At 64.4% G+C, this 57,671-nt stretch carries 50 protein-coding genes, 1 tRNA gene and 2 pseudogenes (1 of these 53 running past the window's edge); 25 read left to right on the top strand and 28 right to left on the bottom strand.

What is annotated here, in order from left to right; translation table 11 throughout:
* Positions 1–390: pseudogene (locus H276_RS25190) on the top strand (hypothetical protein); the annotation flags it as partial.
* On the opposite strand, the gene H276_RS25610 reads toward H276_RS25190, so the two are convergent.
* The 3 genes from H276_RS25610 to H276_RS0105175 all read right to left on the bottom strand — a co-directional run bounded on the left by H276_RS25610 (position 387) and on the right by H276_RS0105175 (position 3,578).
* Entirely contained in the window at positions 387–611 is a 225-nt protein-coding gene (locus H276_RS25610; protein WP_019970239.1) for a TIR domain-containing protein, read from the bottom strand. The pseudogene H276_RS25190 and the gene H276_RS25610 overlap by 4 nt on opposite strands.
* 1,297 nt (positions 612–1,908) lie before the next feature.
* On the bottom strand, positions 1,909–2,430 hold the full coding sequence (locus tag H276_RS24495) for a hypothetical protein (RefSeq protein WP_155942964.1): 522 nt from the start codon (positions 2,428–2,430) through the stop codon (positions 1,909–1,911).
* Positions 2,427–3,578 carry a hypothetical protein gene (locus H276_RS0105175; RefSeq protein WP_155942965.1) on the bottom strand — a complete coding sequence of 384 codons (1,152 nt, stop codon included), beginning with the start codon at positions 3,576–3,578 and terminating at the stop codon, positions 2,427–2,429. The genes H276_RS24495 and H276_RS0105175 overlap by 4 nt, the downstream gene beginning before the upstream one ends.
* Before the next feature lie 603 nt (positions 3,579–4,181).
* Between H276_RS0105175 and H276_RS25200 the strand changes: the two genes are divergently transcribed.
* The gene (locus H276_RS25200) at positions 4,182–4,421 is read left to right on the top strand and encodes a tyrosine-type recombinase/integrase (protein WP_019970244.1); all 240 of its coding nucleotides are present in this window, start codon (positions 4,182–4,184) and stop codon (positions 4,419–4,421) included.
* Here the strand turns inward: H276_RS25200 and H276_RS24505 are convergent.
* The 4 genes from H276_RS24505 to H276_RS0105200 all read right to left on the bottom strand — a co-directional run bounded on the left by H276_RS24505 (position 4,396) and on the right by H276_RS0105200 (position 8,237).
* A complete protein-coding gene (locus H276_RS24505) occupies positions 4,396–5,496 on the bottom strand; it encodes an LPO_1073/Vpar_1526 family protein (protein ID WP_369758420.1) in 1,101 nt (366 codons plus the stop codon). The genes H276_RS25200 and H276_RS24505 overlap by 26 nt on opposite strands.
* A gap of 12 nt (positions 5,497–5,508) precedes the next feature.
* Entirely contained in the window at positions 5,509–5,787 is a 279-nt protein-coding gene (locus H276_RS0105190; RefSeq protein ID WP_019970246.1) for a hypothetical protein, read from the bottom strand.
* A 436-nt stretch (positions 5,788–6,223) separates the two neighbouring features.
* Positions 6,224–7,468: a hypothetical protein gene (locus tag H276_RS0105195; RefSeq protein WP_019970247.1), complete on the bottom strand. Its 1,245-nt coding sequence runs from the start codon at positions 7,466–7,468 to the stop codon at positions 6,224–6,226.
* Positions 7,469–7,628: 160 nt separating this feature from the next.
* Entirely contained in the window at positions 7,629–8,237 is a 609-nt protein-coding gene (locus tag H276_RS0105200; protein WP_081625405.1) for a recombinase family protein, read from the bottom strand.
* Positions 8,238–8,644: 407 nt separating this feature from the next.
* On the opposite strand from H276_RS0105200, the gene H276_RS24510 reads away from it, so the two are divergent.
* On the top strand, positions 8,645–9,544 hold the full coding sequence (locus H276_RS24510) for a hypothetical protein (RefSeq protein ID WP_155942967.1): 900 nt from the start codon (positions 8,645–8,647) through the stop codon (positions 9,542–9,544).
* A 613-nt stretch (positions 9,545–10,157) separates the two neighbouring features.
* Here the strand turns inward: H276_RS24510 and H276_RS0105215 are convergent.
* On the bottom strand, positions 10,158–10,346 hold the full coding sequence (locus H276_RS0105215; RefSeq protein ID WP_036460645.1) for an AlpA family transcriptional regulator: 189 nt from the start codon (positions 10,344–10,346) through the stop codon (positions 10,158–10,160).
* A 121-nt stretch (positions 10,347–10,467) separates the two neighbouring features.
* Between H276_RS0105215 and H276_RS0105220 the strand changes: the two genes are divergently transcribed.
* From H276_RS0105220 to H276_RS25210, 3 genes are read left to right on the top strand one after another with little or no spacing between them, the layout of a single operon-like run.
* Complete coding sequence (locus H276_RS0105220; protein WP_019970252.1) at positions 10,468–11,121, top strand: helix-turn-helix domain-containing protein; 654 nt, start codon at positions 10,468–10,470, stop codon at positions 11,119–11,121.
* Entirely contained in the window at positions 11,114–11,809 is a 696-nt protein-coding gene (locus H276_RS25205; protein ID WP_019970253.1) for an Arm DNA-binding domain-containing protein, read from the top strand. The genes H276_RS0105220 and H276_RS25205 overlap by 8 nt, the downstream gene beginning before the upstream one ends.
* A 33-nt stretch (positions 11,810–11,842) precedes the next feature.
* Positions 11,843–12,313: a tyrosine-type recombinase/integrase gene (locus tag H276_RS25210; protein ID WP_231376620.1), complete on the top strand. Its 471-nt coding sequence runs from the start codon at positions 11,843–11,845 to the stop codon at positions 12,311–12,313.
* A 35-nt stretch (positions 12,314–12,348) separates the two neighbouring features.
* On the opposite strand, the gene H276_RS0105230 is transcribed toward H276_RS25210, so the two are convergent.
* Positions 12,349–12,422: transfer RNA gene (locus tag H276_RS0105230), tRNA-Gly, on the bottom strand.
* Positions 12,423–12,469: 47 nt separating this feature from the next.
* Here H276_RS0105230 and dcd point away from each other — a divergent pair.
* From dcd to H276_RS0105255, 6 genes and pseudogenes are all read left to right on the top strand, one after another.
* Positions 12,470–13,039: a dCTP deaminase gene (dcd, locus tag H276_RS0105235; RefSeq protein WP_018602502.1), complete on the top strand. Its 570-nt coding sequence runs from the start codon at positions 12,470–12,472 to the stop codon at positions 13,037–13,039.
* Between the two features lie 314 nt (positions 13,040–13,353).
* Positions 13,354–14,964 (top strand): hypothetical protein, encoded by a 1,611-nt coding sequence (locus H276_RS0105240; protein WP_155942968.1) that lies wholly within the window; start codon positions 13,354–13,356, stop codon positions 14,962–14,964.
* 83 nt (positions 14,965–15,047) lie between these two features.
* Positions 15,048–16,406 (top strand): UDP-glucose/GDP-mannose dehydrogenase family protein, encoded by a 1,359-nt coding sequence (locus H276_RS0105245; RefSeq protein ID WP_019970255.1) that lies wholly within the window; start codon positions 15,048–15,050, stop codon positions 16,404–16,406.
* Positions 16,407–16,519: 113 nt separating this feature from the next.
* Positions 16,520–16,775: pseudogene (locus tag H276_RS25215) on the top strand (cytochrome P450); the annotation flags it as partial.
* Position 16,776: 1 nt separating this feature from the next.
* A complete protein-coding gene (locus H276_RS0105250) occupies positions 16,777–17,529 on the top strand; it encodes a maleylpyruvate isomerase family mycothiol-dependent enzyme (RefSeq protein WP_019970256.1) in 753 nt (250 codons plus the stop codon).
* A gap of 18 nt (positions 17,530–17,547) precedes the next feature.
* Positions 17,548–17,913, top strand: a complete 366-nt coding sequence (locus H276_RS0105255; RefSeq protein WP_019970257.1) for a nuclear transport factor 2 family protein — start codon at positions 17,548–17,550, stop codon at positions 17,911–17,913.
* Between the two features lie 43 nt (positions 17,914–17,956).
* Here H276_RS0105255 and H276_RS0105260 read toward each other — a convergent pair whose 3' ends face one another.
* The 3 genes from H276_RS0105260 to H276_RS0105270 form a co-directional block, all read right to left on the bottom strand.
* Positions 17,957–19,201, bottom strand: a complete 1,245-nt coding sequence (locus H276_RS0105260) for a YibE/F family protein (RefSeq protein WP_036460648.1) — start codon at positions 19,199–19,201, stop codon at positions 17,957–17,959.
* Between the two features lie 42 nt (positions 19,202–19,243).
* Entirely contained in the window at positions 19,244–20,167 is a 924-nt protein-coding gene (locus tag H276_RS0105265; RefSeq protein ID WP_019970259.1) for a UTP--glucose-1-phosphate uridylyltransferase, read from the bottom strand.
* A 197-nt stretch (positions 20,168–20,364) separates the two neighbouring features.
* Positions 20,365–21,471, bottom strand: a complete 1,107-nt coding sequence (locus tag H276_RS0105270) for a lipase family protein (RefSeq protein ID WP_036460670.1) — start codon at positions 21,469–21,471, stop codon at positions 20,365–20,367.
* Between the two features lie 524 nt (positions 21,472–21,995).
* On the opposite strand from H276_RS0105270, the gene H276_RS22610 reads away from it, so the two are divergent.
* From H276_RS22610 to H276_RS0105290, 3 genes are all read left to right on the top strand, one after another.
* Positions 21,996–23,657 carry a glycosyltransferase family 2 protein gene (locus H276_RS22610; protein WP_019970261.1) on the top strand — a complete coding sequence of 554 codons (1,662 nt, stop codon included), beginning with the start codon at positions 21,996–21,998 and terminating at the stop codon, positions 23,655–23,657.
* Between the two features lie 162 nt (positions 23,658–23,819).
* Complete coding sequence (locus H276_RS0105285; RefSeq protein ID WP_019970263.1) at positions 23,820–25,886, top strand: acyltransferase family protein; 2,067 nt, start codon at positions 23,820–23,822, stop codon at positions 25,884–25,886.
* Between the two features lie 80 nt (positions 25,887–25,966).
* A complete protein-coding gene (locus tag H276_RS0105290; protein ID WP_196807844.1) occupies positions 25,967–26,935 on the top strand; it encodes a glycoside hydrolase family 26 protein in 969 nt (322 codons plus the stop codon).
* Between the two features lie 5 nt (positions 26,936–26,940).
* Here H276_RS0105290 and H276_RS0105295 read toward each other — a convergent pair whose 3' ends face one another.
* The 4 genes from H276_RS0105295 to H276_RS0105310 all read right to left on the bottom strand — a co-directional run bounded on the left by H276_RS0105295 (position 26,941) and on the right by H276_RS0105310 (position 36,003).
* Entirely contained in the window at positions 26,941–28,215 is a 1,275-nt protein-coding gene (locus H276_RS0105295; RefSeq protein WP_369758405.1) for a pyridoxal phosphate-dependent aminotransferase, read from the bottom strand.
* Between the two features lie 121 nt (positions 28,216–28,336).
* Positions 28,337–31,327, bottom strand: coding sequence for a (Fe-S)-binding protein (locus tag H276_RS0105300; protein WP_019970266.1), 2,991 nt, complete (start codon positions 31,325–31,327; stop codon positions 28,337–28,339).
* A gap of 281 nt (positions 31,328–31,608) precedes the next feature.
* Positions 31,609–34,110: an isoniazid response ATPase/transcriptional regulator IniR gene (iniR, locus tag H276_RS0105305; protein WP_026356616.1), complete on the bottom strand. Its 2,502-nt coding sequence runs from the start codon at positions 34,108–34,110 to the stop codon at positions 31,609–31,611.
* 6 nt (positions 34,111–34,116) lie between these two features.
* Positions 34,117–36,003, bottom strand: a complete 1,887-nt coding sequence (locus tag H276_RS0105310; protein ID WP_019970268.1) for an Hsp70 family protein — start codon at positions 36,001–36,003, stop codon at positions 34,117–34,119.
* 228 nt (positions 36,004–36,231) lie between these two features.
* On the opposite strand from H276_RS0105310, the gene H276_RS0105315 reads away from it, so the two are divergent.
* The 5 genes from H276_RS0105315 to H276_RS0105335 all read left to right on the top strand — a co-directional run bounded on the left by H276_RS0105315 (position 36,232) and on the right by H276_RS0105335 (position 43,525).
* Positions 36,232–36,756 carry an Rv0340 family IniB-related protein gene (locus tag H276_RS0105315; RefSeq protein ID WP_026356617.1) on the top strand — a complete coding sequence of 175 codons (525 nt, stop codon included), beginning with the start codon at positions 36,232–36,234 and terminating at the stop codon, positions 36,754–36,756.
* 302 nt (positions 36,757–37,058) lie between these two features.
* A complete protein-coding gene (locus tag H276_RS0105320; RefSeq protein ID WP_019970270.1) occupies positions 37,059–38,156 on the top strand; it encodes an IniB N-terminal domain-containing protein in 1,098 nt (365 codons plus the stop codon).
* An 81-nt stretch (positions 38,157–38,237) separates the two neighbouring features.
* Entirely contained in the window at positions 38,238–40,082 is a 1,845-nt protein-coding gene (gene iniA, locus H276_RS0105325) for an isoniazid-induced dynamin-like GTPase IniA (RefSeq protein WP_019970271.1), read from the top strand.
* Positions 40,083–40,105: 23 nt separating this feature from the next.
* Positions 40,106–41,599 (top strand): dynamin-like GTPase family protein, encoded by a 1,494-nt coding sequence (locus H276_RS0105330; RefSeq protein ID WP_026356618.1) that lies wholly within the window; start codon positions 40,106–40,108, stop codon positions 41,597–41,599.
* Positions 41,600–41,674: 75 nt separating this feature from the next.
* Positions 41,675–43,525, top strand: coding sequence for an Hsp70 family protein (locus H276_RS0105335; RefSeq protein ID WP_019970273.1), 1,851 nt, complete (start codon positions 41,675–41,677; stop codon positions 43,523–43,525).
* 6 nt (positions 43,526–43,531) lie between these two features.
* On the opposite strand, the gene H276_RS0105340 is transcribed toward H276_RS0105335, so the two are convergent.
* A complete protein-coding gene (locus tag H276_RS0105340) occupies positions 43,532–44,041 on the bottom strand; it encodes a hypothetical protein (RefSeq protein WP_019970274.1) in 510 nt (169 codons plus the stop codon).
* Positions 44,042–44,086: 45 nt separating this feature from the next.
* Between H276_RS0105340 and H276_RS0105345 the strand changes: the two genes are divergently transcribed.
* A complete protein-coding gene (locus H276_RS0105345; protein WP_019970275.1) occupies positions 44,087–44,371 on the top strand; it encodes a hypothetical protein in 285 nt (94 codons plus the stop codon).
* 200 nt (positions 44,372–44,571) lie between these two features.
* Here the strand turns inward: H276_RS0105345 and H276_RS0105350 are convergent, their stop codons facing one another.
* Entirely contained in the window at positions 44,572–45,501 is a 930-nt protein-coding gene (locus tag H276_RS0105350; RefSeq protein WP_026356619.1) for an LLM class F420-dependent oxidoreductase, read from the bottom strand.
* Between the two features lie 397 nt (positions 45,502–45,898).
* Between H276_RS0105350 and H276_RS25615 the strand changes: the two genes are divergently transcribed.
* Together H276_RS25615 and H276_RS25620 are read left to right on the top strand one after the other, a co-directional pair.
* On the top strand, positions 45,899–46,534 hold the full coding sequence (locus H276_RS25615) for a DUF222 domain-containing protein (protein WP_369758406.1): 636 nt from the start codon (positions 45,899–45,901) through the stop codon (positions 46,532–46,534).
* Between the two features lie 5 nt (positions 46,535–46,539).
* Entirely contained in the window at positions 46,540–47,394 is an 855-nt protein-coding gene (locus H276_RS25620; RefSeq protein ID WP_369758421.1) for a DUF222 domain-containing protein, read from the top strand.
* Here the strand turns inward: H276_RS25620 and H276_RS0105360 are convergent.
* The 7 genes from H276_RS0105360 to H276_RS0105390 form a co-directional block, all read right to left on the bottom strand.
* Complete coding sequence (locus H276_RS0105360; RefSeq protein ID WP_019970277.1) at positions 47,391–48,017, bottom strand: TIGR03085 family metal-binding protein; 627 nt, start codon at positions 48,015–48,017, stop codon at positions 47,391–47,393. The genes H276_RS25620 and H276_RS0105360 overlap by 4 nt on opposite strands.
* Positions 48,018–48,131: 114 nt before the next feature.
* Positions 48,132–48,671, bottom strand: a complete 540-nt coding sequence (locus H276_RS0105365; RefSeq protein ID WP_019970278.1) for a hypothetical protein — start codon at positions 48,669–48,671, stop codon at positions 48,132–48,134.
* Positions 48,672–48,709: 38 nt separating this feature from the next.
* Complete coding sequence (locus tag H276_RS0105370) at positions 48,710–48,907, bottom strand: hypothetical protein (RefSeq protein WP_231376609.1); 198 nt, start codon at positions 48,905–48,907, stop codon at positions 48,710–48,712.
* A 110-nt stretch (positions 48,908–49,017) separates the two neighbouring features.
* Positions 49,018–49,200 carry a hypothetical protein gene (locus H276_RS0105375; protein ID WP_019970280.1) on the bottom strand — a complete coding sequence of 61 codons (183 nt, stop codon included), beginning with the start codon at positions 49,198–49,200 and terminating at the stop codon, positions 49,018–49,020.
* A gap of 34 nt (positions 49,201–49,234) precedes the next feature.
* Positions 49,235–50,728, bottom strand: coding sequence for an amino acid permease (locus tag H276_RS0105380; RefSeq protein ID WP_019970281.1), 1,494 nt, complete (start codon positions 50,726–50,728; stop codon positions 49,235–49,237).
* A gap of 101 nt (positions 50,729–50,829) precedes the next feature.
* Positions 50,830–51,534, bottom strand: a complete 705-nt coding sequence (locus tag H276_RS0105385; RefSeq protein ID WP_026356621.1) for a FadR/GntR family transcriptional regulator — start codon at positions 51,532–51,534, stop codon at positions 50,830–50,832.
* A gap of 55 nt (positions 51,535–51,589) precedes the next feature.
* The gene (locus H276_RS0105390; RefSeq protein WP_019970283.1) at positions 51,590–52,354 is read right to left on the bottom strand and encodes a cutinase family protein; all 765 of its coding nucleotides are present in this window, start codon (positions 52,352–52,354) and stop codon (positions 51,590–51,592) included.
* Between the two features lie 152 nt (positions 52,355–52,506).
* Here H276_RS0105390 and H276_RS0105395 point away from each other — a divergent pair, with 152 nt between their 5' ends.
* Complete coding sequence (locus H276_RS0105395) at positions 52,507–53,139, top strand: hypothetical protein (protein ID WP_019970284.1); 633 nt, start codon at positions 52,507–52,509, stop codon at positions 53,137–53,139.
* Positions 53,136–54,293 carry a PrsW family intramembrane metalloprotease gene (locus tag H276_RS0105400; RefSeq protein ID WP_026356622.1) on the top strand — a complete coding sequence of 386 codons (1,158 nt, stop codon included), beginning with the start codon at positions 53,136–53,138 and terminating at the stop codon, positions 54,291–54,293. Before H276_RS0105395 ends, H276_RS0105400 begins: the two co-directional genes overlap by 4 nt.
* Before the next feature lie 12 nt (positions 54,294–54,305).
* Here H276_RS0105400 and H276_RS0105405 read toward each other — a convergent pair whose 3' ends face one another.
* The 3 genes from H276_RS0105405 to H276_RS0105415 all read right to left on the bottom strand — a co-directional run.
* Entirely contained in the window at positions 54,306–55,526 is a 1,221-nt protein-coding gene (locus H276_RS0105405; RefSeq protein WP_036460676.1) for an FAD-dependent oxidoreductase, read from the bottom strand.
* 96 nt (positions 55,527–55,622) lie between these two features.
* The gene (locus H276_RS0105410; RefSeq protein WP_026356623.1) at positions 55,623–57,011 is read right to left on the bottom strand and encodes an MFS transporter; all 1,389 of its coding nucleotides are present in this window, start codon (positions 57,009–57,011) and stop codon (positions 55,623–55,625) included.
* A gap of 49 nt (positions 57,012–57,060) precedes the next feature.
* A protein-coding gene (locus tag H276_RS0105415; RefSeq protein WP_019970288.1) for an NADH:flavin oxidoreductase crosses the window boundary here: on the bottom strand, positions 57,061–57,671 show its end. It continues 1,441 nt past the right edge of the window; 611 of the gene's 2,052 nt are visible here — the last part of the coding sequence; its start codon lies off the right edge, out of view — the gene reads right to left on this strand; it ends in the stop codon at positions 57,061–57,063.

The following is a 57,671-nucleotide window of genomic DNA, read 5'->3' on the forward strand; positions in this document are numbered from 1 at the left end:
CCCGACGACGAGACCCTGGGCTTGGGTGCGACCGCAGCCCTGCTGCGCGACGCGGGTGTCGACTTCCAGGTGCTTTCGGTGACCGATGGTGGCGCCGCATTCGGGGACCGCTCGCTCCGAGCCAATCGGACGGCAGGCAACGTAGTGCTCCCGGCGGGGTTGCGGTTCCACGCGCTCCGGCACACGTACGCGAGTCTCTGCGCGGCGGTCCCCAGTATCTCGGTGCGGCAGGTGGCCGAGTGGATGGGGCATGCGAACCCGACGACCACCGAACTCGTCTGCACGCACCTGTACGCGAAGGCCGACCACGACGACGAAATGGCGGCGCTCGGCGCGTTAGCCGCTACTCCGAAGTACCACGGCGACAACGTGATACCGCTACACGGTTAGACCAAGTTCTCCCGTTCGAGCACACCACGAATCTCATGGAACTTGGCAGAGATATTGCCTTTCGGATACCGAATCTGAGTGAGGCCGTGGATATTTGAGAAGTCGTCGCAGCCTTCTTCGACCATCACGATGGCTTTGTCGAAGCCGAGCCTGCCTTGAAACAAGCCCACTTCGTGAATGACATTTTGCCGCGCGCGGAAGCCGCCCTCGGGGGGTCTCATCCTCGGCCGTCATCACCAGGAACGCCATGGCGGCGCTGTCGAGCATCTCGCTGAGCCGCGCGATGGTTGAGTATCCCGCGGTTGGCACCCGATTGAATTCGTCAACGGGCACTCCAAGTTGGTCTTGAACGTAGTCCTTGAGCTCGCGCCACTGGTGGGAGCCGCCGTGTCCAATGAACACGCGACTGCCCAGTTGCGCCGTGGCAGCCATCGGTGGGCTGGCAGGCCTGCGCCGCAGGTGTTTTGCGGCATTATCGGCATGATCTGCTAGGGATCGCAAACATATATAGGGAGCTTCTATTGCTTGCCGGTCACCATAGATTTGGTGGTGCGGAGACACTTTCAGACCCGCATTGATCGCGGTTGCGTCGCGAGACATAATTTGCCCGCTAGGCAAGAACTGACGCGCGAACGCCATCGCTCCCGGCGCGCTGAGGTCGCTAACCTTCCCGTTGAGGCCGGACAGGTATGCATCCGGTTGCGTCGATTGACAGTTGGTGAGAACCGACGACACGGTTTCCTTGCCATCGAGCAGAAGTTGGCGAGCCTGATCGGACTTCTCGCTCAGAGCCTTGAGGTCAGCTACACCAGCGTGGTCAAAGATGTATTCTCTGACATCATCGTCGTCGTCATACACGACCCACCCACGGCCTTGGCCGCCGGTCATCATGAGTCCCCACTCTTTATCGAATAGGTCACTCGACGGTGGTGGCTGGTACCCGGCGTAGTACGTACGTGCGTGATAGCCGAGGTTCGATCCAGACCAAGACTTGTGGACGCTTTCGATAACTGCGTCGAGGGCCTCAATTGGCCCCCGTACTTCGGCTGAGTCGCCCTCCGCGACAACCTCGCGCAGCTTTCGGGCGGTCTCCTCCAGCTCGGCTATGTACTTCTCGTTGTCCGCTGCTGCTTCGTTGGTGACCGCGACCATGCTCAGCATTTTCCCACCACTGGGTGACAAGCTTCCGCAGGCCGGGGTATCGAGCGGTCAGCGGAACCGCCGTTACAGCCCGTTTGCCCTGCTCAACGTGGAGCCGATGACGGGAATCGAACCCGCGTATTCAGCTTGGGAATTTGCTATGGCCAGATCAATACAGTTCGGATAAGCTGCAATAGCTAGCTACGGTTCCTGGCAAGCCGCAGGCCAAGCGCAATTTTACATGCCCGGCCGCGAAGCGTTGCTACCTATCAGAGACCCGCTGCATCCCCGCTGCTCACGGCCAGGTGACGGTCACGCACAGCAAAGCTCGGTTGCATCTGCCGACCGCGGGTCGTCCCAGGAAGACAATTGGTCGGGTTAGGACGATTCGTCAGATGCGTCCGAAGGTGTATCCGCGCTCTCGGAAGGCGAGGGATCCGAATTGTCTACCGTCTGGATCTCATTGCGATCCAGCGCGAACATAAGAAGTGCCGCCTTGATCGTCTTCAGTTCAGTCTTGCTGGCGTGTCGATAGTCAACGAACGTATGGCCGGGTGACCGAAGGTCTCCGTCGGTCAACGGTGTCTCACTGTCGTCAATTGCGCGAGTTCCCGCTTCGCTCACTTCAGCCACGGAGCACCCCCACACGCCTTTTGACTTGGAGTTTGCGTTTTCGTTGTGCCAGTCGCGGCTCGCTTGCGCGGATACGAGAGATGCGCGCGCGAACGATGGCTTCCGCTCATCGGCTCGCTGTGGGCCGAAAGAATGAAGGTCCGGCCGTCCGTACTGGACGTCCCAGATATGTTTGCAAATCTGCCGGTAAAGAAGCTCGGAAGGCTGCGAATCATCGGGGATGACGCTTTCTCCCGGAAGAAGATCAACGAATTCAGCCTTAGTCACAGATCAGCTCCATCGACAAATGCAAAAACGTCGGTGATAACAGTTGTAACAGAGGCAACAGGCTCGGTTTCACCTCGTGTCATCTGGAATAGTTCGAAATCTGCATCAGGCGAAATCTCGATGGTGGTAACTCGCCGGCTGGTAGCCCATTCCAGGCTGACGCCACCCTCTACAGTCGGAAATATGCCAGGTTGCGCTATTCCCTTTTCAAGCACATGAAGTAACACGTTCCTTGCGCCATCTAAGGCCGAGAAGGCTACTACTTCACTATCCAGGTAGTCATCGTGCCAACCGGCTTCGAGGTTGGCTAACTCGATGAAGCGCCTCGACCAAGGTTGGCCATCGATTTCAAGCAATTGAAGTTTGGTAATGTCCAGAATCCGCTCTAGGCGTGTATTTGCAAAACGTAATCGACCATACATTCGTACAACGGGTGCGCCCTCGCTCGAACCTAGGACCGCCTTCAGGTCAGCGAGAATTTCTTCGTCCTTGTAACGCCCGTTCACCGTGCCGTAAGTATCTGACACGATAGTGTAATTTTTGTTATCGGCATTGATTGCTGTGAGACGGCCAACGATCCACCCGATTTCGGTGTGCCGTTCAGGTTTGGTGAGTTTCTTATAGGCCGGAACTAAGCGCTCACGGATGTGGCGTGATGTCGATGGTGTCAACTCGACTACGCGCGCGCGCTGTCCCTCAGTTTCCGGCGACCTGATCTCGATGCGTTCGTCGTCTTGTAACGATGAGCCGAAGTCGCGAAACTCTTTGTACTCAAGCAGCGAGATAATTTCAGCGTCGGCCGACGGGCTTGCTGCCAATTCCAGATCTTGCTCGACTAGATCGCGCCCTTGATCATAGAAGTTGTCGTAGATGCCGACGCTGGGCCGTTCGAGAACAGATACGGCGCTCCCAGGCTCGACATCCGTAAGAACTAGGTCGAAGTTCTCTTCGAAATCTTCAGGAAGGTCTCGACCTTCGTTGGCCTCTCGCCACTGCTCGGCTGCTGCTCGCAAAACCAGTGCGCGGTAACGGACAATTTCGTCCAACGAACGAACGGGAATTCGACCGTTCTCGAAGTCATCTCCGACCATCCGTACTCGGGCGAATAATGATCCTGACCACTCGCTCTCGTGGTCGTCGTCAGCCATGCGCGCAGTGTAGGGCATGTAGATTGGCGGACTGCACGACTGTAGCCGAAACGATAGAAATCAGCCGCGGAGTGCCACATTTGCCGCCGTGCGACCGCAGGGAACCAAGCAAGGTCGCTGTCGATGCACATTCGCGGGCTAGGCCGGGCCGGATCGGCGTGACGGGGCGGTTTTGGCCGTTTCGGGGATTGCGCCACGGGCGCACGGTCTGCCCGTAACGCATCGGACCGGGTTGCAGCGGATACGGCGGTTCGGCTGGCCCGTAGGTGTCGCTCAATATGCGATCTTCGGCCCGCTGCGACGCCGACGTAGTACCGACTCTTGCCCTTGCGGGGTTTGAGTTCCACACCAGCGCGAAAACCGGCGTACTGGCCGCGAGGACCCACGCGACCAACGCGCACGTTCTGACGAACCGACCCGCGAACGACGCGCGTCGGCAGCGACCGTTTGACCCGCGTTGACCGTCACCAGACGTTCTACAAAGCCGTGTTCCGTCCCGCAGTTGCACGCGCCAACCGCCTTGGCGGGGTTTCGCCCGAATCGCCGGAATCGGCGGAGTCTCCCAAGTCGTGCAAATCGTCGTGATATCCCAGACCGTCGTTGGTGCTGCCGCCAGCGCTCAAGTTCCACGCGTTGCGGCACACCTACGCGAGTTTGTGCGTTGCGGCTGGTATCCCGCCGTTGCAGCTTTCGCGATTCATGGGTCACGCCAAGGTGACGACGACTCTGGCGATTTACACGCATCTGTTCGATGACGATCACGCCGAAACGATGACCGCGCTCGAAGCGATGAGCCGCCCAACCGCTGCGCCGAACATCACTCCGTTGCGTCGGCGGGGTTAACCTCGTTAAATAGCGCGTCAATCTGAGCGGCTGTTTCAGGCGATCGGTTCTCCGTTTCGTGCCTCGCTAGCATCATTCCCACCGGCGAAAGCTGAAACGAGAGTGCATTTGTTGACTGAATCAGATCGAGGAACTTTGCCAGTTCTGGACTAGTATCGCGAATCATTGCTGTGAATTGCTTTTCATCGATGGAGTGATTTAGCAGAAAATCGCGGAACTTGGCTTCTGCGCCACTGAGGCTCTTGATAACCTGCCGGTCAACTGACAGGATTCTCTTGACTGCACTGGTCTTAAGCTTGAATTTTTGCGAGCCGGAAAGCACGTGTGGAATCTCAATTATCTGGACTATTTCGTTCAAGTCCGCGTTCATTTCCGCTAAGGTTCCAGAGACGATTTGCGGTAGTTCGTTAGCGTCAACCGGGTCGTACATCGCGTTCCTGTGCGCGTTGTAGATTCTTGCGTAAACCGTACTTCCTAAACCAGGGACGAATGTTCCTGCTTGAGTCGCGCCCATGTATCCGTAGTCGAACGCATCTGTAGGTATTGCAGAGTAGTACGGACAAAGTTTGTCGTGCAGTACGGAAATGAGTTCATTCGGGCCGATGGTCAAGTGGTGGACGAAGCGCGTTATGCGAATGATCACGCTGAGTGCATTTAAGTGATGCGTTGTCAATTTCGGAGCACATTCTATTGACTCGCGTAGGACGATTTCGCGACGAGTTCGTATAGGTTCGCCCGCTAGATCTGCGAGTAAACCTGAGAGTATACTGCCTAATTCGGGGTCTCCCGTTTCGGCGAAATTACGTTGACTAGAGGCTAGCGGCCCTAGGAACCGAGGGTCTTTAAAACGCTCGTAAAGCATCTCGTCTTTTTCGGCGATCTTACGTATCACTTCGTCGGTGATTTGTTCGGTTCGTCCCATAATTAAGTCTTTGGCGATTGGAAGCGAGTCCAGGAAAACGGATTTGGCCACGTCTAATGCGATTTCTCGTATTTCGGTAATTGTCAGAACGGTGCCGACATTGATCGTTCCATAGTCGGTGTGAATTTGAGTAGCGTCATTACCAGCGGTCATGTCGGGCACGGATCAGGAATCCTTCCGCTTATCGATGTTGAATGTGCCGCCACCTTCGTTGATGATCTGAGTGGCGTTATCGCCTGCGGTCATCGTCGGTTTCTGCTCGACATTGTTCGTGGTGGCCGGTGTGTCAGGCCGGTCGTTTGATTGCCACACAGTGAGCAACGTCAAAGCCGCGACCAGGCCGAAAGCGATGCCGATGGTGAGCCATACCCAGCGCGGCCCGGTATCGATGGGCAATGCACCTATGACGATCCCGCCAGCGCGATCACGGTTGCGCCGATCCATGCCATGTACTTAGCCACCCGACTGACCTCCCCTTTCGGTGGCGTAAACGCTACCGGCACGGTCCGACAAGACAGATCAAGCCAGCAAACCGTTTCGGCACGAACGTTTCGCGCGCTCACGGTTAAACGCCGGTCAAGATCGCCCTTGGCGGGTGGTTAGGAGTCTCGCATGAACCGCTGATCAGCCGATGTATCGAGCCGATGACGGGAATCGAACCCGCGTATTCAGCTTGGGAAGTCGATTCGGGGCGTCCAAGGGCGTCCGTGGATGGTCGTAGACCGGCATCGACCTGCGCGAACCATCCATCCGTGTCCACGTCTATCCGGCGTTCACGGTCGGACTTGTGACATCGTCGTGACAGCGAAGGTGCTTGAGCTGCCGGGATCGCGAACAATCCGCCAACGGCTTGGTTTTGGCCGCGTTCGAGAATTGAGTGTTACTCCCGTCTGACTGGGAATCCGAGAATGAACTTGGGTGCAGCATTTACATCGGCCAGTGGTGAGTTGTACGCGCCAACTCTGTTATTGCCCCACGCTGTCAAAGCGCTCTCAAGGTGTTTGGAGATGTCCGAGTCGAAGGGAACGACTGAATCGGGAACCTGCTCGTACCCGCCGTATGCTGCTAGCTCCTGATCCTCGACATGGTGTATTGCGAAATTGTATTTATCCCACAGGGGCGGTCGGTTGAATAGAAACCAGAAGTAAGGGAACCTGCCGGGGACCGATTCAACTAAGGTCCTTAGCTCCGAAGTGCCAGCATCGTCCACATACTTTTTAGGTGCTTGTTCAAAAAATCGTACGAGTTCATCGAGTATTCCAGCCAACAGATATGTTACATATAACGCGGCTAGCAATGTTGCGGATTTAGTATAAGTCTTGCCCATGCCAATGGCCGCCCTACCACTTAGATAGTTTCTATTTGCGTGCAGTTCGCGAGCGGCGTTATGTGTAGGATGCAAGAATTTACCGAGAAAGGTATAGTGCGCCTCTAGGAGGGCAGTTCCGCCGTCATCAAGTATTTCGTTAAGTTCTAGACACACACGCAGGGCATCGTATGAGAGATAGAAGCGGTACAGGTTGTCTGCCTCCCGCCTTCGATCCTTTTGCATCCGTCGCTCATCGCCGCTGGCGGGGTAGTATTCGAAATATTCCTCGTCCTTGAGACGAAGGGCTTCGGGCATGAACTCTTGGAAATGAAAGTAATGTGCAGGGATGAAAAAATCCGGCTCATCCTCGCTGGTTAAACCCTCGAAGACGTACATAAGACATCGCTTCGCACGAGGATATTTCGCAACGTAGAGAGCGTCTGCTTCGCCACGACTCCGGAGCTCTTCCAGCTCCCTTACTTGTTGTTCCAAGTGTTCTTTAAAATCTTCGGGCGATTTGGACTCTAGATTCACGATGCGGAAGTATTTGCGCCCTCTGCACATCAGCATGAGAAGCATATAATTCTCAAGTAAGGCTCTGCATAGTCCGAGCGCGTCAGCGACACTATTACTCTTGATAAGGTGTAAGCACGAATCGGCGGTTTCGACACGGAAGTTTACGAACTCTGTTACTTCTGAGTATACAAGATTGTGTGTCTCGCCAACCTTGACTTTCTCGCCCCAAGCGACATATGCCCGGATCAGGCCGTCCGCAGTGTCGAGCGCCTGTTGGATTTCATCATCAATGCTGGCCATTCATTAACCTTAAGAGAAGGCACAAGTCGTATTACGCAGGGCCGCCGGAGAGAGAGGCGGCGCTTGCCGTTCGAGGCGGAGGTTGAGGGACTTAAGGGGTCACCCCCCACCCCCTACGTCGATGCCTAGCTCAGCTAGGAGAACCTGCGCTGCCGCTGAGCTAGTCGGAGTCCTCGTCGCTCTCCGCCAGCACTCGGTAAATGGTTGCGCGACTGACGTTTAGCGCCGCAGCGATAGTGCCTGCGGACTCACCAGTAGCGTGCATCCGCTGCGCGAGTCGGACCTTGCCGTTATCCAGTGCCTTGGGGCGTCCGATGGCCTGTCCGCGTGCGCGACGTGCCTCACGCGCCGCGCTCCGCCGCTCGCGGCCCAACTCCAATTCCAGTTCAGCCAGACTTGCCAGCACACCTGCCACCATCCGTCCGGTCGCGTTGGAGGTGTCGATGCCTTCACGAAGTGAACGAAGCACGATGCCGCGCTCGCCAAGTTCCCTAATCGTGGTCATTACTTCTGCGGCGTTCCTCCCGAGCCGGTCGATGCCGACGACCACGATTGCATCGCCAGGCCGCGCATAGTCGAGCAGATCGCTTAGCCCTGGTCGATGTTCCCGCGTGGACATGCCGGAAAGCTTGTCGGTGTAGATGCGCTTGGCATCCACGCCAGCCGCAGTCAGCGCGTCGAATTGTTGGTCCAGCGACTGGTGAGCGGTGCTCACGCGGGCGTACCCAAGTTGCACACCAGTAGGGGTGGGAGCCATGGAGATGGTCATGCTCTCAGTGTGTCTCAAAAATCGCATAAGTGCAAGGTTTTGCAACGCATATTTTGAGGCAACGTCTGAGACAGAGTCACTTGAAAGTTTCTGCGCGGCAACCACCCCGACCTTCACGGTTTCAAAACTTTTAGTTCTGAGACCGCGTTCGCGAGACGGTCCACAGCGCAGGCTATTAGCGGACTTCGAACGACACGAATAACATGGATGTCATTCCTTCAATGAGGGGGAGCCATATGGGTCGGACGACGAAGGCGACCGAGACTCAAATCTCGCGACCCGACCAGGTGGATCGGGCAGGTGATGATCCGGGTGACGGTCCCGGGCTGACTCCGTCTGCGCGAAACATGTTTCTTCGCGAGTACTTGTATGTCGATAGCGACAAGGTGCGAGGAATCCTCTCGCAGATGGATGACGGTGTCCCGGAATCCGCAACAACGCTTGAGCGTAAAGAAAAGGACGCAGTAGCCAAGAATAATTGGATTGGTTCACTCGGGCGACGGACAATTGACGAGGAGTCAGTCCAGAAGAACATGGGCGACTCTCTATTTAAGATTCTGGAAGAGGAGCTAGAAGCTCTAGGGATTCTGCACGATTTGTCGGAAGAGGTTGCAGGTCAACAGACGACCTCTGAGATAATGCAGAGAATCCGACCTGGCTCATTGATAAGAATAACTGCCCCGGGAACATTGTTTCATCCAGGACAGCTTTCTCATTCTTTAGTGGGCATCGCCACTGCTGCATACGGCGTCTCACACTTGGTAGGGTCTGCTGAACCCGAGACGCTAAACATTGGTAAGCAGCGAAAAAGCGGTCAACCGGGCAAGGGGCGCACTGTCCAGACCGGCGGGCCGGAGGATGCTCTTAGCGTTTTTCCTGATCCGATACCAATGTTGGACATTTCGCGGGATTTTGTCGCTGGAATTATACAATTTGTCAGGGGTACATTTAGCGACGGAGTGCATCTGCACTTACGGCCACAGGGAGTAAATGGCCCAATTATTACGGCCCGATTAGAAGACGGCAGAAGATTTCTAGACTCCACGCCGGAGATTTTGTTCTCTCGCTATGGATTAGGCGAACAAGAATGGACACTTGTCGGCACCGTAGGCCAGCTTGGCAGCGCCCACGAAGCCGGCTATCCGGATATTGCCGATGCTGACGGCAATATGAACCGTGCCGCGATGGTGAAGCTGGTCGAGACATTCCTAGGTCACGCCGGAGAGGTTGGCCTAATCGACCTACCGGCGTCCTCGGGATTCTCCGTAGTCCCGCTGGCGGTTTACCGGGCGATAGGTTGGGAGTAGAGCCTGCTGTGCCCGGAGGGGTAGCTCGAATCACTGGGCAGGACGGTTGTTGGACCGCTTGCCAGTCGTAGCAGTGGCGGACGAGTTTCCGAAATTTGTGGGGACATGTACGGGGTCATAGATACTTTAGAAGCGCAACAGGAAAGAGGCTGGTAGAAGCATTTTGGGTACACGCTCAGTGTGAAGCCAGTCCATGTCCAGCGTGAACGCCCAAATCAGGCGCGTGGCTAAGCCCTCTAAGCGGCGCTAAGTGACCGAGCTCCGTCGTGGACGCGGCACTTCTCGTGCCAGTTGCCAAGGCCACCTGTTACCGCGTGGGCTGGAACGACGAGGCACCGCGCACACGAAGCCCGGTCGATGAATCCCTTGTCCTTCGCGAGCTTGATAGCATTCGACACCTCAGACTTTGACAGCGGTTTGCACTCGCCGCTCGGGCTTACGTCTGCGAGCAAGCGCCCAATCTCGCCGAGACCGAAGTTCGCATGTCCGTTCGCCTTGTGCTTCGCGAAGGCGAGTCCGGCGAGACGGAGCCAGTCAGGCAGCGTGCGGTCCTTCGCCCGTTCAAGCCAGACGGACTGGTAGTGGCCGGACCAGGAGTTGATCGGCATTGCGACTACGCCGCGCTCGCCGCGACCAGTGCGTCGATGTAGTCGATCAGCGCCGATTCAGGAATGAGACGACGGCTGCCTACTTTGACCCAACGGAGGCGGCCAGCCGCCATCTCCGTATAAAGCTTCGAGCGGCTCAAACCAGTCCGGGTCGCGGCGTCGGTGATGCTGTTCAGAAGAACGGCCTGTGTCATGTACTTCCTCGAACTCGTCATGCTCTGCTCCGTAAGGGAGCTTCAAGCGGCCAAATCTGCTTCGTCCTAGAGCGTAGCATGTTGTTCGACAATGAAGCTATATGTGTGCCATCATGTCGCAATGCCGAGCATCAATCGCGACGCCAAGACGTTCGAGACGAACCGTGCCCACTGGTTCGCTTTCGCGGTCAAGCAACGCCGGAAGGCGCTCAGGCTTACGGCTGCGGAGCTGTCGAGGCGTACCGCTGACTTGGGCTATCCCATCAGCCGGGGCGCTATAGCGAAGATCGAATCCGAAGTGCGTTCGGGCAAGATCGACGTAGCTGAGGTGCTGGTTCTGGCCAGGGCGCTGGACGTGCCTCCGGCTCTCCTCCTCTTTCCCGCCTTTGCGACTGATGGCCCGGAGGAGCTTCTGCCTGGCTACTTTGCCCGCGGCGAGGACGCTGTCCGTTGGATGGCGGGCGAAATCTCATACCCGCAGGAGTACGAATCGTTGAGTATGACGCTCTTAGGTGAGCCCGCGCCGCCAAACAGCGGCGTAAACCTTGTGGATGCCGCGTCGCTGCTTGCGCAGGCTCTCGATACTCGCACAGCGCTGGTCAGGTACTTGCAGGAAGTAGAAGGCGACCCCGAAGAGGTTGTGAACGCCCGCCAAATGCTGCAACGCAATGCTGAGCAGATCGCCGGGCTCCGACGCCGGAGGCGTGACGCGCTGATGGAACTGTGGGGGATGCGTCCCTCCGATAACGAGTGGGAGGACGACAGCGATGAGTAGGCAGCAGCTTCCGCCGCGGATCAAGAAAATCATGGTCGCGGACCGCAAGACGGGGAAATCTGTTGTGCGGTATCAGGTCACCGTTGACACAGGCATAAACCAGCAGACGGGACGGAGGCAGCAGGCACGTCGGCGTTACGCGACTGAGCGTGAGGCGCGGATGGCGTTTGCAGAAATCGCCGACGCTACGGCGAAGGGGCAGTTTGTATCCCGTTCGAGCGTGACGGTGGACGCTATGTGCGTTGCGTTTCTCGCCGGTCGCCACAACCTCCGCGCAAGCTCAAAATCAAAGCTGGAGTACGACTTAGCGCCGCTCCGTGAGCGGTTTGGGCACCTGCCGGTCCAGCGACTGACCAAAGCGCATGTTGACGCCTTGGTTGCCGACCTTGTCGCAGGCGGGACAACGACTGCTAAAGGGCGGCAGCGGAAGCCATGGTCCGCTGACTCGGTTAATAAGGTGATCGCGACTGTAGAACAAGTGCTGGCGGACGCGAAGGGGCAGGGGATTGTGCCTCGCAACGTCGCGGAGTTGGTCAATCGCGTGGCTGCGCCACATAAGCAGGTCGACACGTACACCGAGGCCGAGGTGTTGGTGTTGCTGGAAGCAATCGCTGGCGACCGACTCGGGCATGCTTGGGAACTCGCCCTTTCTGGCCTGCGTCGTGGTGAGGTTGCCGGACTGAGGTAGCGTGACGTAGATCTGGAGTTCGGCACCCTTTCGATCACCAACAATCGCGTTTCGGCGGGCGGTCAGACTGTCGAGAACGATCCGAAGTCCGCCGCGTCCCGGCGCACCTTGCCGCTGCCAGAACGGCTGGTTGGTGTGCTGCGGGCGGCGAAGGCTCGGCAAGCGGCAGAACGGCTGGCACTTGGCTCAGAGAGCGGTCCGTGGGAGTACGTGGTCTGCAATGAAGTAGGTCAGCCGTATGCGCCTGGGGTGCTATCTCGCTATTGGCGCGACACTGCGCGGGCAGCAGGCGTTCGGCACATCAAGCTCCACGCTGCGAGGCACACCTGCGCAACCCTGATGCACCTGAACGGGGTCCCTGCCGCAGTGATCGCCGCCTGGATCGGACACAAGGACGCAAGCCTCACAATGAAGCTCTATGCCCATTCGCAGGACGATGCGCTGAAAGCTGCTGGCGCAACTTTGAATCGTGTTGTGACATTGCGTGACACTGGCGTGGTCTGATCGAACAGTTCGAACGACGTTTGCCCTGCTCAACGTGGAGCCGATGACGGGAATCGAACCCGCGTATTCAGCTTGGGAAGCTGATGTTCTGCCATTGAACTACATCGGCGGTGTGTGGCTAGGAAGGTTAGCATCCGCAGCCTATACGCTCGTCGGGTGCTGCTCTCCGATCGCGATATCCGAGCCGAGATCGCCGCGAAACGCCTGGCCATCGAGCCGTTCGACGACACGCTGGTGCAACCGTCCAGCGTGGACGTGCGGCTGGACAGCTTGTTCCGGGTGTTCAACAACACCCGTTACACCCATATCGACCCGTCGATCCAGCAGGACGAGCTGACCAGCCTGGTCGAACCGGATGCTGGTGAGCCGTTCGTGCTGCACCCGGGGGAGTTCGTGCTCGGCTCCACCTTGGAGCTGTGTACGCTGCCCGCCGACCTGGCAGGCCGGCTGGAGGGCAAGAGCTCCCTGGGCCGGCTGGGCCTGCTGACACACTCGACGGCCGGCTTCATCGACCCGGGCTTCTCCGGCCACATCACCCTGGAGCTGTCCAACGTCGCCAACTTGCCGATCACGTTGTGGCCCGGCATGAAGATCGGCCAGTTGTGTCTACTGAGGCTCACGAGCCCGGCCGAGCATCCGTACGGCAGCGCCAAGGTCGGGTCGAAGTATCAGGGTCAGCGCGGGCCGACTCCGTCGCGATCGCATCTGAACTTCATCAAGTCCTAGGCGCCGCGAGCGTGCGCATATTGCTGCTGGAACACGGCGTTTTGAGCAGCAGACACGCACGGTCGCGGGGAAAGTCCGGGGAAAGCGACATTGATCTGTGGCGCCGTTTACAGGAATACCGAGTAGGGTCTAACTAACCGGCGTCGGCGGGCACCGTGTCGTCGCGGTCCGACCAGAACAAGCGCTATCAGCTAATGCGTTCCGGTGTAACGATCGAGCTGCTTGCGTCGATGAAAGTTCTAGTGGTCAGGCGCGTGCGGGATGTGTGCACAATGGCGAATGGCACAACGCAGCAAACACTTTGGAGGGGCTCGGTGGACATCGTACTAGGTGTGTCGATGACACCTACGACGGTCCGCATGGTGCTGGTCGAGGGGGAGAAAGCCGACGGCATCACCGTCGATCACGACGTCTTCGACGTCACGGGCGGGGATGACTCGGCAACCTTGAGCGCGGCGGACCAAGTAATCGCGGCGGTGCTCGGAACCCAGGAGAGCGCCGCTGCGGGCGGACATCAATTGAAGGCCACCGGTGTCACGTGGACCGACCATTCGGATGCGTCTGCATTGCGTGACGCGCTGACCGCACACGGGATCGACGACGTGATGCTGGTGTCAGAGGGCCACGCCGCCGCGGCGCTGGCCCAGGCCGTAGGTCGCGCCGTCGGCTACGACACCACGGCACTGCTGTTCATCGATCGCGACGCGGCGACGCTGTCGGTGGTCAAGACCGATGACGGCTCCGTGGTCAAGGTGCTGGGCCGCAGCCTGCACAGCAGCGACGCGATGGCGGTGCTCACCGAGATGGCGGCTGCCGTCGCAGCCCAGGATTCGGCACCGCAAGGCATGTTCGTGGTCGGTGCGGGTGTAGACGTCAGCTCGGTCAAGGCCCACCTGGAGAACCTGGTGTCGCTGCCGGTCAGCGCCCCGGACGAACCCGAACTCGCACTGGCCCGCGGCGCCGCGCTGGCGGCGGCGAGCGCGCCGGCGTTCGAGGCGTCCACCGTTGGTCTGGCGTATTCCCAAGACCCCGACGGCACCACTGCGGGTAGTGCCTACGCCGGGCTGGCCGCGCTGCCCACCGAGATGGCCGCCGTCGGTACCGAGCTCGACGGCTTCGAATCGGCGTTCGGCGACGAGTCGCCGGTCGAGGCGGGGCGCAAACCGTTCCTGCTGGTCGGCAGCGCATTGACCTCGATATTCGTCATTGGTGTCGTCGCGCTGGTCATTTCGCTGGCGGTCAGCATCCGGCCGACCGTAGATCAACGGCCCGCGCCCGCTGAGGGCGCGGTGATCCCGGCCGCTCCGGTCAAGCCCGCGGCACCCGCGCCCGCGCCGGCACCCGAAGCGCAGCCCGCGCCGCAGGCGCCTCCGCCCGCACCGCCGCCGGAGACCATCAAGGCCCCGATCCCGGTGGTACAGGAGGCACCGCAGCCGCGTACGGTCGTCGTCGATCAGCAGCCCGCGGCCGTCCCACAAGCTCCGCCTCCGGCAGCTCCCGCGCCCGAGGCGCCTCCGCCCGCGCCGGTACCCGCCGCGCCCGCCCCGGTTCTGCCGGCTCCCGCCCCGATCTACAACCCGCCGGGCTATATCCAGCCACCGGTGGTGATGCTCCCGCCGATCCTGAGTCCGCCGGTGATCGAGCAGCCTCGGCGTTCCCCGTGGCAGCCGCCTCGGCAGCGTCAGCCAGCCGATGAGCCCGACTATCCGTGGCAGCCGCCGTCGCGGCAGAGCCCGGGTTCGCAGTATCCGTATCCGGGCTCCGGCTCGGGCGGCTCCGGAGACTGGGGCCCGGGTTCCGGTTCCGACAGTCGTGGTGGTGGTGACAACACCTGGAACCCTGGTGGTTCGGGTGGTCGCGGTGGTGGCGGCGGCGGTGGTCGCGGTGGTGATTCGATCTGGCCGTGGCCGTTCGGCGGCCACTGACCACCACCAACCGTTACCTGACGTTGGTTTGCCGCTTGGTGTGACGTAGCGGCTCGCTCACTCGCGCGGCCTATTCAGGCAGTATGCGATGCACCGTATTCGGAACCGGTTACCTCGGAGCCACGCACGCCGCCGGTATGGCAGAGCTCGGCCACGAGGTCATCGGGGTGGACGTCGACCCGGGCAAGGTAGCCAAGCTCGCCGCCGGCGATATCCCGTTCTACGAGCCGGGATTGCGGAAGGTGTTGAACGACAACCTGTCCGCGGGGCGGCTCCGGTTCACTACCGACTACGAGGAAGCCGCCGACTTCGCCGACGTGCATTTCCTCGGCGTGGGCACACCGCAGAAGAAGGGCGACTACGGCGCCGACCTGCGCCATGTGCACGCCGTCATCGACGGCCTGGTGCCGCGGTTGCGTCGCCCGGCGGTGATCATCGGCAAGTCGACCGTTCCGGTGGGCACCGCCGCGGACCTGTCCAAGCGGGCCCTCGACCTCGCTCCTGACGGCGTCGACGTCGAGGTGGCTTGGAATCCCGAGTTCCTGCGCGAGGGCTTCGCCGTGCACGACACGCTGCACCCCGACCGCATTGTCGTTGGTGTGCAACCTGATTCCGGCCCGTACGCGAGAAGGACAACAGAATCACGCGCCGAGGCCGCGGTGCGGGAGCTGTACGCGCCGTTGCTTCAGGACGGCGTGCCGTTCCTGGTCACCGATCTGCAGACCGCCGAGCTGGTCAAGGTGTCTGCCAATGCGTTTCTGGCTACCAAGATCTCGTTCATCAACGCGATCTCCGAGGTGTGTGAGGCCGTCGGCGCCGATGTCACGCTGCTGGCTGACGCGCTCGGCCACGACCCGCGCATCGGGCGGCGCTTCCTCAACGCGGGCCTTGGCTTTGGTGGCGGCTGCCTGCCCAAGGACATTCGCGCATTCATGGCCCGCGCCGGTGAGCTCGGCGCCAACCACGCGCTGACCTTCCTGCGTGAGGTCGACAGCATCAACATGCGGCGCCGTACCGCGATGGTGGAACTGACGACCCGGGCGTGCGGCGGATCGCTGCTGGGCGCCAACATCGCGGTGCTGGGTGCGGCGTTCAAGCCCGAATCCGATGACGTGCGTGACTCACCCGCGCTCAACGTGGCGGGCATGCTGCAACTCAACGGGGCCACCGTGAACGTCTACGACCCCAAGGCGATGGAGAACTCACAGCGGGTCTTTCCGACGCTGAACTACTCGACATCGGTCATCGAGGCGTGCGAGCGGGCCGACGCGGTGCTGGTGCTGACCGAATGGCAGGAGTTCCTGGACCTGGATCCCGACTCGCTGGCCGATACGGTGCGCGCGAAAGTCGTTGTCGACGGCCGCAATTGCCTGAACGTGCAGCGGTGGCGACAGGCCGGGTGGGGCATGTACGCATTGGGGCGCGCGGCAGCGGCTGTTTGATCGCTGTCGAGCAATCCCGGCAGTCGTAACCTCGGGTCATGCGGGAACGGATCCGTTGGCTCGCTCTGCACGGCGTCATTCGCGGCCTGTCGGCGGTCGGAATGCGTCAGGGCGACCCGCAGGTGTTCGCCGACCCGCACCGGTTCGACATCGAACGCGAGAACGCCGGCCGGCACCGGTGGCCGGCATTTCCGCCTGGGCGCGGCGCTGGCCCGCGCCGAGGGCGAGGTCGGCCTGCGCGCGTTCTTCGACCGGTATCCCGACGCTCGGCTGGCAAACGGTGGAGTACGGCGCAACACGGGCGTGTTGCGCGGTTGGTCGACTCCGCCGATCGCACTCGGTACCGCGCGTGCGGCGGTAAATTTGTGATGTGGACTTCCGAGCCGCCCTGCTCGATCAGACTCACGCCTTCGGGGAGTTGATCGCCACCGGCGATCCCGAGACTCGCATTCCGACCTGTCCGGACTGGACGCTCAAACAGCTCTTCCGCCATGTTGGCCGTGGAAACCGTTGGGCTGCACAGATAATCGCAGAGCGAAGGCTGAGGGCACTGGACCCGCGCGAGGTTCGTGACGGTCGCCCACCCGATGACTCCGATGCGGCGATCGCCTGGCTCAACGACGGCGCCCAGCTGGTCCTCGATGCCGCAGACCAGGTCGGCAACAGCGCCCGCGTGTGGACCTTCATGGGAGCCAAGCCCGTGGGCTGGTGGATCCGCCGTCGCGTGCACGAGGTTGCCGTTCACCGCGCCGACGCTGCGCTGGCTCTCGGGGCCGATTTCGAGCTGGCGCCTGAACTGGCCGCCGACGCGGTCAGTGAATGGCTCGACCGGACGTGCGTGGAGGCGACCACAGCGCACCGGACACCTCTGGAGCCCGGGCGTACCGTGCATCTGCACGCCACCGATGCGGGCCTGGGCCCGACCGGTGAATGGATGGTGCGTAATGACGACGGCGAGATCTGGTGGTCGCACGACCACGGCAAAGGCGGCGTCGGGCTGCGCGGCAGCGCCACGAACCTGCTGCTCGCGGTCTCGCGGCGGGCCACGGCGGCCGATCTCGGTCTGGAGACGTTCGGCGACATCGGTGTGTGGGACCGGTGGCTCGAGCACACCGCGTTCTGAGTAGCGTACGTTTCGTTCATGACCACATCCGAGATCGCGACGGTTCTGGCCTGGCACGATGCGCTCAACGCGCGGGATTTCGGGACCTTGGACCGGCTGTGCAGCGATGACATCGAATTCGGTGACTCCCGTGGCGCCGCACAGGGCCGCGCCGCCCTGCGGCAATGGGCGCGGGAGCTGGGCGAGACCGTGACGGCCGGCCAGATGTTCGTCCACGACGGCGTCGTGGTCGTCCAGCAGACCATCCTGGACTCCGACGGCGATGCCAGCACTTCGGCTTCGGCGTTCCGGGTTGTCCATGACCACGTCACCTCGGTTTTTCATCACCCGGATCTGGCTGCGGCGCTGACGGCGACGGACCTGACCGAGAGTGATCTTGTTTAAGGCGTGAGATCCAGCGGGTGGTGATCGCCGCGGCGCGGCAACGCTAGTGGCGCGAATGCTCGGGCGTGGCCAGCACTGCCGCGATACCCGTCGTCAACGGAACCGACAGCGCCAGTGCGATACCGCCGACCGCGGACCGCGTGATCTCGATGGCCACGCTCTCACCCGTCAACACATCGCCCAGAGAGCGGTTGGCGACGCTGAACAGCAGCAGCAGCGGCAGGGCGCTGCCGGCGTAGGCCAGCACGAGGGTGTAGACGGTGCTGGCGATGTGATCGCGGCCCACTCGCATGGCCCCGACGAAGACCGACCGCCGGGTGCCGCCGTGCTCAGCCAGTTCGAACACCGTCGACGCCTGCGTCACCGTCACGTCGTTGAGCACACCGAGTGAGCCGATGATGAATCCGGCCAAGAGCAGACCAGTGATCGACACATTGCCCAGATACGCCGCAACCTCATTGTTCTGATCCTCGGACAAGCCCGTCAGGTGAGCCATTTCGATTGCCCCCCAAGATAACAACGCGGCGAGGAGCAGCGCGGCGAGCGTACCGAGCAGGGCTGCACTGGTGCGCAGGCTCACCCCGTGGGCCAGGTAGATGACGGCGTAGAGGATCGCCGCCGCGGCGACCAGCGACACGGGGACGGCCGCGGCACCGTCGCGCAGCGCAGGCAGCAGAAACACCACCAGCACCACGAACGCGACCGCGATACCGATCAGGGCGCGCAGCCCGCGCCAGCGCGCCACTGCCACGATGACCACCGCGAACGTCGCTGCCAGCGCAGCCAGCGGCCAGGTGCGTTCGAAGTCGAAAAACGCGTACGTCGTCGTTCCCGCATCGTCGACCTGTCGGCTCAACCGAACGTTGTCCCCGGGAGCCAGGTGGGGTTGCCCGGGGCCGTTGGTGAACTCCAGCAGAGTATTCGCGCCCTTGTTGGGTCCCGAGTCGATCGAGACCAGGTTCTGCACGCATTGGCCACCGCCGGGCGGGGCCGCCATCGGATTGGCGGTGAGCACCGCGCCGGTCGACGGACTGCCGCAGTCGGCCATCCGGCTGGACAACACGTGCCCGGCCTCGGTGGTGACCGCGCCGCCCGCGGAGTTCTGGAACGGCAGCGGGATGGCGACCTTCTGCTGGCTCGGCCACAGCAGGACCAATCCGGCCAGTACCGCGATACCGATGGCGACCAGCATGCCGACGACGATCTTGGCGGCCAGCGGGCCCAGCGGGGCAGGACCGCTTAACGAGTGCGAGTGGGCCACCCGGACAGGGTAGAGGCTCGATCCCATCGCCAGCTGTGGGCACTCCCAAACGCAGTAGTGCTGTGCATTCTATGTAATGGTGCCGACACCAGGCTCGTTGATGCCCAGGCGTTCGATCAACCACCGGCGCAGATCGGGTCCGTACTCGTCTCGCGCCAAGGCGAAGTCGACTGCCGCTTTCAGGTAGCCGCCGGGGTTTCCGAGGTCGTGACGGGAGCCGTGGTGCACGACGACATGTACGGGATGACCTTCGGAGATCAGCAGCGCGATGGCGTCGGTCAACTGCAGTTCGTCGCTGTGGTCACGTGAAATCCGGCGCAGCGCATCGAATATCTCCCTGTCGAGGACATAGCGCCCCGCTGCGGCGTAAGGCGAAGGCGCATCGTCGGGATGTGGTTTTTCGACCATGCCCTTGACCCGCAGGACGTCGGGGCTGGCAGTGTCCGGTGCCGCTTCGACGTCGAATACGCCGTAGGCGGCGATTGCCGGGCCGGGCACCTCGATAGCGCACAGCACCGATCCACCGTGCCTGGCACGTACCTTGGACATGGTCTCCAGCACGCCGGTCGGCAGAACCAGGTCGTCCGGCAGCAGGACCGCGACAGCATCCTCGTCAGGCAGCAGCGTTGACTCGACGCAGGAAATCGCATGACCTAGGCCGAGGGGCCGAGGCTGTACCACCGATTCCACCTTGATCAAAGCCGGGGCCCGGCGAACCTTCTCGAGCATCACATGCTTGCCGCGGGCTTCCAGCGTGCCCTCCAGAACCAGATCCTCGACGAAGTGCGCGACCACCCCGTCCTTGCCTTCAGAGGTGACGATCACCAGTCGTTCGGCGCCTGCCTCGGCAGCCTCCGCGGCCACGAGCTCGATGCCCGGAGTGTCGACAACCGGCAACAATTCCTTCGGCACCGTCTTGGTGGCCGGAAGGAAACGCGTACCCAAACCTGCGGCGGGCACGATCGCCGTCCACGGAATACCATTCTTCTGCATAGTCGAATACTAATTCAGCAAGATCATTTACGCATGCCGGGAGTTTCGACGTACAAACGTCGAAACGAGTTTGTCAGCTGTTTGCTGCAGATTATAAATGCATCGGCTTGGCGGATCACTCCGGAATGGCGCCAGGGCGGTTTGGGCGAAAATCGCCTTCCGTGTGCCATTTGCTTGGTCCCATGCACCAAAGGGATCTAACAATTTCCGGTGGCGGGTATGCCGGCGAAACGGTCGGTTAACCACTGACCGAGAACTGCGCCGGGATCCAGCGTATGGCCAGCGTCTTCGATCCGCACGCGCATGATGGTGTCGCCCAGGGCGCAGGCGCGTCCCATCGCAACTTCGGTCCACGCCGCAGGCACTGTGTCGTCCCGGCCCCCGTAGATTGCCAGAATCGGAGTTTGGGTCGGCTGCTGAGGTAATGCGTAGGCGGCAAGCAAACTGGCCAGGCGTTCGGCGGCTGCCGGCGACGAAGGCCGGGTGTCAGAGTTTGCCAGAGCGCTGCTCAGTTCTCCCTTGTCATTCAGCGAATCGGCGCGACACGCGATCAGCGTTGTCCGATTGTCGCGTAGTGCGTCGTGAAGATAATCGTCGGGTTTGATCGACTTGTCCACGCCTGCGAGTCCGGTGACGATGTAGGGGTATAAGTACCGCTGATCCGTGGTCAAAGTCGAAGCCTGCGCACTTTGCACCAGTGGTGACATATCGAGGGTCGGCGCGATCGCCGCCGATCCGAGAAGGTCCGTACCCTCCCCGTATGCGGCGAAGTACTCCGCTGCCGCCCAAGCGGTTTCACCACCCTGGGACGCACCCAAGGCCACCCATCGTGATGACAGGTCGGGGACCGCTGTACGAGCCGCGCGAACGGCATCTATGAGGTTGAATGCGGCGGACTTCGGTTCCAGGTAGGGGTGTGGATCGGACGCGTCGGTCGGGGAGGCGCCCTGCAGGCCGGCGTAGTCGGTGAACACGACCGCATAGCCTTGCCGCAGCTGGATCGCCACTGCCGTCAAATCGCCGAAGAGGCGCGGATCCGCCGTCGGACCGCAGTCGGAAGTGACGCCGACGGTCCCGTGGGCGTAGCCGATCACCGGCCAGCCGCCGGGTGGAGGCGGTTCCGGCGGGGTGAAAACCGCTCCCGACACGACCGTCGGCTGGCCGGTGATGCCCGAGATCGACCGGTATGTCATGGTCAGCGCGCCCGAGCCGGCGGGTAATTCGCTGAAATCCAACTTCGGGTGTTCGAACGACTGCAGGAGAGTCCCCCGACCGCTCCAATCAGCAGGAGCGATCGCCGGCATCTCGCGGGCGTACACAAATGTATTTGTGTCTGCACCCATGTGGGCAGACCCGAAGGCGCTGCAGGCGGCCAGCGCTGTGCAGCCCGCAAGCATTGCGAACCGCCCTAACAATGTCCACGCCATTTCTACCCCCCGGTGCGTCCAGAAGCATTATGGCATGTTTCCCGATCTTTGGCCGGTGAACTGAAACGCTACGGTGCGGAACTGGCGAATGGCAAAAGGTACAACAATCCGTTCCGCTTCCGAATATTACGCGAGTGTAACTGTGGTTTAAAGCACACCTGGCAGACTGGGATCGCGCGGTTTGAACGGCTGATATATGGTTTTGACCATCCGGCAGCGAAGTCAGAACGCGGGGCAATGAAGCCCAATGCTCGTTGTAGGAGCGGTCGCAATACCGTGTGTGAGCCTTGCGCTGGCAAATATTTGTCACAACGATGAATTTATTCAATACGGGATGGAACCCGCATCGTGGAGGTAGGTGCCGTCGGTGCTCTTATGCAGAACTTCTGGGGGAGTTTGACATGGTGGCGTTAGAGAATCGCGAGCGCGAGACGTTGGCGCCGGAAAGAGTTCGTACGCCCGAAGCACTGGTGACTCCGCCCAGTGACGAGGAGGTCTACTGGTACTTCGGCTCACAGATGAGGTGGGTCCAGGTCATGTTGCTCCTCGCCTTCGTGTTGGCGGCCTGGAGTTTGCTGCAGTTTTCGATGTCCAAAGTCGAAGTGCTGTGGTTCATGCTCGTGGTACTTGGGCTCAACGTCGTCGGGAACGTGCTCGCGGTCGTCACGAGCTTCAACACACGTCGCTACAGCGCGAGCGGGCACCGTGCGCTGGTCGAGGGGTGGAAACCCCACGGGACCGCGCCGAGCGTCGATGTGTACCTCCCCACCTACGGCGAGGGGTTGGACGTGCTCCGCAACACTTACACGTACGTCGCAGCCATGGAGTGGGACGGCGTGGTCAATGTCTACGTTCTCGACGATGGCGCCCGTGAGAACGTTGAGAGGCTGGCCCGAGAGTTCGGATTCCACTACATCGTCCGTACGAACCGCGGGCACATGAAGAAGGCAGGCAACCTCCAGTTCGCCTTCACCCGGACGTCGGGTGACCATATCGTCATCCTGGACGCGGACTTCTGCCCGCGCGCAGACTTTCTCAAGCATCTGGTGCCCTACATGGACGACCCCACCGTGGGTATTGTGCAAAGCCCCCAGTACTTTGACACCACGGAGGAGCAGAACTGGATCCAGCGCACTGCGGGTGCGACACAGGAGCTGTTCTATCGCTGGATCCTGCCATCGCGGGACCGCTTCGACGCGGCCGTATGCGTCGGGACGTGCGCGATCTACCGGCGTGAAGCACTAGCTGCGGCAGGGGGATTCGCTCAGATCGAGCACAGCGAGGACATCCACACGGGCCTTCAACTGATGCGTGCGGGATACCACACACGCTACGTTCCGGTGATTGTGTCGCGCGGTCTTTGCCCATCAGATCTCGCCGGGTTCCTCAACCAGCAGTACCGCTGGTGCAACGGGTCGCTGGTGCGCCTGGACAACGAGCACTCAGGTGCTGACGGTGTTGGAATGACTGCACGCCAGCGCATTTGCTTCTGGGCAGGAGTGATGTACTACATCACCACTGCGATCAATGTGGTGGCGTTGTTCATTCCCGGACTGATCATGGCGGCCTTCTTCCCCAGCCAGGTCCAGCCAATGCAGTTCGTCCCCTTCCTAGTCGGGCTGTGGGTCTACCTGGTGGTGCTGCCTTTTGTGTCCAAGGGCCGTTGGCGATTTGAAGTTCTCCGTATCCAGATGGCCTACAGCTACGCGCATATCGTCGCGATTGTGCATAAGCTCCGCGGCCGGTCGGCCGGTTGGGTGCCCACGGGCGCGGTCGGTACGACGAACACGTTGGGTCGCAGCATCGCAAAGTTCGGCGCGGTGGCGATCACTTTGTCTCTGGTGCCGTTCTGGGCGGTAGTGGTCTACGACATCCACGCTTACGGTCTACGTCGATTCTGGTTGATGGCGATGTTCCTCGGTCTCTACACCTACCTTGCAGCACCACTTCTCGTGGAGTTCTTCAAGGTGCTCTGGCCCCCGGACGCCAAGGCAGTCCGCCGTGTACCGCGCGTGAAGAGCCGCCATCGCCGTAGCGGGCAGCGAGAGTTGGTGACCGCATGACGGATGCAAGCCGCCGGCGACGCAGACTGCGGAGCTCGGTGACTCGACTGAACCCGCACCGCATTTCGGCGTACGAGGCAGTGTTCTACACCATCGGACTATTGTTCGCTGCCGCCGTTGCATTCGGTTGGTTCGATCTGATGATTCCGTGGGGATCCTGATATGACAACCGCAGTCGATCATCCGGTCCCCGCCTCGCGCGCTGAATCAGGGAACCGCTTCTTCACGGACATCGAAGGCATGCGGGGCATTGCGGTGACCATCGTCGTGCTGTTCCACGCTGGCGTGCCGCACATGTCGGGCGGTTTCGTCGGTGTCGACTTGTTCTTCGTCATTTCAGGGTTCCTGATCACCGGCCTGCTGCTGCGTGAGTTCGAACGTGCAGGCAAGGTGTCGTTCAAGGGCTTCTATGCCCGGCGCGCACGGCGCATCATCCCGCCGGCAGCGATCGTCATCGTCGCAACGTCGGCCGCGGTGTGGTTGATCATGCCGCTGCTGTCGGTGTTTCGGCAGGCCTTCGACTTGCTCGCCGCCGCATTGAACATCGCGAACTGGCGTTTCATCAGCCAGGGAAAGGATTACCTGGCGGGCGGATCGGATGACAGTGTCGCCACTCACTTCTGGTCGCTGTCGATCGAGGAACAGTTCTACTTCGTCTGGCCGTTGCTGGTGGTCGGCGCTGCGTATCTCGCGTGCCGGATGGGTTGGTCGATCCGGCTCGTGGTCGGGCTCGGCATCCTCGTCGTCTCTGCTGTGTCGTTCGTCGCGTCAGTGCGCCTGACCGCCAGTGATCCGGTGCTGTCCTACATGGCGACCCATACCCGTGCCTGGCAGTTCGGTGTCGGCGCGCTCGTCGCAGCGACGGGGCCGCTGCTCACCGCACTCATCACGCGTGTGTACGCACGCGTGATCATGTGCGTGGTCGGGTGGGCAGGGTTGGCAGCGGTGGTGATCGCGACAGTGTCGTTCGACCACACCACGCCTTATCCCGGCTGGGCTGCTGTGCTACCGACGCTTGGTGGGGGAGCGATGATTGTGGCGGGGCAGGCCGCAGGTCTGGGGGCGCCGGCGGTTGGAGCTTTCCTGTCCGTCTGGTGGCTCAGATGGATTGGGCGACTGTCGTATTCGTGGTACCTGTGGCATTGGCCAGCGGTAGTCCTGTTCAAGGTGTCCACGGGCATCACGGACTGGCGTGTGCTGACTGCGGTGATGTTAGGCGCACTGCTGGCCGCCTGGCTGTCTACGAACATGCTGGAAGACCCGATCATGAGGTCGCCGGAGCTGAAGCGGAACCTGATGGCCTCACTGTCGCTCGGGGGGACCGCCACGATTGCCGCCGTCACTGTGACGATGGGTATCGGAGTGTTGGCGGTCAATCAGGCGAGCAGCGGGGCGAACAACGCGGCGGTCAATTTCGCGTCGGTGTTCGGTTCCGCGACCGGCGTGAACTCCGGTCCGGTTACGCCGAACCCATTCAAGGCATTCGACGACCGGCCCGAACGGGACGAATGCCTCGTACCGCTGGGCGAATCACATCAGCCAACGACTTGCGTCGACGGGCCGGAGAACGGTGTGCCCGCCGTGCTGTTCGGTGACAGTCATGCCCAGCAGTGGCTGCCGCTGGCCCAGACACTGGCCCGTGACAACGGTTGGCGCCTAAGTCAATTCACCAAGGCTGCGTGCCCGGCTCCGCTACTGCAGCCCCGTGACGGTCGTACCGATCCCTTCACGAAGAGCGATTGTCTGACCTGGCGCACGGAGTCGATCGCGGCTATCAAGAACCTCGCACCCAAGCACATCATCATCGGCTCGTTATCCACCTACGTTCCGGACTACCAGGAACTCAAAGAAGGCTGGGACGCAACCCTGAAAGAGCTCAGGTCGACCGGAGCGAAGCTCATCTACCTTCACGACACCCCGTATCCGAGAAAGAAAATTCCGGAGTGCATTTCGGGTTCTACGGATGACTGGGCCAAGTGCGATTTCACGCTCGACGGGGTTCGTAGAATAGAGCCCATCGTGACCGACCAGTTGCGCGGTGAAAATCTCGACATACCGGTGCTGGACGTTAACCCCTATCTGTGCGACGGCAACCAGTGCCACGCCGCGCGTAACGGCATCCTGCTCTACCGAGACGATTCCCATCTGAGCCTCACGGCCGTGTCGGCACTGATACCCGCCTTTCAGCAGCAAATCCGCGATATGGGCGTGGACCTGAGTGGACACTAGGGGCGGGTTCAGCCCGGCAACACGCTATTCCCGTACCGTGTTTCCTGGTCGAGACGTCCACGGTGGTCCAGGAGGTGCAGTTGCCCAACGATCGGGCGGGAGTGCAGTTGTCACGACGCGCATTGCTCAGTTCGATTCCGGCGGCGTCCCTGGTGCTGATGGTGGGAGGCTGCCGGAAGGAAGCAGACGTCAAGCGGGTGTTCGGTCTGGCGGCCAACGGCCTTGACGCAGCCGCGATAGATCAGGCTTCCGCCACCGGCCGAACATTGGGCCGGCGGCTGGACGTGCTCACTGTTTACGAGGCGTTTGCCTGGAAACAGCCGCTGCCGGTGCAGTTGCTCAAACTTATCGAGGCAGCTGGCAGCGTTCCCGAGATTACCTGGGAGCCATGGAATCCCGAGGACGGCCCGCGACAGCCGCTGTACGGTCTCGGACAGATCGCCGGTGGGCGCTACGATTCCTACATCGCCAGTTGGGCGAAGGCGGCCGCCGAGTACCAGGGAAGGTTGCTGCTGCGTTTCGCCCACGAGATGAATGGCGATTGGTATCCGTGGTCGGTGTCTTCCGGGGGTGGTACACCCGAGGATTACGTTGCTGCCTATCGGCGCGTGCGGCTGATCTTTCAGGATGCTGGAGCGAATCGGGTCGAATGGGTGTGGAGCCCGAACGTCATCGTCAATGGCGACGCGGACGCGGTCCGACGGGCATATCCAGGTGACGATCTGGTCGATATTGTCGGTATAGACGGGTACAACTTCGGGAACCGTAACGGGCACCGCTGGACATCACCAGAGGAATTGTTCGGTGTCACACTGGATGTCGTCGCATCGATCGCACCCAACACGCCGGTATGGATCAATGAAGTGGGCTGTAGCGACGCCGGTGGGAACAAGGCGCAGTGGATCACGGACTTCTTCAGCTACGTCAAAACCACGTCGGTCCGCGGCGTGCTCTGGTTCGAGGTGGACAAGACCGGCGAGTCTGATTGGAGGCTGACGGAGACGCCGGAGACGACGGCGGCGGCCAAGGCTGCCCTGGCCGACTGGTGAAGAGCCTACTGCCGGTAGCTGGCCAGGAAGTTGCCCAGCCGCTCGATCGCCGCGGACAGATCACGTGACCATGGCAGGGTGACGATGCGTAGGTGATCCGGTGTGGGCCAATTGAACCCGGTGCCCTGGGTCAGCAGGATCTTCTCCTGCAACAACAGGTCGAGCACGAGCTGCTCGTCGTCCTGGATGTCGTGGACCTCGGGATCCAGCCGTGGGAACGCATAGAGCGCACCCGAGGGCTTCACACAGGACACGCCGGGGATTTCGTTGAGCTTGGTCCACGCTGTGTCACGCTGCTCCAGCAGCCGCCCGCCGGGCAGAACCAGATCATCGATGCTCTGATAGCCGCCGAGAGCCACCTGAATGGCATGCTGCGCAGGCACATTCGGACACAACCGCATGTTGGCCAGCAGGCTGATGCCCTCGATGAAGCTGCTCGCGTGTTCCTTGGGACCGGTGATCACCAGCCAGCCCGACCGGTAGCCCGCAACGCGGTAGGCCTTGGACAGCCCATTGAAAGTCAGGCACAGCAGGTCCGGCGCCACCGACGCCATCGAAATGTGCTTGGCGTCGTCGTAGAGGATCTTGTCGTAGATCTCGTCGGCCAGCAGCATCAGCTGATGCTTGCGCGCCAGGTCCGCGATCTGGGTGAGGGTTTCGCGGCTGTATACCGCGCCCGTCGGGTTGTTCGGGTTGATCACGACGATCGCCTTGGTCCGCTCGGTGATCTTGGACTCCAGATCGGCGATGTCGGGGTTCCAGTCCTGCGTCTCGTCGCACAGATAGTGCACCGGGGTACCACCGGCCAACGAGGTCGACGCGGTCCACAGCGGATAGTCCGGCGTCGGGATCAGCACCTGATCACCGTTGTCCAGCAGCGCCTGCAACGTCATGGTGATCAACTCGGACACCCCATTGCCGAGATACACGTCGTCGACGTCGAACCGGGGGAATCCCTCGACCAGCTCGTAACGGGTGAACACCGCGCGGCGGGCGCTGAGAATGCCCTTGGAGTCGGAGTAGCCCTGCGCATGCGGCAGCGCCTGGATCACGTCACGCATGATCACATCGGGAGCCTCGAAGCCGAACGGCGCCGGATTGCCGATGTTCAGCTTGAGGATGCGATGGCCTTCAGCTTCCAGCCGTGAGGCGTGCTGGTGTACCGGCCCGCGAATCTCGTACAGGACATCCTGCAGCTTCGTCGATTGGGCGAATACCCGTGGCTTCGGGTGGTGCCCGGTACCTTGCCACGGCAGCTGATGGGTAGTCACGTCCACCATGGTCTCACCGTCGTCCAATTGTTTTGCAATTTGCGGTACAGGCGACAGAAACGCCGATGGCCAGTCCTGGCACACAGTTCAGAGTGAACATGCGCCATGACTGGCCATCGGCGGCGTCGATTTAGCGCTTACCGGGGCGCCGTGCACCCGGCTTGATGCCCAGGCCCACCACGGGCGGTTCGGGCTTGGCAGGCTCCGCCGGTGCGGCCACGGCTACGGGTGCCGGGGCAGCAGGAGCGGCGTTGTTGTTGGTCGGCGCGGCCTTCTTGGCACCGGGACGGCGTGCGCCTGCGGCGATGCCCAGGCCCACCACGGGCGGTTCCGGTTTGGCGGGCTCGGCCGGTGCCGGAGCAGCGGCTGCCGGAGCAGCGGTCTTCTTGGCTCCCGGACGCTTGGCGCCTGCAGCCAAGCCCAGACCCTTCACCGGGGCGGCAGGTGCTGCCGGTGCCGCAGGGGCAGCAGCGGCTGCCGGAGCAGCGGCTTTCTTGGCTCCCGGACGCTTGGCGCCTCCGGCCAGGCCCAGTCCCTTGACGGGGACAGCTGCGGCCGGTGCCGACGCCTCCGCCGCAGGTGCGGCTTTCTTGGCGCCGGGACGCTTGGCGGCGCCCGCCAGGCCCAGTCCCTTGACGGGGACAGCTGCGGCCGGTGCCGATGCTTCCGCCGCAGGTGCGGCTTTCTTGGCGCCGGGACGCTTGGCGGCGCCCCCCATGCCCAAGCCGGTCACGGGCTTGGCTTCCGCGGCGGTGGCCGCAGCCGGTGCCGCGGCCACCGCGGCTTCCTCGACCACCGGCGCCGCCGCAGCTGCAGCAGCTTCCGCCTTGGCCTCGGCCTCCGCGCGAACGGCCGCGCGTGCTTCGGATTCCTTGGCCGCCGTGCCCTTCTCGGGCAGCGTGATGACGGACTTGTCGAGCGAGGCCAGCAGCAGCTGGGCCACGTCGAGCACCTCGGCCTTCGGCAGATCGGCGTTGGCGGCTACCTCGTCGACACCGTCGGTGATCATCACGCGGCAGAACGGGCATCCGGTGGCGACCGCAGAGGCGCCTGTGTCGAGTGCCTCCTCGGTGCGCTCCTGGTTGACGCGCTTGCCGATGTGCTCTTCCATCCACATCCGGGCACCACCGGCACCACAGCACAGGCCACGATCGGCGTGGCGCGGCATTTCGGTGAGTTTGGCCCCGGCCGCTCCGATCAGCTCACGAGGCGCGGCGTACTCCTTGTTGTGCCGGCCCAGGAAGCATGGATCGTGGTAGGTGACTTCCTGGCCCACCGGCGACACCGGAACCAGCTTCTTGTCCCGTACCAGGCGGTTCAGCAACTGCGTGTGATGCAGCACGGTGTAGTTGGCGCCGAGTTGCGGATACTCGCGGCCGATGGTGTTGAAGCAGTGCGGGCAGGTCATCACGATCTTGCGGTCGACCGTCTCGACACCCTCGAACAGCTCGTTGATGGTCTCCACGTTCTGCCCGGCCAGCTGTTGGAACAGGAACTCGTTGCCGGCCCGTCGGGCGGAGTCGCCGGTACAGGTCTCACCGGTGCCCAGCACCAGGAACTTGACGCCCGCGGCGGCGAGCAGCTCGGCGACAGCCTTGGTGGTCTTCTTCGCGCGGTCCTCGTAAGCGCCGGCGCAGCCGACCCAGAACAGGTACTCGAACCCGTCGAAGCTGTCGACGTCCTGACCGTAGACCGGGACGTCGAAATCGACCTCGTCGATCCAGTTGGTGCGATCCTTGGCGTTCTGGCCCCAGGGGTTGCCCTTGTTCTCCAGGTTCTTGAACAGCACACCGAGCTCGCCGGGGAACTCCGACTCGACCATGACCTGGTAGCGGCGCATGTCGACGATGTGGTCGATGTGCTCGATGTCGACGGGGCACTGCTCGACGCAGGCACCGCAGTTGGTGCAGGACCACAGCACGTCGGGGTCGATCACACCGCCCTGCTCAAGGGTGCCGACCAGCGGGCGCAGCGCCTGCTCGGGGCCGGATCCCATGACGCGTTCGTAGCCGTCTTCGGGCACACCGTGCCGATGCGCGCTGTGGTCCAACGTGGCGAAGTCGACCGAGCCTTCCTCGGGCATCGGTTTGCCCTCGATGATGTAAGGGGCCTTGGCGAACAGGTGATCGCGCAGGTTCATGATCAAGAGCTTGGGTGACAGCGGCTTGCCGGTGTTCCAGGCCGGGCACTGCGACTGGCACCGACCGCACTCGGTGCAGGTCGCCATGTCGAGGTTGCCCTTCCAGGTGAAGTCCTCGATGCGGCCCTTGCCGAACACCGCGTCCTCGGCGGGATCGTCGAAGTCGATCTTCTCGCCCTTGTACTCCATCGGCAGCAGCGGGCCGAGACCGTTGGGCAGGCGCTTGAACGTGACGTTGATGGGGGCCAGACCGATGTGCAGGTGCTTGGAGTGCAGCACGATCAGCAGGAAGGCCAGCATGACGCCGATGTGGGCCATCAGTGCCAGGGTCTCCAGCCACACGTTGGCGGTGTGTCCCAGCGGGGCCAGCAGAGCAGCCATCGCATCGGAGAAGAACGCACCGGACTGATAGGGGAAGGCGGCGCGTCCCTCGTAGTTGAGCACGTTCACCGCGGCGCCCCGGAAGATCGCGTACGTCAGGATGACCAGGAAGATCATGTAGAGGATGGTCCAGGCGCCGCCGTTGTGGGAGCCGTAGAACCGGGATCCACGACCCACCTTCTCGGGGTTCTTGTTGATCCGGATGATCGCGAAGACGATGATTCCGGCCAGCACCGCGACGGCGAAGAAGTCCTGCAGGAAGCCCAGCACTGGCCAGCGGCCGATGATCGGGATATGGAACTCGGGGTCGACCAGCACCCCGAAGGCCTCGAGGTACACCGTGGCGAGGACGAAGAACCCCCACATCGTGAAGAAGTGCGCGATGCCGGGGATCGACCATTTCAGGAGCTTTGACTGGGCGAAGACTTCCTTGTTCTGGTTCAGGAAGCGCCGGACGAGATGGTCCTTACGGCCGCGTTCGTCACCGACCTTCTGCCCGGAGCTGATCAGTTTGGTTAGCCACATGATGCGCTTGACGGCGAATACCAAGACGATGGCGGTCGCCAACAATCCAACGATCAATCGGCCCGTCGTGAGCATGTGCTCCAGGCTGTTTTCCAACGGTGCCTCCCAGGTCCATGGTTACTGGTCGGTAACAAGATCCATGTTACTGACCGGTAACTTAAGCTCAGTGCCTGCTTATAGTGACATCTATTACGGAATCACCGCTACCAAGGCTGCCCTAACTAGCTTTTGGGACCCCTTGAGCTCCACTTGTGGAAGCGCTTGCGATTCCCTGGTAACCGACTGCGACGCTCGTCACAGCCACCGTGACGGCCGTCACAATTTTTCTCGCCCGCACCGAATGCCGGCCGGTGTTGTCAGTTCTGCACGGCCAGCATTGCCCGCAACATCGACAGCATTTCCGAGCGTGATTCGGCGCCGAGCCGCCGCCGGATCCGGGCCACGTGATGCTCGACGGTCTTTGCCGAAATGAACAATTGACTGCCGATGTCGCGATACGGCATGCCGAGCAGGAGCAACTCGGCGACTTCGCGTTCCCGGTCGGATAACCGCGCGGCGGAGCTCGGCCCGCGCTGGGCAGCCGTCGCCGCAGCGCTCGGGGCGGCCGCTGATTCCGGCAATGGTGCCTCATCGACCGCGCTGCTCTGTTTGAGGTCGCGGGCCAACTGCAGCATCGCTTGCGATACCCGGGCGTCGGGTGTGTGCAGCGCGGCCTGGCTCGCCAGCCGGGTGCCGTCCCAGGTCAGACCATATTGCGCCAAGGCCCGTGCGGCCACGGTCACCTCGTCGGTGTCGACCTGGTCGGCTAGCACACGAAGCCAGGTGCGGCCCGCGTGGGCCAGGGCCCGGGCGAACGCGCTCTCGCCGGCCGCCGCGGTCAACGCCTGCCCATGTGGGGCCACTGCGGCCGGAGAGCTGGCCAGGATCCCGGCGTGCACGCCGGCCCAGTGCAGCGGTACTGACCACAGCACCGGCTTGCCCAAGGATTCCAGCAGGTCGAAGGCTTGCGAGAGGGCGTGCTGCATCCGGTCGACCTGACGCATCCTGGCGCCGGCCACCCACAGTTCGCCGAGCGGGAGCAGGGAGAACAGGTCGACGGAGTACTCGGCCAGCACCTCCATCGCTGCATACCAGTGCTGTTGGACGGTGCCGCTGTCCCCGGTGCGCCGCGCGATGGCGGTGCGCAGCGCGGCGGCCCACAGAGCGTCCCGGCGGTGCAGCCCGTGGTCTGCGGCGGCCGCGTCGGCGGTGGCCGCCCCGAGCTGGCCGTCCTGCATCCGTACCCAGCCCTGCAGCAGCCGGTGCCGATGCACTGTGAAGGCCACCTCGTCGGTGTCTTCCGTGCGGACTGCCCGGCCGATCACGCTGCGGGCCCGGACGGGATCGCCGCCGTGCAGAGCAACCAGTGTGACCAGCGCCGACGGGGTGTCCGGAGCGACGGCCCCGGCGTGGCGTTCGCTCGCCAGGGCCTGTCCGAGCCGGGCGACCGTGGCCGGGAACGGCTGATCCAGCGACGACAACACCCCCTCTGCCAGGCTGTGGGCTGCGCGGGCCACGGCGGTGGGCGGGCCGGTGCGCTCGATGGTCAGCGCTTCGCGCGCTGCGTTGAGATCACCCGCGGCGACCTCGACGATGACACCGGCCGCGCTCACCGCGGCGTCCGGATACGGTCCCAGCCACCGAAACAGGTCGGCCGCCGCTGCGGCGTTACCGTCGTGGGCGGCGATGCTCGCGGCGATCCGAACGGCTGCGGCGCGCTGCGCGGGGTCGTCGGATTCCAGCAGTTCATCGGCCATCCGGCCAGCCGTGGAACAGTCGCCCGTAAGCGCCAGCGCGTCCGCCAGCCGGGTGTTGCCGGAGATGGACCCGGCCTTTGCGGCGGCCCGGTACAGCGCCGCCGCGCGAGCTGGGCGGCCGTGCACGCGGACCGCGCGCTCGATCAGCGCATCGGCCAACCGGTCGTCGCGCAAACCATGCTCGGCCAGTTGCACGGCGAGATCGGCCGACAGCGTCGACATCTCCAGCTGCGAGTTCAGCAGGGACGTTTCGATCTCGTGATGACGTGCGGCGCCGGCGATCTGGGCCAGGCATTCGTGCACCAGCCGCACGAACCGGCGGTCATACGACGGCTCGACCAGGCCACTCGCGCGGGCCCGGTCGACCAGGCCCACGGCCTCCTCGCCGCTGCAGTGCAACGCTGCGGCCACATCGTCGGGGCCAAGTCCCTGACTCAACGACGTGATCAGCAGGGTGTCGCGGGTGCGTACGTCGATGCGGCACAACCGGTCTATCAGGGTGAACTGCGCAGACTGATCCGGTGGGATCGTCGACCGCGCGGCCGCAGTCACCAGAAACGGCAGACCGGCCGTCGCAGTCAGGACCGATCTGACGGTCTCGGCCGACACGGGTGCGCCGAGCGCGCTGGTGAGGATGCGATTGACCTCGGCGACCGGGAGCGGGCCCAGGGACACCGCCGGACTTTCCCGCTGCAGTGCGGTGACCAGGGCGCGCAGTGCCGGCCGGTGCACCAGCGGTGCGGTCGCCACCACCACGGTCGCCGCGGGATCGGTGATGTGCTCGGCGAACTCGTCGAGTTCATCGTCGCCGAGCAGCTGCGCATCGTCGACTACGTATGCCGCGTCGACAGCATCGTGGGGCTGGGGTGGACGGGTCAGTACCAGCCGGCCGGCGTCACGCAGTGCGCTGCGCACCGCGGTGAGCACCGAGGTCTTACCTGTCCCGATCCCGCCGGTTACCAACAGCTTTGCCGGTCGGGTCGGCGCGGCGACCACGGCCGCTACGGCGTGGCGGGCGGCCGGCGGCAGGTCCATGCCGGTGTCCGGCGCCGGGAGGGACATGACTGGCTAAGCGCCGCCGTCGCCCGCTCCGCCGCCATCTCCTGTGCCGCCGCCTTCTCCCGGTGCCGGGGTATTCGTCGGCCTCGTGGGGAAGGTCCAGGTTGGGCGGCTGCGCGTGGTGGTCGGAGTCTCGGTGGTGGTCGGCGGCGCCGACGTGGTCGTTGCCGTTGTCGTGGTGGTGGTCGGGCTGGTCGTCGTCGTGGTTGTGGTGGTGCTCGTTGTTGTGGTGGTGGTCGGTTCCGTGGTGGTCGGGCTGGTCGTCGTCGTGGTGTCCGATGTGGGGGTGTCCGTCGGCGTACGCGTATGCGTCTGGGTGATCACGGTTGTCGGGGTGATGACGGTGGTGGTGTCTTGACCGTCCGGGCCGGCGGTGACCGTCGTGACCGGTGGCAACATCGAGACTGTCGTGCTGGTCTCGGTCACCGGCGTCGAATCGCTGCTGGTGCCGGTCAGTGTCACTGCGAGACCTCCTGCCGCCAGCAGGACCGCGGCCGCGGCGGCCCCGAACAGGATCACCGGCCGCTTGTACCAGGGCAGCGGCCCCGGCTCGGCGGCGAACGCCTCTTCTTCGTGGGCGAACGCCATCTGTGGGCGGGCTGATGTCGGACCCGTCGCGCCGCTCTCGTAGTTGTGGCTGTAATCGCCTCCGGCGTAGGGCACCGGTTCGTCGCCGGGAGCGTCGTCGTCCTGCGACCATGCGAGCGAGCGAAATGTCGCGGATGCGGCACCGTCGGGCACGGATTCGCCGCCGGCTGCACCCGCGGCCCACGCGCCGGGAGCCATACCGGTCGGGGCGTCTGCGGGGTTGATCCCGGGCGCCAAGCCGGTCGGCGCGTCGGCTGCGGTGATCCCGGGGGCCATGCCGGTGGGAGCGCCCGCATCGGCGATGGTGTCGGCGAGCAGGGCGGCACCCGTAGCAGCTGCGAGCTGCGGCTGCGGCGTGGTGACCACCGGCACGCGCAGTTGCTCCGACAGGCGCTGGGTCACCAGCGGTATGGCAGCGGTGCCGCCGACCGTCGCCACCGCTGCCACGCTGGATAGCGCAATGTTGTTGCGCTGCAACATATCCTGGATGACATTGAGCAGGCCCGCCAGTGGCCCGGCGATGAGCTGCTCAAGCTCGGAGCGGGTCACCCGGACATCGGAGCTGAACCCGGGCAGCTCGGTCGGGATGACGGCGACAGTGTCGGCGGACAACCGTTCCTTGGCCTGACGGCATTCGGAGCGGAGCCGGGCCAGCGATCCGACTGCCGCCGTGCCGGCAGGATCGGCATTGCCGGCCGCCGCGACACCGCTGAGAACGTGGTTGAGCAGGGCCTGATCGACCTGATCGCCCGAGAAGTCCGGGTAGCGCACGGTCTGGCCGATGGTGGCCAGGCCCGCGCCGGCGTCGGCCAGCGTCAGGCTGGTGCCGCTGCCACCGAGATCGCACAGCACCACGACGCCTGCACCGGGCAGGCCGGGGTTGGCGCGTAACGCCGCCAGTGCGGCCAGGGAATCCGGGACCAGCTCGGCTGGAACACCAGCCGGTGCCAAAGCGGGCTTCCCACGCAAAGCGCCGCGCAGCGCGCCGATGGCAGCCGGACCCCAGTACGCCGGGACCGCCACGGTGACCGGTGAACCTCCACCGGCCGCGCGGGCGATCGCATCCAGGGCTTCGGCCAGTGCGAGCTCGCCACGATGCTGTGAACCGTCGGCGGCGACGATCGGCACCGGATCACCGGTCCGCTCGACGAAGCCGGTCAGTGGCAGGCCCTGGCCGGCGTACTCGCCGACCTCCGGGGCGCGGTCGGGGAACAGGGTGAGAATCGAGCGGCGTAGCACCGGCGGACGGCCCTCGCGGGCGGCCACCAGATTGGTTGTCCCGATCGACAACCCCAGTGCGTCGGTCATCAGGCGTCACTCCTGTGTTGTCTGGGCGGTCCCCACGATAGCGGCTAGTCCCCCCAACATTGAGCATTGATCCCCTAGTGGCGGGAATCCCCTAATGCTTGAGCCCCTAATCAGGGTGCCGAGGGGGTGGGTCGGACACCGATCCGTGTGGCGTCACTGGTGGATAGCATCGATGACAGCCGTCACGAGACAGGCCCGAGATGGTCACAAGACAGTAAGGAAGGCGCCATGGCAAATTCGCTGCTCGACTTTGTCATGGCACTCGTGCGCGATCCCGACGCCGCAGCGCGCTACGCCGCAGACCCGTCGCAAGCTATCTCCGACGCCCATCTGGTCGGCGTGACCAGCGTCGACGTCAATAATCTCATTCCGGTGGTGTCCGAATCGCTGACATCACCGACCGGTGGCGACGGCTTCGGTGACGAACCTGCGGGAAACGTCTGGGCAAGTGGGGCGGCCACGGCCGCGTTCGACGCTTTCGGCGACCACACACCATTCGTCGCCGACACCGGGCACACCGTCGACCACGTGATCACCGAGCCCGACCATGTCGAGCCCGCCGCGGTCGACGGCTTCTTCACCGATCCCGGGCTCACCGCGCCGCCGCTGGACGATTCGTCGTTGCAGCTCAGCGACAGCGTCATCGACGACGCCCCGGCCATCCACACCGACTTGGGTACGGATTGGACCGCCCCCACGGTCGACGAGCATCACCACGACGACGGTGGGGCTGCCTTCGATATGTTCAGCTGAACGCAGCGTCATCTCACCGCCACGGATTAGCGCACAACCACCCTGGTTGTGCGCTTTTTGACGTTGACGTGCATAGATAGTGATCTCCCAGGTATTCGACACCTTTGCCCTAGAAACCCCTAGCGATCCCCTAATCCCCTAATGGATCCCCACGGGGCACCCCGGGCGGGCGGGCGGGCGGGAGGGGATCGCGCCCCGTTTCTGGCGGCCCGACGGATCCATAACGTTGTCACCAGTTCGCCGGGACACCCCGGAACGAGAACCAGAACTCCAGACAAGACACGACGAAAGGCAGTACCGAGATGATCACCCTGATCGACTTCATCATGGACCTATTCCGCAGCCCCGCCGCAGCCGCGGCCTACGTGGCCGACCCCGAGGGCGCACTGCGCGACGCCGGCCTGCCGAATGTTTCCGCCGCGCAACTGGCATCGGTGGCCGCGACGGCCGCACCGGCCGGCATCGCACTCGGCAACGGCGATCCGGTCTACGGGCTGCAGCGCGCTGTTGCCGACTATCACAGCATCGCCTCCCCGCAGACCGCGTTCACCTCGCAGCCGACCTTCGCGCCGCAGACCAACACCGACCTGCTCAGCGGTAACTCGACGGATCTGGCCAGCCACAACAACGTGCCGGTCATGAGCCCCAATCAGGACGCCGGCGCCAACGCTCAGCAGGGTGCCTTCAACCTGGGCTTCGGAGACATCACCCTGGGGAACAAACAGACGACCACCAACACCGCCACCGACGGTGCCGTGGTGAACACCGGTCACTCCAGCGGTCCCATCGTCACCGGTGACGGTGCGGTGCTCGGCCACGGCAACACCGTCAACAACGGCGATGTCTGGGCCGGCTCCGGCTCGCACGTCGCCGTCGGCCAGGGCAACGAGATCTCGGACAGCTCGCAGCACGCCGGCGGTCAGATCATCTCCGGTAACGACGGCCCGGTCATCAGCGGCAACGATTTGAGCGGCGGCCACGGCGGCGGCGCGAGCGCCAGCGGCAGCGGTGGGGGTCTGCTCAACATCGGCGGCAGCGGCGGCCACGCCAATGCCGGTGACGGCGGCAATGCCGGCTCGATCATCGTCACCAGCAAGGACAGCCATGCGGTCGGCGGCAACCAGACCACCGCGGGGCACGATCTGGGCAGCGGCAACACCAGCTCGATCGACTCGTCGGTGCACACCGCGTCGTCGACCAACACCTCGCTGTCCGATCAGTCGGTGCACGACAGTTCGGTGGGCAACACCAGCACGCTGCACAGCGACAGCTCCGTGCACAGCTCGGTGACCGACGACTCGGTGCACCAGGTCGGTGGCCTGCACACCAACGTGTCGACCACCAACGACGTGGCCAGCCACAACACCGTCGATCCGCACGCCGGGTTCCACGGCTTCTGATCGGCACAGCACCGCTGCTGGCGGGGACCCAAGGGTCCCCGCCAGTTCGCCGTTTACCGTTAGAGGCCGGAGGGCTCCCGTATGACGCAATCGAATGACCCGCGCAAAACAGCGGTGATCGTCGAGCTGATCGACCACACCAGCAGGATCGCCGGCGCCAGAGATCGTGGTGACCTGGTGGAGAGTCTGGCCCGCGCCAAGGAGCGCATCACCGATCCGCACATCCGGGTGGTCATCGCCGGGCAGCTCAAGCAGGGCAAGAGTCAACTGCTCAACTCGCTGCTGAACATGCCCGTAGCCCGGGTCGGTGACGACGAGAGCACGGTGCTGGCCACCGTGGTGTCCTACGGCGAACAGCCCTCGGCCCGGCTCGTGGTGGCCCGCCCCGACGGCGCCGAACCAGAACTCGTCGACATTCCGCCGGGCGATTTGCGCAACGATCTGCGCCGCGCCCCGCAGGCCGGCGGCCGGCAGGTGTTGCGGGTCGAGGTGACCGCGCCCAGCCCCCTGCTGCAGGGCGGGCTGGCGTTCATCGACACCCCCGGCGTGGGCGGCCACGGGCAGCCGCACCTGTCGGCGACGCTGGGCCTGCTGCCCGACGCCGACGCGATGTTGATGGTCAGCGACACCAGCCAGGAATTCACCGAGCCCGAGCTGAGGTTCATTCGGCAGGCACTCGAAATATGCCCGGTGGCAACGATTGTCGCGACCAAGACCGATCTCTACCCGCACTGGCGTGACATCGTCGCCGCCAATACCGCTCACCTGCAGCGCGCCGGACTGGCAGTCCCGGTGACTCCGGTGTCTTCCATACTGCGCAGCCACGCCATCCAGCTCAACGACAAGGAACTCAACGAGGAGTCCAACTTTCCGGCCATCGTCAAATTCCTCTCCGAACGCGTGCTGTCCCGGGAGCACGACCGGGTCCGCGATCAGGTGGTCGATGACATTCGTTCCGCCGCAGAACATTTGATGCTGGCGGTGGAGAGCGAGCTGGCGGCGATCAACGATCCGGATGTTCGCGCGCAGCTGACCGACGAGTTGGAGCGGCGCAAGCAGGAGGCGCAGGATGCCCTGGCGCAGAGCGCGCTGTGGCAGCAGGTGCTCAACGACGGTATCGCCGATCTCACCGCCGACGTGGATCACGATCTGCGGCAACGGTTCCGGACCATCAGCACGCACACCGAGAAGATGCTCGACAAGGTCGATCCCACGGCGCACTGGGCCGAGATCGGTGCCGAGCTCGAAGACGCGGTGGCCACCGCCGTCGGCGACAACTTCGTGTGGGCCTATCAGCGTGCCGAGGCGCTGGCCGTCGAGGTGGCCGACACCTTCACCAAGGCCGGCCTCGACGCGGTTGCGCTGCCGCAGATCGATGCGCGCGGCATGGGCGCGGGTTTCGGTGAGTTCAGCTCGGTACAGAAGTTGGAGGCCGGGCCGATCAGGGCGGGTCACAAGGTCGTCACCGGGATGCGCGGCTCTTACGGCGGCGTGCTCATGTTCGGCATGCTGACTTCCTTCGCCGGTCTCGGCATGTTCAACCCGCTGTCGTTGGGCGCGGGACTTCTGTTGGGCCGCAAGGCTTACAAGGAGGATATGGAGAATCGGATGCTGCGGGTCCGCGGCGAAGCCAAAGCCAACGTGCGTAAGTTCGTCGACGACGTGGCGTTCGTGGTGGGCAAGGAATCCCGCGACCGGCTCAAGGCAATCCAACGCCAGCTCCGCGACCACTACCGCGACGTGGCCAACCAGACGAGCCGCACACTCAACGAGTCACTGCAGGCCACCCTCTCGGCGGCCAAAGTCGAGGAGAACGAGCGCAACACCCGCGTCGCCGAACTGGAGCGTCAGCTCAACATCCTCAAACAGGTGGTTGAGCATGCTGGGAACCTTGCCCAGGTCGCCCCGCTAGGCTCGCGGAGTTAAGTGAAAGGGTCGGAATTCGCAGCGTGAGCACGAGCGATCGGGTGCGCTCAATTCTGGGCGGCACCATCCAGGCGTACCGGAGTGATCCGGCGTACCGTGATCGACCCGACGTGCACAATGAGCTCGACCGAATCGGGCGTCGGCTCAACCAGCCGATCCGCATCGCGCTCGCCGGCACCCTCAAGGCAGGCAAGTCGACGCTGGTGAATGCTCTGGTGGGGGAGGACATCGCACCTACCGACGCCACCGAGGCGACGCGCATCGTCACCTGGTTCCGGCACGGACCGACCCCGAAGGTGACCGCCAACCACCGCGGTGGCCGGCGAACCAACGTGCCGATTGCACGCGACCCGCGCGACCGTGGCCTGACATTCAGTTTCTCGGGTCTGGACCCTGCCGACGTGACCGACCTCGACGTGGAATGGCCCGCCGCCGAACTCGTCGACACCACGATCATCGACACCCCCGGCACGTCGTCGCTCTCGCGCGATGTCTCCGAACGCACGCACCGGCTGCTGGTGCCCGAGGACGGGGTGCCGCGGGTCGACGCGGTCGTGTTCCTGCTGCGCACGCTCAACGCCGCCGACATCGCATTGCTCAAACAGATCGGTGAGCTGGTCGGAGGCTCGTCGGGCGCGCTCGGCGTGATCGGGGTGGCGTCGCGCGCCGACGAGATCGGTGCCGGCCGGATCGACGCCATGATGTCGGCTAAGGACGTCGCCACGCGGTTCACCGCCGAGATGGACAAGACCGGGATCTGCCAAGCCGTGGTGCCGGTGTCGGGGCTGCTCGCGCTGACCGCCCGCACGCTGCGCCAAAGCGAGTTCGTTGCGCTGCAGAAGCTCGCCGGAGTCGACGCCACCGAGATCAACAAGGCCATGCTGTCGGTGGATCGCTTTGTGCGCGAAGATAGTTCGCTGCCTGTCGATGCGGCGACCCGGGCGGCGCTGCTCGAGCGGTTCGGCATGTTCGGTATCCGGATCTCCATCGCGGTGCTACGTGCGGGTATCTCCGATTCCGTGGCGCTGGCCGACGAACTGCTCGAACGCAGCGGCCTGATCGCCCTGCGCGACGTCATCGACCAGCAGTTCGCGCAGCGCTCCGATCTGCTCAAGGCGCACACCGCCCTGCTGTCGCTGCGGCAGTTCGTGCAGCACAACCCGATCTACGCGACGCCCTACATCCTGGCCGACGTCGACCCGCTGCTGGCCGACACGCACGCGTTCGAGGAACTGCGGCTGCTGAGCCAACTGCGGGGCCGCCCGACGACGTTCAACGAGGACGAGATGGTCTCGCTGCGTCGCATCATCGGCGGTTCGGGCACCGACGCCGCGAGCCGACTCGGTCTGCAACCCGACATTCCCTACGACGGCCCGCGCGCGGCGTTCGCGGCCGCGCAGCGCTGGCGGCGGCGGGCCGAGCACCCGCTCAACGACCCGTTCACCACCCGCGCCTGCCGGGCCGCGGTGCGCAGCGCCGAGGCGTTGGTTGCCGAGTATTCGGCGCACAACCGCTGAGCCCAGCGAAAAGCCGGAGGCGGATCGCGCATCGCCGAGTGCAACAAATCGGGCGCTTCGACCGACATAGGAGGTATGCGTGGTTGCCTGGGGTTGTCGGTTGGTGCGACCAACCTGGTAGCGGTCGCTGCCCGGGCGCCGATCGTGCGGCGCAGCGTGCTGACCCTGTTCGAGGGCCGCCGGCCTGAGGTCGGCGTGGTGGACGCAGACGGACTCGTCATCACCGGCTTCGTGGAGCGGGTCGGTGATCCCATCCCGCTGCTCGCGGCCGACGGCTCAGCCCACCGTGCCGAGCAGTTGCTGGCCGCCGCGATCGAATCGCTCACGCGCGCGGCGAGTCCGGCGCAGCGCCCGGAGCGCACCGTGGTGGCGGTGCCCGCCTATTGGAGCTCGACGGCATTCGATGCGGCACGCGCCGCACTGCCCGGCGTCCGGGTGGTACCCGACGCTGTTGCGGCGTTGACGGCGATACAGAAGCATCCTGGGCTGCCGGCTCGCGGCGTCGTCGCCCTGGCTGATTTCGGCGCCACCGGAACCAGCCTCACGCTCGCCGATTCCGACGCGCGTTTCGCACCGATCGGGCAGACCGTGCGTTACGACGATTTCTCCGGTGATCTCATCGACCAGGAGCTGCTGCGGCATGTGCTGAGCAGCCTTGATGCCGAAGCCTCGGGCACCGCGGCAGTGGCTGCCCTGTCCCGCCTGCGTGCAGAGACCCGGGCGGCCAAGGAACGATTGAGCTACCAGGCTTCCACCGGATTGCCCGGCCCGGCGCCGGACAGCATGCTGAGGCTCACCCGTGCCGAGCTCGAGGCGGCGGTGGACGCGCCGCTGCGCGGCGTGATCGAGGCGCTGCACGATCTGCTGCGGCGTAACAGCGTGCACCCGGCGCAGCTGACGGCGCTTGTCACGGTCGGCGGTACCGCGCGGATTCCCCTTGTGACACAACGACTTTCCGAAGCGTTCCGGATGCCGGTGATTACTGTCGCGCAGGCCCAGGTGGTGACCGCGGTCGGTGCGGGCCTGCTTGCCCACCGCGGGGAGGCCGAGACCGCGGCGACGCGGCGCGCGGTGATGGCTCCGTCTTCCATGACCGGTACCGTGGCCGCGTCGGGGCTGGCACCGGCCCCGCTGGCCTGGTCGGTGAGTGACCAAGCGGCCGAGGTCATGGACTACCTCCCCGAATCGGTGTCCGAGGATTCCGCACGGCCCGCGTTCACGTTCGCCGAACCCGAGGTCGAGTCCGCTGCGGCGGGCCGCACCCCGTGGTATCGCGGCATCGTGGTGTGCGCCGCGGCGCTGCTCGCGGTTGTCGGCACCGTCGGCCTGCTGCTGGCGGCCCGTGCCGACAAGATGGATGCTGCCCCTGCAAGCTCGCCCGCCGCACCTGGGTTGGCACCCGCTGAAGCTCCATTGGCGCAGGTCGGGGCGGCGCCGCCCACGCGTACCGTCGTCGTGCAGGATGCCCCTGCTCAGGTTGTAGCTCCAGCGCCCGCCCCCGCAGTGTCACCATCGTCGGCGCCCTATTCGGTGCAGCGGCAGCAGGTGGCGTCGGCTCCGGCGCCGCAGGCCGTGGCTCCGGCCCCGCCACCGGCAGCCGATCCGCCACCCGCGGACATCCCGGTGCCGGCTGCAGCACCCCCGGCTCCCGAGCTGCCACCCATCCCACAGTTGCCCATCCCGGCACTGGCGCTACCGCAGTTGCCGGTTCCGCAGTTGCCGATCCCGACTTTTCCCGCGTCCACGCCACCTCGGCCGTCGACGCACACCCCGACTCCGACCCCGGAGCCGACCCACACGCCGACCCCGACCCCGGAGCCCGAGCCGACGCACACACAGGCCCCTGAGCCTGCACCTCAACCCAGCTCGGCGCCGCAGCCGTCCCACTCGACGGAGCCGACGACGTCTGCGGCGCCTACCCCATAATCGCTGCTAGTTGCCGTGGCGGCGGGGGAACTCCGGGACGGTCACGGTATTGGTGACCACGGTCGTGCTCGTGCTGATCGTCACCGACGGCTCGGTCGTGGTCGTCGTGGTGGCCGGCTCCTCGGTCGTCGTGGTTGCGGTCGTCGTCTCCGTATCAGTGGTCGTCGTGGTGGCCGGCGCCTCGGTCTCGGTGACGGTCTGCGTGGCCGGCGGAGCGACCCCGGGAGCCTCCTGGGCCGGTGCGGTCGTCGCTGTCGTCGTCACCGACGGCGTTGTCGACGATGTCGTCGTGACACCCGCGGGTTTGGTGTCGCCTCCCGACGAGAACAGCTGCACGATCGCATAGACGACCAGCGCCACGATGATCGCGCCGAGGGCTCCGAGCCCCAGGAGAGCCACTGGTTTGCGGTACCAGGGGACAGGTTCGGGCGCGGGTGGCTCCGGCTGTGCGCCGTAAGCACCGTAGCTCTGGGCGTATTGAGTCGGTTCGTCGTCGTCGGAGTAGTAGTTCGACACGTGAACCGATGGTAGCGGCGTCAGTTACCGGGAATCGGATAGAGCGTGCGTGTCACGTTCTGGCGGGGCCGGGGGAGGCTGGTGCTGGTTTCACCGGCGTGGGTGCGCGTGGTGGGTAGCTCGTTCGTCGTCGACGGCCTCGACGATGAAGTGTCGGTCGGCGTCGTGGTGTCGGTCGGCGTCGTCGTGTCCGACCCGGATGTCGTGGCAGCATCCGGCGGCGGCCCGAAATCTGTAGTACTCACCGGCCCCGTGGTCGTGATGGTGGCGGTCGTGGTTGTGATGGAACTGGTCGGTGTTGACGATGCGAATGTCGGGTCGACGAACTGAGTCGGTGCTTCCTGCGGGCTGTTGGCGCTGCTCGTCAGGCTCACCACACCCCACACCAGCAAGGCGATCACGCCCAGTGTCACGGCGCTCGCACCGGCGACCACCGGTGTCGAATGGTGCCAGGGCGGCTCGGGAGCCTGGTCGTCGTCCTTGGCAGTCACGGGCTCCGATGATAATCGCGTTACCTGGCCCTGCTCCGCTCAGCTCAATTGGCCGACGACTTCGTTCGAGAACAGCTCGAGGTGGTCGAGATCGGCCATGTCGAGCACCTGGAGGTAGACGCGCTGTACTCCGGATTCGAGGAACGGACCGAGCTTGTCGACGATCTCGGCGGGCGTCCCGACCAGCGGCGAATTGCTGCGCAACTCATCGACTTCACGGCCGATGGCCGCCGCCCGGTCGGCGATCTCGGTCTCGGTGCGACCGGCACACAGGACGAATGCCGCAGAGTAGGTCAGTGAGTCCGGCGCCCGACCCGCGGCGGTGACCGCGTCGGCGACCCGTGCGAACTGCGCCTCGATGGTCTCCAACGGCACGAACGCGATGTTGAACTCGGCGGCGAATTCCGCGGCGAGCGCCGGAGTGCGCTTGGGGCCGCCACCGCCGATGATGATCGGCGGATGCGACTGGGTCGGCTTGGGCAGGGCAGGTGAATCGGTGACGGTGTAGTGCTTGCCGGTGAAGTCGAACTTTTCCCCGACCGGAGTGTCCCACATGCCCGTGATGATCCGGAGTTGTTCGGTCAGCCGGTCGAACCGCTCGCCCAGCGGCGGGAACGGGATGGCATAAGCTTGGTGCTCGGCCTCGAACCAGCCCGCTCCGATACCCAATTCCACACGGCCACCGCTCATCTCGTCGACCTGAGCGACGGAGATGCCCAGTGGTCCGGGATGGCGGAAGGTCGCCGAGGTGACCATCGTGCCCAGCCGAATGGTCGAGGTCTCCCTGGCGATGCCGGCCAGCGTGACCCAGGAGTCCGTAGGCCCGGGCAGGCCGGCACCGCTCATCGCGAGGTAGTGGTCGGACCGGAAGAAAGCGGAATACGCCAACTGTTCGGCCGCGCGGGCGACGGCCAGCTGATCGGAGTACGTAGCGCCTTGCTGAGGTTCGACGAACACACGGAAATCCACGACCTCCACCCTAGAGCTCCGAGTGGTGTACGTGCTCGCATCGGGGTGCCCGTCTGGTGAGCGACGGCAGGAGGTCGGTGAATTCTGTTGGCGTACCTGGATTGTGGAACACTCAATCGCGGTACGAGCTTATCCGCACGGAGCGCCGGGTCCCGAGCAGGGGATGGGAATTTGTGGTCCGCAGACGATCTGCCCATTGATTCGATCGCAGGCTTCGGTTACCCGAGCTACGGATGGTGGACCGAGACAGGTTGAGCTGGCGAAAGTATGTGCGTTGGGTCGTCAGCAGACAGGGCGTGCTCCTTGCTGGCATCGGAGCAACAGTTAATGTCTGTGGATGAACTAGGGGTTGTGGATAACCCGGTTCAGCGCGGGTGCGCGGCGATAGAATTCGAACATGCTTGCGAATGCTGTTGTGGACCGGGAAACGGTGCTGGCGGTGTTCGACGAGTACGACGCGGTCTGCGAGAAACTGGCCGCGTTGACCTTCGCGGCGATGACCCTGCCGGAACTGCTGGAGTTGCAATCCCGCCGCGAGATGCAGGCCCGCCGCGCCCCTGCAGTGGACCATCGGTTACTCGCCGAGGCCCAGACGCGGACCACCGCACGCGAGATCGGCGCGAAAAACTGGGCCGAGGTGTTAGCGATCCGGTTACGGATCAGCAAAACCGACGCCACACGCCGCATCGCTGATGCCGCCCTCCTCGGACCACGGACCGCCACCACCGGCCAACCCTTGCCACCGGTACTGCCGGCCACCGCCACGGCCCAGGCAGCCGGCCAGATCAACACCGACCACGTCGCCGTCATCGACAAGTTTTTCACCAAGTGCCCGGTGCCGCTGGATGCACAGACCCGCGCCCAGATCGACGACGATCTGGCCGCCATCGCCTCCGGTAACTCCCCGGAAATCCTGAAACGCTGTGCCGATCGCATCACGTTTCTGCTCCACCAGGACGGCCCCGACCCCCCGAATCCGTCCAGCAGCGTCGCCGCGGCATCGAGATCTTCCCGCAGGGAATCGACGGGTTGAGCAAGGTGCACGGGTATCTCGACGCCGAAACCGCGGCCACCTTCGCGGCGATCCTGGCCAAGCTGGCTGCCCCCGGCATGTGCAACCGTGCAGACGACACTCCGTGTGTCGAGGGCACACCCAGCACCGAGGCCATCGCCACCGACACCCGCAGCGCCGCGCAACGCACCCACGACGCTTTCCTGGCGATAGGCCGCGCACTGCTGGCGTCGGGGACGCTGGGACAACACAACGGATTACCGGTATCGGTGGTCATCTCGACCACGGTGCGGGAACTGGAATCCCTGGCCGGGGTCGCCACCACCAGCAGCGGCACCCGACTGTCCATACCGCAGGTCATCGGAATGGCCGCCCATGCCCGGCACTACCTGGCAGTGTTCGCCAACCACACAGAGGTGCCGTTGTATCTGGGCCGCAGCAAGCGCATCGCCTCGGTCGGGCAACGCATCGTGCTGCACGCACGGGATCGCGGCTGTACCAAACCGGGCTGCGCGAATCCGCCGGACCGCTGCCAGGGCCACCACGGCGAATTGGACTTCGCCAAAGGCGGTCAGACCGACATCACCGACCTGGCCCTGGCCTGCCCCGCAGACAATCGCCTCGTCAACGACCACGGCTGGACCACCCGCATCCGCGCCGACGGCCGCATCGAATGGATCCCACCCCTACTGCTGGACACCGGCCAAGACCGCCTCAACCACTACTGGCGCCCCGAAGACCTCTCCCACCCGAATGAAAAGCCGCTCAGCGATGGCCGCGGCGAGGACACCGGCGGCGCCTTGATGCGCGATGCGGAGTCTGAGGAGCCCAGCCGGAAGTCCGACGAGCCCAGCAATCGCGACGGGCCCGACGATCGCTAGAGGCCGCGGCGGGCGGAGCGCAGCGTGGCGACGGCGTCGTCGTCGCCGGAGAACGTCACCTCGGCCTGCTCGCGGCCCGCGGCGAACATCAGCAGCTCGCCGGGTGCGCCGGTGACGGTGACCTCTGGGCCATGTCCGACCGTGGCCAGCGTCGTGCCGTCGGGGGTGTTCAACGTGACCCGTGCCGGTGATCTCGACATCGTCATCCTGGCCATGCCAGACACCGTCCGAGCCAGTGCGCTGACGGTGGATTCGTCGAGTTCCCTTGGCTTCCAGTCGGGTTGGGCACGTCGCACATCCTCGTCGTGGATGAACATCTCGGCGACGTTGACCAGCGGGTCGAGCAGGAAGAACGGTGAGTACAGGGGCGGGCCCGCCGCGATCTTGTCGAGCAGCTCGTCCCAGCCGGTGGCGGCCGTTATTTGGTCCTGCACTCTGGCCGTGTAGCCGGCGAGTTGTGGCACGAGGATGCCGGGTGCCGCATCGAGCCTGTGCTCGCGCACCACCAGGTGGGCCGCCAGATCACGGGTTTTCCAGCCCTCGCACAGCGTAGGGGCGTCCGGGCCTGCGGATCGCATGGCTTCGACGAGCGCCGCGCGCTCACGCTTGGCTGCTGTGGTCATGCGCGATCCGCCTCCGGCTCCTCGCTGGAACTCATGCGCGATCCGCCTCCGGCTCCTCGCTGGAACTCATGCGCGATCCGCCTCCGACTCCTCGCTGGAACTCATACCGCAACTCTAAAACGTCTGTACACCCTGCACCGCGACAATCATGCCGTGACCGCTGGCGTCGTTGGTGAACCGGGTGCCGTCGCTGCCGGCGTCGATGGTCCAACCCAGTGCGCGGTAGCTGCGGTAGTCCAGGGTTACCGCCGGGATATCACCGAGATTCCCTACTACCCAATGGAGTTGGCCGCCCGCTCCGACGCGAACACCGTTGGCGGGCGAGCCGTCGATGACCGGTGAATTGGTGAACTCGGATTCGCAGCCCACTTCCGCACTGGAGATCTGGCAGCGCGTCTTGCCGGATTTGGTTCGGATGAAGACGTAGCCGTCCTTTGGTTCGAGCTGGGTGGCGCCGGCCGGGGCCTGAGATGTACTCGGCGCTGTGGTGGTGCTGGGTGAAGGCGCTGGGCTGGACAGGCTCGGACGGGGCGTCGGGAAGCTGGGTTCGCCCAGTTGGGGTGCGCTGGTGACGGGGGTGCCCTCGATGCTGGAGTGGCATGCTGTGAGCACGGCGCCAGCTGCCAGCAGGGCACCCAGCGTTCGCCGAGTCATCACGCGACAAGGCTATGCACTGAGCTGCGCGGATCGGGCTATGACGCGCCGGACATCGCTGGGTAGCCGCCGGCAAGAGCCCGCAGCTGAGCCGCGCCGTCGCCGGTGTACGACGAACCGTGCATGATCGGCAGCGTCGTCGGATTCAGCTCGGCCAGTTGCGACAGGGTGGGCCCGAGAACGGTAGTCAGACCGGTGGCGTGGAAGAGCCCCTCTGATTCCAATGCTGTTGCCACACAATCGGATTCGGTGAGTGCAGGGCATTGTCCGGTATGGAAAAGGAACGGTTCGTCGCCGCCCAGCAGGAACTGGTTGAAGGTGAAGCCGTGCTCGGTGCCGTTCTCCGTCAGGACAAGTCGCGGAACGCGAGTGCGAAGCCGCCGACCGCGGTGACCGCGGCGACGGTGTAGCCGATGATCGACCACCAGCCCATGTGGTAGTACGCGGTGATCGCTACGATCGCCATCGCGACGAACACCATCACCATCCCGTACAGCGGCGGTCGGGCGGCGTAACGGTTACGGGTCATCGATTCACCTCGTCATCGCAAGCCTGTGTGGGTCTCACTTTTCAGGATCCACCGGACGATTGGCCACCACCGGGAATTCACCCGTGTAGCCCATACGCTCTTGCGCGGCCGCCGTCACCCGGCCGCGAACCAGATACCAACCGCCGATGAGCATCGGGATGAGAATCACCAGTGTCCCGATCGTCCAAGTGCCGATCGGAGCGTCGAAGGCCATCAACACCAGGACTGCGAACAGGAACAGCAGCGTCGCGTATCCGGTATACGGGGTCAGCGGCATCCGGAAGCTGGGCCGTTTCATGATGCCCGCGTCGGCCATCTTCACCAGGCGCAGCTGACACAGCACGATCGTGCCCCACGAGGCGATGATGCCGAGCGCGGCCATGTTGAGCACGATCTCGAAAGCCTCACCCGGCTCAAAAGCGTTGAGCACCACACCGAAGAGGCAGATCACACACGTCAACATGATGCCGCCGTACGGCACGCCGCTGCGCGACATCCGCGCCGTGAACCTCGGTGCGCTGCCGTTCATCGCCATCGAGCGAAGGATCCGGCCGGTGGAGTACAAGCCGGCGTTGAGGCTGGAGAACGCGGCGGTGAGCACGACGACGTTCATCAGATCGCCTGCGCCACTGAAACCGATCTTGGAAAAGAACGTGACGAACGGGCTTTCGTGCTTGTCGTAGGCGGTGTAGGGCAGCAGCAGCGCCAGTAGCACCACCGATCCGACGTAGAAGATTGCGATGCGGGCCACCACGGAGTTGATGGCGCGCGGCATGATCTTCTCGGGATCCGCTGTCTCACCGGCCGCAGTGCCGACCAATTCGACTGCGGCATAGGCGAACACGACACCGGAGGTGACGATCAGCAGGGGCAGTGCGCCCGTGGGGAACAAGCCGCCGTGTTGCGCAAGGATGCTCAGGCCGGTGCTCTGGCCGGCGACCGGGTAGCGGCCGGCCAGGAAGATCGTGCCGACGACGAGGAATGTCATGAGTGCCAGCACTTTGATCAGCGCGGCCCAGAACTCCATTTCCCCGAACACCTTGACCGAGATCAGGTTCACGCCAAGGACAATCGTCAACGCCAGTAAAGCCAACAGCCACTGGGGGACGACGGCGAACGTCTTCCAGTAGTGGAAGTAGGTGGCGATGGCCGTGGTGTCGACGATCGCCGTCATCGCCCAGTTCAGAAAGTACAGCCAGCCGACTGCGAACGCCGCCTTCTCCCCGTAGAACTCGCGGGCGTAGGACACGAACGATCCCGACGACGCCCGGTGCAACACGAGTTCGCCGAGCGCCCGCAGGATCAGGAACACGAAGACGCCGCAGACGGCATACACCAGGAACAGACCCGGCCCCGCCGAGGCGAGCCGACCGCCGGCACCGAGGAAGAGCCCGGTGCCGATGGCCCCGCCGATCGCGATCATCTGCAACTGCCGAGGCTTGAGGCCCTTGTGATAGCCCGCGTCTTCTTTCGTCAGGTTGGGCGATGGGACGGCAGCGGGTTGGGCTTGCGGAGGCTGCGCGGTCATCGGAGTCCAATCTCGGCTGTGCAGCTGTCGGACAGCCTGATTGAACGAGTGTGACACCGGTCACGTTTTTCCGTCAAGGACGTGAACTTCGGTGCAGGGTCTCAGGGCGTCATGGGCGTCAGTTTGTTCATGGCGTCCTCCACGCGGTCGAGGTGCTGACGCATGCGCTCGGAAGCGTCGGCGAAATCCCCTGCGGTGATGGCGGCGAGGATCTTGCGGTGTTCGCGGTCGGACGCCGTGCGCCGTTCGTGAATGCCGGCGTTGAGCAACCGGGACTGGGTCGACAAGGCGCCACGGATCGCGCCGACCACGGTGGAGAACACCTCGTTGCCTGATGCGCGGGCGATGCAGAGGTGAAAATCGGTGTCCATCTTGACCCAGCAGGCCGGATCTGTCTCGGCGCTCATCGCCTCGACAATCGCTGTCAACCTGGTCAATTCGGCTTCGGTGCGGCGACGTGCCGCCCACCCGGCGGCCGGTACCTCGATATAGGGCCTGGCCTCCACGAGGTCGCGGGCGGAGAACCGGCCATTGCGCGGTGCGGCGGCGTGGGTCGAGATCACGGTGGTGCCCGAACCGGTCCGCGTCTCGGTGAGCCCGAGTGTCTGGCAGGACCGCAGCGCCTCCCGGATGACCGAGCGGCTGACGCCGTAGCGCTCCGCGAGAGCGGCCTCGGGCGGCAGTTTCACGCCGAGCGGCAAGTCGCCGTTCTCGATGGCCGAGCACAGATCGTCGAACACCGTCTCCGCGGCGTTGCGGCGCACGACGACGGCGGGACGATCTGTCCAGCTGTCGGGCAGATTCATGAAGCCAGCGTGCCTGTCGGCGATCACGGCTGTCAACGCCGGGACGGGAGCCCGATCAGTTTCCGGCGTCACCCGAGGTCTGCACCACCGTTGCCGCCGGAGCCGAGGCACCCAACTGGCGTGCTGCGAAATCGGCTGCCTGGATGGCCATCCCGTTGTCCTTGTAGGAGCTGTGGGCCGACCGGTTCATACCGCCGGGATCGCACACCGGGTCGCCCGTCGCGCACAACTGAATGGTCTTGGCGGAATACAGCGGGCCGATGGCGATTGGAGGTGCGTCGTGATCGGCGAGGTTCAGGAACCAGCTGTCCGGCGTGCCGAACAGTGCGACGGCGGCGACGTGTGGGGCGACCGCGGGCGGCATCGGGCCGGAGATGCTCGCCGGCAGGGCGAGACCGGCTGGAACGGAAGCCGATGTGGTGTAGGCCGCCACCGCGGCGCCCTGCGAGTAGCCGCCGAGCACGATCCGGGTTGCCGGGCAGCTCGCCGCAATCGACTGAATCTTGTTGCTGGCGTCGGCGATACCGTCGACGGCCTGTCCGAAGTCCAGTGATGCCGGGTAGTTCACCGCGTACACGTCGACGGACTTGCCGGGCAGCCGGGCGGTGAGTGCATCGACGAACGCCTGCCCGGTCACGCCGACGCCGGGTGCCTCGAACGTCCCGCGAGCAAATACGACTTCGACGTTGGCACACTCGTCGTCGGCGGCGCCGGCCGAGGCGATCGGGCCCGCCAGCGAGCCGACGATGATCGCCGCCAAGGCGAGCACTGTGTACATCGTGGATCGCGCCAATCTGGTGATCACGGATGCCACTCCCATCTCGTTCCGTTTGCCACGGCTTCGGTGTCGGAGTGGCAACTAACTGCTACAAGTGGGTTACTTGAGCCGCGATTCCGCGGATGTCAAGTGATCTGCGCCACGTGAGAAAGTGGATACCGCCCGGTGCGGAAGGAGGCCGGTAATCTGCGCACATGGAGCCCGTTTACGAGCCCGACGCACGGTGGGTGCCTGCCGATCGGCGCTGGTGCGGCCTCGACCGCCGGACCATTCTTCCCGCCCTGGCTGTCCTCTGCCTTGCGATTGTGATGACTGTGGTTGCGCCGGCGGTGAATTCGTCGTTCGCCTACACCGAACAGGTGGCGCCCGGCGACGTCATGGAATTGGCCGACGGTGTCACGTTCGTGCCCGAGCCGGGCTGGGGCATCACCGACGGCGTGCGTCGCGGCAACGAACCGGCGGGCGGCTACCCGACCACCGCAACTGTGGTCAACGGCGACGCGTCGCTGTCCGTCGGGGTGGTGGCGTTCAGCGGTGACGCCGACGCCGCGCTGAACCAGCTCGAGGAGCGCGTGCGGCGGACCGAGCCCGACAGCGCTGACGCGACGACGGGCCCCCGGGCTCCGCTGACCACCGATCAGGGCGTGCAGGGCCGGACCGTCGACGTCACGGATGCGACGGCGCACAAGGTGTTGGCTGCGTTCGTCATCGACGGGTTCGCGGTAAAAGCCGTCGCGATCGAACCGCTGTTGGCCACCAGCAGTGACCGCGACACAGCCAACCGGATGATCAACAGCATCCGGCGTGACGGGCAGGCAGGCCGATGACCGCGCCGGACAGAACCCAGATGGATGCCCTTGTCGCCGCGCGGGTATCGGCGATCGACGCCTCGGGGTGGGGGCGTCGCTTCGTGTTCATCCAGCCGCGCAACCTTGCCTTCTGGGTGTATGTGCTGCTGGTCCTCGTCGGGCTCGGCCAGTTCGTCGATTCGGTGGGGCACTTCCACTCGTACTCGGTGCTGACCGCAGCCGCTGTGTTCGCGATCTACGGTGCCGTCATCTGGTGGTTGGCACAGCGGGCCGACCGGTACACCGATCTACCGGTCAAGCTGCTGATCACTGCGCTGGTGTGGGGTGCCTTCGCCGCAACCTGGGCGATGGCCGCCGTCGCCAACACCGCGATCGGAGACATCTATGCCAAACAGTTCGGCCAGCGCTGGTCATTGGACTGGGCGGCCGGGCTGTCGGCGCCCATCACCGAGGAGCTCGCCAAGGGTGCCGGGCTGGTCTTGATCATCGTGCTGGCGCCCCGCATCGTCCGGACCGCATTCGACGGATTCATCATCGGATTGGTCATCGGCCTCGGTTTCCAGTTGCTCGAAGACATGCTGTACGCGTTGCGCAACGAGCAGGGCATGGCGCTCGTCATGGTGCTGCGCATGCTGACCGGGGTCGGCGGCCACTTCGCCTACACGGCGATCTTCTGCGCCGGGCTCATCTATCTGCTGGGCCGCCCGGCCGAACCGCGTCGGGCCGGCCGCGGGCTGTTGCTCATGGTGACGGCGCCGGTGCTGCACGGGCTCTGGGACTCGGCCGGGGCCTTGGTGGGCGGCCGCGGGCTGCTGCTCGTCGGGCTCTGGGCGGGCGTCCTGTTGGTGACGCTGATCATCTTCTTTCGGGTGTACGTGCTCACCGTGCCCCAGGAACGCGCCCTGCTGCGCAGCGTGCTGGTTCCAGAGGTGGCGTCGGGCGTGCTCGCCGAGGTCGAGCTCGACGCTATTGCCGGCAACCGAAGAACCCGACGGCGGTACCGGAAATCCTTGCGGCCCAGGGCAGCTCGGCGCAAAGCCCGCCAGATCCTGCAGGCCGGCGGTGACCTGGCCCAGGAACTGGCCCGGTCCCGCGGTGCCGAGACCCCGGCCGTGCAGTTCGCTCGCTCGGAGATCGGCCGGATCCGCAGCGGTGAACCGTCCCGGTGGTGAGCGTTGAGGCCCTCACGCTCCCTGATGCCGCCGGGCGGCAGCGGGGACGTGTTCGGGGCGCACTCCCGTGCCGATGATGTAACCGGGCACGGTCGACAGTCTGGGTAGCCAGTGCAGTAGCTGCTGGAGCGCCTTCGCCGGGGTGATCTCCCCGCCGGCCATGGCGGGTGCCAGCACCTGCCGGTGCACGAGCCGTTGGAACCCCTGCGTGACGATGGTGGGCAGGGTGCGTTGCCGCTGGACCGCGGCCAGGTCCGACTCGGCGATGCGGTGTTCGCGCAGCGGTTGGTACAGCAAGCGGGCCGCCGCCGCGGCGTCCTGGATCGCGACGTTGATGCCGACGCCGCCCGCGGGGGACATGGCGTGTGCCGCGTCGCCGATGCACAGCAGGCCGTCGCGATGCCAGGTGTGCAACCGGTTGAGCCGGACATCGAGGAACTTGACGTCGTCCCAGGAGTTGAGCGAATCGAGGTCGGACGCGGGGATCAGCTGAGCGAGTTCGCTCTTGAACCGGTCCAGGCCGCGGGCCCGCAGGCTGGCGTCGCTGCCTTTCGGGATCAGGTAGGCGATCTGGAAGTAGCCCAGGCGCGGGATCATGATCAGCGCCTTGCCGGGCGCGGTGCGCGGGATGAGCGAATAGCCGCCGTCGTCGGCGCGGGGCACCCGCAGCCACCACACGTCGAAGGGCACCGGGTAATCGCGCACCGCCAGGCCGGATTCCCGGCGGACGACCGACCAGCGTCCGTCACAACCGACGGTGAGGTCCGCGCGCAGCTCACCTGACCCGCCCGGGCTCTCATAGCGGACACCGGCGACGCGATCCCCGTCGTGCAGCAGTCCGGTGACCTCGGTCTGCATGCGCAGCGTGAAATGGGGCTCGGACTTACCGGCGTCGGCGATCAGGTCGAGGAAATCCCACTGCGGCACCATGGCGACGAAGGGGTGTGGTTGCCGCAGCCGCCGGAAGTCGACCAGGGTGATGGGTTTTCCGTCGACAGTGAAGTCTCCCTTGTCGACTTTGCTGTAGGGGATTCGGTCGAACGTCTCCAATAGGCCCAGTTCGTCCAGCAAGCGCATGGTGCTGGGGTGCACGGTATCCCCGCGGAAGTCCCGCAGGAAGTCGGCGTGCTTCTCCAGGACTGTCACGTCCACACCGCAGCGGGCCAGGATCAGGCCGAGCATCATTCCGGCCGGGCCGCCACCCACGATGGCGCATGTCGTGTTGTCGGTCACCGTCTCACCCAACCATGAAAATGACCGCTACGGCGAGGGTGAAACCGTCGAGCAGCGACGCGTTGGGCATAGTTGGGAGAGAGCGGCGACGGTGAATCAGTGCGCGTACGTCGACGCGGTCTCGGACAGGCTCTTGCCCTTGGTTTCCGGGGCGAGCCACTGGGACAGGCCGGCTCCCACAAAGGCGACCGCGGCCGCGACCAGCATGCTGACCGACATCCCGAGGTGAGCGATGGACCAGGGCAGCAGGAACGTGCCCATACCCGCTCCGATCCGGCTGAACGCGGCGGCGAATCCGGTGCCGATTCCACGGACTTCGGTCGGGAACACTTCGCCCGGGTACACCTGGGTCAGCGTGGTGTAGCCGGCGTTGAAGAACGAGAACGCCAGGAACATCGTCAGCACCGCGATCGCGGGTGCGCCGACCCACAACGCGATCACGGCCAACAGCACGGCACACAACCACTGCGTGGGGACCGACAGCACGCGGCGGCCGAGCTTGTCGAGTAGCAGCGCCGTGCCGATGACACCGAGGCAGGCCAGTGCCGACAACCCGACACCGCTCGCCAGGCCCTCGCCCATGCCGTACTGCTTGAGTACCTTGTCGGCGAACGTGGCAATGGCGAAGTACGGGGTCACTGCGCAGAACCAGAAGCCAGAGGTGAACAGGGTGGCCCGCCAGTTGTCCCGGTTGAACAGCATGCGGAAATTGCCGCTGGCGGCGGGCTTCTGGTCGCATCCCTCGCTCTCGCGGGTCACGGAGGCGGCTTCCAACACATCCATGTACTTGTTCGCGATAGCCAGTGCTTCTTCGCGTCTACCCTTCAGGATCAGCCAGCGTGGCGATTCGGGAAGGCCCAGCCGGGCCAGGAACAAGCCCGCCGCGATCACGGTGCTGGAGCCGATGATGATCCGCCAGTTCACCCCCGCGTCCATCAGTGCGTGCGCCACGATGAACGCGACCATGAAGCCGACGTACCAGGCCACCAGGGCGGCGCCGAGCAGGCGGCCGCGCAGCCGGGCCGGCGAGAACTCGGTCATCAGCGGCATTCCGATCGAGTATTCGCCGCCGATCGCGATGCCCATCAGAAAACGGATGATCAGCAGCTGGATCGCCGAGGTGATGAAGAACTGGCCGAGCGCGACGAAGAACTGCAGGAAGGAGGCGAGCACGAACAGGCCCATGTCGAGCAGGAACATGGGTTTGCGACCGAATTTGTCGGTCATCCAGCCACCGACGGGGGCGCCGACGAAGATGCCGAACAGCGTGCCTGCCGCGATCAGACCGATCAACAGGTCGTTGACCTGCAGGTCGTCTTGGATCAGGCCGGTGACGGGGCCGATGATCCCCAGGATGTAGCCGTCGAGGAACATCCCGCCGACCAATACTGCGGTGAGCCGGAACAGGAACCGGCGTCTGAAGTCTGACGTGCTGACGGATGCACTTGCGGCACCTTTGCCGGCGGTGCTCTCTAGCGAAGACATGGGCTGTACTCCTCTTGTGGGTGGGCTGGTGAGGGTTTGTGGTGGATGCTCAGATGGCCAGGCAGAGGCGGTAGGAATCGAGGATCGCCGCGTGGATGTTGCGGCTGGCGACGGCGTCACCGACTCGGTACAGGGCGTATCGGCCGTCGGGGTTCGCCGTCGTTGGCTGCGGCGAGCGGGCCAGTAGTTCTCGGATCGCGATCTGGCCGAGATTGACTGATCCCGGCAGCAGCGCGTCGTAGAGGTCGTTGTCGGGCTGGGTGCCGTGTTCGACCACGACGGCGTCGACGATCCGTTCGAGGGCCGCCTTGGCACCCTCGACCTGCAGCCGGGCCAGCAGCCGACCCTCGTGCTTCTCGATCGACACCAGCCGATGCAGCACGCCGGTGGTCACATCGTGATCGGCGAACAGCGCGAAGTACTGGCCGGCCGGGGATGCCCCGACGTCGACGGCGACGCTTCGCTCCGGAGTGACGTATGCGACGGTGCCGGCGGTACGGATCAGCGCCTCCACCGCGTCCATCGCCTGGTGGCCGCCGAGATCGTCGTACACCAGTACGTCGCCTCCCACCTTGCGAGCCCCCGAGATGATGTCCCAGGTGTCGACGGCCAGCTCAGCGCCGGGAATACCGAGGTCGGGGTTCGGGAGGCCGCCGGTGG

Origin of the sequence: Mycobacterium sp. 141, from assembly GCF_000382405.1 — a bacterium.
Classification (GTDB): Bacteria; Actinomycetota; Actinomycetes; order Mycobacteriales; family Mycobacteriaceae; genus Mycobacterium.

Bases quoted from the DNA above. Each gene is read 5' to 3' on its own strand.
- H276_RS0105300 (WP_019970266.1), bottom strand. From the start codon at position 31,327: ATGCTCACGACGGGCCGATTGATCGTTGGATTGTTGGCGACCGCCATC.
- H276_RS0105200 (WP_081625405.1), bottom strand. From the start codon at position 8,237: ATGACCATCTCCATGGCTCCCACCCCTACTGGTGTGCAACTTGGGTAC.
- H276_RS0105190 (WP_019970246.1), bottom strand. From the start codon at position 5,787: ATGGATCGGCGCAACCGTGATCGCGCTGGCGGGATCGTCATAGGTGCA.
- H276_RS0105390 (WP_019970283.1), bottom strand. From the start codon at position 52,354: ATGGGAGTGGCATCCGTGATCACCAGATTGGCGCGATCCACGATGTAC.
- H276_RS0105195 (WP_019970247.1), bottom strand. From the start codon at position 7,468: ATGGCCAGCATTGATGATGAAATCCAACAGGCGCTCGACACTGCGGAC.
- H276_RS24505 (WP_369758420.1), bottom strand. From the start codon at position 5,496: ATGACCGCTGGTAATGACGCTACTCAAATTCACACCGACTATGGAACG.
- H276_RS0105315 (WP_026356617.1), top strand. From the start codon at position 36,232: ATGGCAAATTCGCTGCTCGACTTTGTCATGGCACTCGTGCGCGATCCC.
- H276_RS22610 (WP_019970261.1), top strand. From the start codon at position 21,996: ATGGTGGCGTTAGAGAATCGCGAGCGCGAGACGTTGGCGCCGGAAAGA.
- H276_RS0105285 (WP_019970263.1), top strand. From the start codon at position 23,820: ATGACAACCGCAGTCGATCATCCGGTCCCCGCCTCGCGCGCTGAATCA.
- H276_RS0105400 (WP_026356622.1), top strand. From the start codon at position 53,136: ATGACCGCGCCGGACAGAACCCAGATGGATGCCCTTGTCGCCGCGCGG.
- H276_RS25615 (WP_369758406.1), top strand. From the start codon at position 45,899: ATGCTTGCGAATGCTGTTGTGGACCGGGAAACGGTGCTGGCGGTGTTC.
- H276_RS0105270 (WP_036460670.1), bottom strand. From the start codon at position 21,471: ATGCCGGCGATCGCTCCTGCTGATTGGAGCGGTCGGGGGACTCTCCTG.
- H276_RS0105320 (WP_019970270.1), top strand. From the start codon at position 37,059: ATGATCACCCTGATCGACTTCATCATGGACCTATTCCGCAGCCCCGCC.
- H276_RS0105260 (WP_036460648.1), bottom strand. From the start codon at position 19,201: ATGGGATCGAGCCTCTACCCTGTCCGGGTGGCCCACTCGCACTCGTTA.
- iniA (WP_019970271.1), top strand. From the start codon at position 38,238: ATGACGCAATCGAATGACCCGCGCAAAACAGCGGTGATCGTCGAGCTG.
- H276_RS0105220 (WP_019970252.1), top strand. From the start codon at position 10,468: ATGCCGAGCATCAATCGCGACGCCAAGACGTTCGAGACGAACCGTGCC.
- H276_RS0105380 (WP_019970281.1), bottom strand. From the start codon at position 50,728: ATGACCGCGCAGCCTCCGCAAGCCCAACCCGCTGCCGTCCCATCGCCC.
- H276_RS0105360 (WP_019970277.1), bottom strand. From the start codon at position 48,017: ATGACCACAGCAGCCAAGCGTGAGCGCGCGGCGCTCGTCGAAGCCATG.
- H276_RS0105245 (WP_019970255.1), top strand. From the start codon at position 15,048: ATGCGATGCACCGTATTCGGAACCGGTTACCTCGGAGCCACGCACGCC.
- H276_RS24510 (WP_155942967.1), top strand. From the start codon at position 8,645: ATGGATGACGGTGTCCCGGAATCCGCAACAACGCTTGAGCGTAAAGAA.
- H276_RS0105375 (WP_019970280.1), bottom strand. From the start codon at position 49,200: ATGACCCGTAACCGTTACGCCGCCCGACCGCCGCTGTACGGGATGGTG.
- H276_RS0105265 (WP_019970259.1), bottom strand. From the start codon at position 20,167: ATGCAGAAGAATGGTATTCCGTGGACGGCGATCGTGCCCGCCGCAGGT.
- H276_RS0105295 (WP_369758405.1), bottom strand. From the start codon at position 28,215: ATGGTGGACGTGACTACCCATCAGCTGCCGTGGCAAGGTACCGGGCAC.
- H276_RS0105365 (WP_019970278.1), bottom strand. From the start codon at position 48,671: ATGACTCGGCGAACGCTGGGTGCCCTGCTGGCAGCTGGCGCCGTGCTC.
- H276_RS0105395 (WP_019970284.1), top strand. From the start codon at position 52,507: ATGGAGCCCGTTTACGAGCCCGACGCACGGTGGGTGCCTGCCGATCGG.
- H276_RS0105175 (WP_155942965.1), bottom strand. From the start codon at position 3,578: ATGGCTGACGACGACCACGAGAGCGAGTGGTCAGGATCATTATTCGCC.
- iniR (WP_026356616.1), bottom strand. From the start codon at position 34,110: ATGTCCCTCCCGGCGCCGGACACCGGCATGGACCTGCCGCCGGCCGCC.
- H276_RS0105255 (WP_019970257.1), top strand. From the start codon at position 17,548: ATGACCACATCCGAGATCGCGACGGTTCTGGCCTGGCACGATGCGCTC.
- H276_RS25205 (WP_019970253.1), top strand. From the start codon at position 11,114: ATGAGTAGGCAGCAGCTTCCGCCGCGGATCAAGAAAATCATGGTCGCG.
- H276_RS25610 (WP_019970239.1), bottom strand. From the start codon at position 611: ATGAGACCCCCCGAGGGCGGCTTCCGCGCGCGGCAAAATGTCATTCAC.
- H276_RS0105310 (WP_019970268.1), bottom strand. From the start codon at position 36,003: ATGACCGACGCACTGGGGTTGTCGATCGGGACAACCAATCTGGTGGCC.
- H276_RS0105385 (WP_026356621.1), bottom strand. From the start codon at position 51,534: ATGAATCTGCCCGACAGCTGGACAGATCGTCCCGCCGTCGTCGTGCGC.
- H276_RS0105335 (WP_019970273.1), top strand. From the start codon at position 41,675: ATGCGTGGTTGCCTGGGGTTGTCGGTTGGTGCGACCAACCTGGTAGCG.
- H276_RS0105215 (WP_036460645.1), bottom strand. From the start codon at position 10,346: ATGACACAGGCCGTTCTTCTGAACAGCATCACCGACGCCGCGACCCGG.
- H276_RS0105410 (WP_026356623.1), bottom strand. From the start codon at position 57,011: ATGTCTTCGCTAGAGAGCACCGCCGGCAAAGGTGCCGCAAGTGCATCC.